The organism is Citrobacter sp. R-1.5.2 (genome assembly GCF_035064245.1).
Classification (GTDB): Bacteria; Pseudomonadota; Gammaproteobacteria; order Enterobacterales; family Enterobacteriaceae; genus Citrobacter.
On the sequence record NZ_JASEYC010000005.1, the window covers coordinates 114,161 to 171,831 of the forward strand.

Annotated in this window: 52 protein-coding genes and 1 riboswitch (2 of these 53 running past the window's edge); of the genes, 25 read left to right on the top strand and 27 right to left on the bottom strand. The window is 50.9% G+C overall.

The annotated features are described in order from the left end of the window. From QMN38_RS11460 to QMN38_RS11490, 7 genes are all read right to left on the bottom strand, one after another. Positions 1 to 375: the 5' end (the start) of a hypothetical protein gene (locus QMN38_RS11460; RefSeq protein ID WP_323605091.1), read on the bottom strand. 1,737 nt of this gene lie to the left of the window's left edge; the window shows 375 of its 2,112 coding nt (coding positions 1-375); it begins with the start codon at positions 373 to 375; its stop codon lies beyond the left edge, outside the window. A 38-nt stretch (positions 376 to 413) separates the two neighbouring features. Then, positions 414 to 2,273 (bottom strand): STY4199 family HEPN domain-containing protein, encoded by a 1,860-nt coding sequence (locus QMN38_RS11465; RefSeq protein ID WP_323605092.1) that lies wholly within the window; start codon positions 2,271 to 2,273, stop codon positions 414 to 416. A gap of 396 nt (positions 2,274 to 2,669) precedes the next feature. Next, positions 2,670 to 3,944 (bottom strand): Glu/Leu/Phe/Val family dehydrogenase, encoded by a 1,275-nt coding sequence (locus QMN38_RS11470; protein ID WP_005122303.1) that lies wholly within the window; start codon positions 3,942 to 3,944, stop codon positions 2,670 to 2,672. Positions 3,945 to 4,266: 322 nt separating this feature from the next. Next, the gene (locus QMN38_RS11475) at positions 4,267 to 5,235 is read right to left on the bottom strand and encodes a Csu type fimbrial protein (RefSeq protein WP_323605093.1); all 969 of its coding nucleotides are present in this window, start codon (positions 5,233 to 5,235) and stop codon (positions 4,267 to 4,269) included. Between the two features lie 13 nt (positions 5,236 to 5,248). Beyond that, on the bottom strand, positions 5,249 to 7,534 hold the full coding sequence (locus tag QMN38_RS11480) for a fimbria/pilus outer membrane usher protein (RefSeq protein ID WP_323605094.1): 2,286 nt from the start codon (positions 7,532 to 7,534) through the stop codon (positions 5,249 to 5,251). Between the two features lie 55 nt (positions 7,535 to 7,589). Further along, positions 7,590 to 8,312, bottom strand: a complete 723-nt coding sequence (locus tag QMN38_RS11485; protein ID WP_323605095.1) for a fimbrial biogenesis chaperone — start codon at positions 8,310 to 8,312, stop codon at positions 7,590 to 7,592. Between the two features lie 14 nt (positions 8,313 to 8,326). Beyond that, positions 8,327 to 8,857, bottom strand: a complete 531-nt coding sequence (locus QMN38_RS11490; RefSeq protein WP_271441493.1) for a Csu type fimbrial protein — start codon at positions 8,855 to 8,857, stop codon at positions 8,327 to 8,329. A 330-nt stretch (positions 8,858 to 9,187) separates the two neighbouring features. Here QMN38_RS11490 and hutC point away from each other — a divergent pair, with 330 nt between their 5' ends. The 13 genes from hutC to rdrD all read left to right on the top strand — a co-directional run bounded on the left by hutC (position 9,188) and on the right by rdrD (position 26,661). Further along, positions 9,188 to 9,919 (top strand): histidine utilization repressor, encoded by a 732-nt coding sequence (gene hutC, locus QMN38_RS11495; RefSeq protein ID WP_416348263.1) that lies wholly within the window; start codon positions 9,188 to 9,190, stop codon positions 9,917 to 9,919. Then, entirely contained in the window at positions 9,916 to 10,515 is a 600-nt protein-coding gene (locus QMN38_RS11500) for a HutD/Ves family protein (protein WP_271449240.1), read from the top strand. Before hutC ends, QMN38_RS11500 begins: the two co-directional genes overlap by 4 nt. Positions 10,516 to 10,873: 358 nt before the next feature. Further along, positions 10,874 to 12,544: a urocanate hydratase gene (hutU, locus tag QMN38_RS11505; RefSeq protein ID WP_323605096.1), complete on the top strand. Its 1,671-nt coding sequence runs from the start codon at positions 10,874 to 10,876 to the stop codon at positions 12,542 to 12,544. A gap of 74 nt (positions 12,545 to 12,618) precedes the next feature. After that, a complete protein-coding gene (locus tag QMN38_RS11510; RefSeq protein ID WP_323605097.1) occupies positions 12,619 to 13,797 on the top strand; it encodes a CaiB/BaiF CoA transferase family protein in 1,179 nt (392 codons plus the stop codon). Beyond that, the gene (locus QMN38_RS11515) at positions 13,787 to 14,926 is read left to right on the top strand and encodes an acyl-CoA dehydrogenase family protein (RefSeq protein WP_271449243.1); all 1,140 of its coding nucleotides are present in this window, start codon (positions 13,787 to 13,789) and stop codon (positions 14,924 to 14,926) included. Before QMN38_RS11510 ends, QMN38_RS11515 begins: the two co-directional genes overlap by 11 nt. Positions 14,927 to 15,050: 124 nt before the next feature. Next, positions 15,051 to 16,487 carry a purine-cytosine permease family protein gene (locus QMN38_RS11520; RefSeq protein WP_271455595.1) on the top strand — a complete coding sequence of 479 codons (1,437 nt, stop codon included), beginning with the start codon at positions 15,051 to 15,053 and terminating at the stop codon, positions 16,485 to 16,487. Between the two features lie 34 nt (positions 16,488 to 16,521). Continuing rightward, positions 16,522 to 17,280 carry an electron transfer flavoprotein subunit beta/FixA family protein gene (locus QMN38_RS11525; protein WP_271449245.1) on the top strand — a complete coding sequence of 253 codons (759 nt, stop codon included), beginning with the start codon at positions 16,522 to 16,524 and terminating at the stop codon, positions 17,278 to 17,280. 18 nt (positions 17,281 to 17,298) lie between these two features. Next, on the top strand, positions 17,299 to 18,252 hold the full coding sequence (locus tag QMN38_RS11530) for an electron transfer flavoprotein subunit alpha/FixB family protein (RefSeq protein ID WP_271440903.1): 954 nt from the start codon (positions 17,299 to 17,301) through the stop codon (positions 18,250 to 18,252). A 42-nt stretch (positions 18,253 to 18,294) separates the two neighbouring features. After that, positions 18,295 to 19,992: an electron transfer flavoprotein-ubiquinone oxidoreductase gene (locus QMN38_RS11535; protein WP_323605098.1), complete on the top strand. Its 1,698-nt coding sequence runs from the start codon at positions 18,295 to 18,297 to the stop codon at positions 19,990 to 19,992. Positions 19,993 to 20,466: 474 nt separating this feature from the next. Then, complete coding sequence (rdrA, locus tag QMN38_RS11540; RefSeq protein ID WP_323605099.1) at positions 20,467 to 23,169, top strand: antiviral RADAR system adenosine triphosphatase RdrA; 2,703 nt, start codon at positions 20,467 to 20,469, stop codon at positions 23,167 to 23,169. Then, positions 23,169 to 23,693, top strand: coding sequence for a hypothetical protein (locus QMN38_RS11545; protein WP_323605100.1), 525 nt, complete (start codon positions 23,169 to 23,171; stop codon positions 23,691 to 23,693). Before rdrA ends, QMN38_RS11545 begins: the two co-directional genes overlap by 1 nt. Then, on the top strand, positions 23,690 to 25,912 hold the full coding sequence (rdrB, locus tag QMN38_RS11550) for an antiviral RADAR system adenosine deaminase RdrB (RefSeq protein WP_323605101.1): 2,223 nt from the start codon (positions 23,690 to 23,692) through the stop codon (positions 25,910 to 25,912). Before QMN38_RS11545 ends, rdrB begins: the two co-directional genes overlap by 4 nt. Before the next feature lie 11 nt (positions 25,913 to 25,923). Beyond that, positions 25,924 to 26,661, top strand: a complete 738-nt coding sequence (gene rdrD, locus QMN38_RS11555) for an antiviral RADAR system accessory protein RdrD (RefSeq protein WP_323605102.1) — start codon at positions 25,924 to 25,926, stop codon at positions 26,659 to 26,661. Between the two features lie 108 nt (positions 26,662 to 26,769). Here rdrD and ychF read toward each other — a convergent pair whose 3' ends face one another. Continuing rightward, positions 26,770 to 27,864 carry a redox-regulated ATPase YchF gene (gene ychF, locus QMN38_RS11560; RefSeq protein WP_323605103.1) on the bottom strand — a complete coding sequence of 365 codons (1,095 nt, stop codon included), beginning with the start codon at positions 27,862 to 27,864 and terminating at the stop codon, positions 26,770 to 26,772. Between the two features lie 115 nt (positions 27,865 to 27,979). Beyond that, entirely contained in the window at positions 27,980 to 28,564 is a 585-nt protein-coding gene (pth, locus tag QMN38_RS11565) for an aminoacyl-tRNA hydrolase (protein WP_323605104.1), read from the bottom strand. A gap of 274 nt (positions 28,565 to 28,838) precedes the next feature. Here pth and ychH point away from each other — a divergent pair, with 274 nt between their 5' ends. After that, positions 28,839 to 29,117, top strand: coding sequence for a stress-induced protein YchH (gene ychH, locus QMN38_RS11570; RefSeq protein ID WP_048211449.1), 279 nt, complete (start codon positions 28,839 to 28,841; stop codon positions 29,115 to 29,117). A gap of 46 nt (positions 29,118 to 29,163) precedes the next feature. On the opposite strand, the gene QMN38_RS11575 is transcribed toward ychH, so the two are convergent. The 12 genes from QMN38_RS11575 to lolB all read right to left on the bottom strand — a co-directional run bounded on the left by QMN38_RS11575 (position 29,164) and on the right by lolB (position 40,942). After that, the gene (locus QMN38_RS11575; protein ID WP_271440905.1) at positions 29,164 to 29,973 is read right to left on the bottom strand and encodes a cytochrome c1; all 810 of its coding nucleotides are present in this window, start codon (positions 29,971 to 29,973) and stop codon (positions 29,164 to 29,166) included. A gap of 4 nt (positions 29,974 to 29,977) precedes the next feature. Further along, on the bottom strand, positions 29,978 to 31,150 hold the full coding sequence (locus QMN38_RS11580) for a cytochrome b (RefSeq protein ID WP_271440906.1): 1,173 nt from the start codon (positions 31,148 to 31,150) through the stop codon (positions 29,978 to 29,980). 1 nt (position 31,151) lies between these two features. Further along, positions 31,152 to 31,703: a ubiquinol-cytochrome c reductase iron-sulfur subunit gene (petA, locus tag QMN38_RS11585; protein ID WP_005122337.1), complete on the bottom strand. Its 552-nt coding sequence runs from the start codon at positions 31,701 to 31,703 to the stop codon at positions 31,152 to 31,154. A 24-nt stretch (positions 31,704 to 31,727) separates the two neighbouring features. After that, positions 31,728 to 32,168 carry a pseudoazurin gene (locus QMN38_RS11590; protein ID WP_202038479.1) on the bottom strand — a complete coding sequence of 147 codons (441 nt, stop codon included), beginning with the start codon at positions 32,166 to 32,168 and terminating at the stop codon, positions 31,728 to 31,730. Positions 32,169 to 32,186: 18 nt separating this feature from the next. Continuing rightward, positions 32,187 to 32,966, bottom strand: coding sequence for an ABC transporter ATP-binding protein (locus QMN38_RS11595; protein WP_323605105.1), 780 nt, complete (start codon positions 32,964 to 32,966; stop codon positions 32,187 to 32,189). Next, positions 32,963 to 34,027: a FecCD family ABC transporter permease gene (locus tag QMN38_RS11600; RefSeq protein WP_271440909.1), complete on the bottom strand. Its 1,065-nt coding sequence runs from the start codon at positions 34,025 to 34,027 to the stop codon at positions 32,963 to 32,965. Before QMN38_RS11600 ends, QMN38_RS11595 begins: the two co-directional genes overlap by 4 nt. A gap of 65 nt (positions 34,028 to 34,092) precedes the next feature. Beyond that, positions 34,093 to 35,145, bottom strand: a complete 1,053-nt coding sequence (locus tag QMN38_RS11605; protein WP_271456315.1) for an ABC transporter substrate-binding protein — start codon at positions 35,143 to 35,145, stop codon at positions 34,093 to 34,095. 211 nt (positions 35,146 to 35,356) lie between these two features. Next, positions 35,357 to 35,586, bottom strand: a riboswitch (cobalamin riboswitch). A gap of 242 nt (positions 35,587 to 35,828) precedes the next feature. After that, on the bottom strand, positions 35,829 to 36,344 hold the full coding sequence (locus tag QMN38_RS11610) for a GNAT family N-acetyltransferase (protein WP_271440911.1): 516 nt from the start codon (positions 36,342 to 36,344) through the stop codon (positions 35,829 to 35,831). A 108-nt stretch (positions 36,345 to 36,452) separates the two neighbouring features. Beyond that, positions 36,453 to 38,132, bottom strand: coding sequence for a C4-dicarboxylic acid transporter DauA (gene dauA, locus QMN38_RS11615; RefSeq protein WP_137381682.1), 1,680 nt, complete (start codon positions 38,130 to 38,132; stop codon positions 36,453 to 36,455). A 124-nt stretch (positions 38,133 to 38,256) separates the two neighbouring features. Next, on the bottom strand, positions 38,257 to 39,204 hold the full coding sequence (gene prs, locus QMN38_RS11620; RefSeq protein ID WP_001518537.1) for a ribose-phosphate diphosphokinase: 948 nt from the start codon (positions 39,202 to 39,204) through the stop codon (positions 38,257 to 38,259). 266 nt (positions 39,205 to 39,470) lie between these two features. Further along, entirely contained in the window at positions 39,471 to 40,322 is an 852-nt protein-coding gene (gene ispE / locus QMN38_RS11625; protein ID WP_271449252.1) for a 4-(cytidine 5'-diphospho)-2-C-methyl-D-erythritol kinase, read from the bottom strand. Then, entirely contained in the window at positions 40,319 to 40,942 is a 624-nt protein-coding gene (gene lolB / locus QMN38_RS11630) for a lipoprotein insertase outer membrane protein LolB (RefSeq protein WP_271440913.1), read from the bottom strand. The genes ispE and lolB overlap by 4 nt, the downstream gene beginning before the upstream one ends. A gap of 304 nt (positions 40,943 to 41,246) precedes the next feature. Here lolB and hemA point away from each other — a divergent pair, with 304 nt between their 5' ends. Genes hemA through kdsA form a run of 6 tightly spaced genes read left to right on the top strand, consistent with a single transcriptional unit; the run spans position 41,247 to position 46,552 of the window. Then, the gene (gene hemA, locus QMN38_RS11635) at positions 41,247 to 42,503 is read left to right on the top strand and encodes a glutamyl-tRNA reductase (RefSeq protein WP_040233235.1); all 1,257 of its coding nucleotides are present in this window, start codon (positions 41,247 to 41,249) and stop codon (positions 42,501 to 42,503) included. A 41-nt stretch (positions 42,504 to 42,544) separates the two neighbouring features. Next, positions 42,545 to 43,627: a peptide chain release factor 1 gene (prfA, locus tag QMN38_RS11640; protein WP_271440914.1), complete on the top strand. Its 1,083-nt coding sequence runs from the start codon at positions 42,545 to 42,547 to the stop codon at positions 43,625 to 43,627. Next, complete coding sequence (gene prmC, locus QMN38_RS11645; RefSeq protein ID WP_271440915.1) at positions 43,627 to 44,460, top strand: peptide chain release factor N(5)-glutamine methyltransferase; 834 nt, start codon at positions 43,627 to 43,629, stop codon at positions 44,458 to 44,460. The genes prfA and prmC overlap by 1 nt, the downstream gene beginning before the upstream one ends. After that, complete coding sequence (sirB2, locus tag QMN38_RS11650) at positions 44,457 to 44,849, top strand: invasion regulator SirB2 (protein WP_323605106.1); 393 nt, start codon at positions 44,457 to 44,459, stop codon at positions 44,847 to 44,849. Before prmC ends, sirB2 begins: the two co-directional genes overlap by 4 nt. A 3-nt stretch (positions 44,850 to 44,852) precedes the next feature. Then, positions 44,853 to 45,662 carry an invasion regulator SirB1 gene (gene sirB1 / locus QMN38_RS11655; protein ID WP_202038490.1) on the top strand — a complete coding sequence of 270 codons (810 nt, stop codon included), beginning with the start codon at positions 44,853 to 44,855 and terminating at the stop codon, positions 45,660 to 45,662. A gap of 35 nt (positions 45,663 to 45,697) precedes the next feature. Then, on the top strand, positions 45,698 to 46,552 hold the full coding sequence (gene kdsA / locus QMN38_RS11660) for a 3-deoxy-8-phosphooctulonate synthase (RefSeq protein WP_048211463.1): 855 nt from the start codon (positions 45,698 to 45,700) through the stop codon (positions 46,550 to 46,552). Positions 46,553 to 46,598: 46 nt separating this feature from the next. Here the strand turns inward: kdsA and bdcA are convergent, their stop codons facing one another. Then, a complete protein-coding gene (gene bdcA, locus QMN38_RS11665; RefSeq protein ID WP_137381688.1) occupies positions 46,599 to 47,312 on the bottom strand; it encodes an SDR family oxidoreductase in 714 nt (237 codons plus the stop codon). A 72-nt stretch (positions 47,313 to 47,384) separates the two neighbouring features. Between bdcA and QMN38_RS11670 the strand changes: the two genes are divergently transcribed. Further along, positions 47,385 to 47,978 (top strand): TetR/AcrR family transcriptional regulator, encoded by a 594-nt coding sequence (locus QMN38_RS11670; protein WP_323605107.1) that lies wholly within the window; start codon positions 47,385 to 47,387, stop codon positions 47,976 to 47,978. 25 nt (positions 47,979 to 48,003) lie between these two features. Continuing rightward, on the top strand, positions 48,004 to 49,695 hold the full coding sequence (locus QMN38_RS11675; protein WP_323605108.1) for an amidohydrolase: 1,692 nt from the start codon (positions 48,004 to 48,006) through the stop codon (positions 49,693 to 49,695). Between the two features lie 55 nt (positions 49,696 to 49,750). On the opposite strand, the gene chaA is transcribed toward QMN38_RS11675, so the two are convergent. Beyond that, complete coding sequence (chaA, locus tag QMN38_RS11680) at positions 49,751 to 50,851, bottom strand: sodium-potassium/proton antiporter ChaA (RefSeq protein WP_271449257.1); 1,101 nt, start codon at positions 50,849 to 50,851, stop codon at positions 49,751 to 49,753. 403 nt (positions 50,852 to 51,254) lie between these two features. Here chaA and QMN38_RS11685 point away from each other — a divergent pair, with 403 nt between their 5' ends. Then, positions 51,255 to 51,950: a gamma-glutamylcyclotransferase gene (locus tag QMN38_RS11685; protein WP_323605109.1), complete on the top strand. Its 696-nt coding sequence runs from the start codon at positions 51,255 to 51,257 to the stop codon at positions 51,948 to 51,950. Between the two features lie 60 nt (positions 51,951 to 52,010). Here QMN38_RS11685 and QMN38_RS11690 read toward each other — a convergent pair whose 3' ends face one another. Both QMN38_RS11690 and QMN38_RS11695 read right to left on the bottom strand, forming a co-directional pair. Then, positions 52,011 to 52,256: a DUF1883 domain-containing protein gene (locus tag QMN38_RS11690; protein ID WP_042318612.1), complete on the bottom strand. Its 246-nt coding sequence runs from the start codon at positions 52,254 to 52,256 to the stop codon at positions 52,011 to 52,013. A 263-nt stretch (positions 52,257 to 52,519) separates the two neighbouring features. Continuing rightward, entirely contained in the window at positions 52,520 to 52,873 is a 354-nt protein-coding gene (locus QMN38_RS11695) for a DsrE/DsrF/TusD sulfur relay family protein (protein WP_271456308.1), read from the bottom strand. Positions 52,874 to 53,096: 223 nt separating this feature from the next. Between QMN38_RS11695 and QMN38_RS11700 the strand changes: the two genes are divergently transcribed. After that, entirely contained in the window at positions 53,097 to 54,482 is a 1,386-nt protein-coding gene (locus QMN38_RS11700; RefSeq protein ID WP_323605110.1) for a YchO/YchP family invasin, read from the top strand. 11 nt (positions 54,483 to 54,493) lie between these two features. Here QMN38_RS11700 and narL read toward each other — a convergent pair whose 3' ends face one another. Next, a complete protein-coding gene (gene narL, locus QMN38_RS11705) occupies positions 54,494 to 55,144 on the bottom strand; it encodes a two-component system response regulator NarL (protein WP_061068018.1) in 651 nt (216 codons plus the stop codon). Then, a complete protein-coding gene (narX, locus tag QMN38_RS11710) occupies positions 55,137 to 56,933 on the bottom strand; it encodes a nitrate/nitrite two-component system sensor histidine kinase NarX (RefSeq protein WP_323605111.1) in 1,797 nt (598 codons plus the stop codon). The genes narL and narX overlap by 8 nt, the downstream gene beginning before the upstream one ends. Before the next feature lie 339 nt (positions 56,934 to 57,272). On the opposite strand from narX, the gene QMN38_RS11715 reads away from it, so the two are divergent. Then, on the top strand, positions 57,273 to 57,671 hold the 5' portion of the coding sequence (locus tag QMN38_RS11715) for a NarK family nitrate/nitrite MFS transporter (protein ID WP_271449260.1). Its footprint extends 993 nt past the window's final position; the window shows 399 of its 1,392 coding nt (coding positions 1-399); it begins with the start codon at positions 57,273 to 57,275; its stop codon lies off the right edge, out of view.

Genomic DNA, 57,671 nt, shown 5'->3' on the forward strand with positions numbered 1-57,671 from the left:
TGCGGTGACGTATTCCAGCCACGGATGTGTTGATAGCGACAGCGAACCAGCGGCATTGAGATGGTTCAAAAACAGCAACAGCGTGAAACAGGTATCCAGAGAGAAATCTTCAATAACGATTCGCTGTATTCCCTGGACACTTGAGAGTTTGCTGCGCCATATAGTCCATTGACGATCGTCGGCATTTGCCACCAGTTCACTCACCGAATGGTAGTGACCTGCACGGTATCCTTTGTTATTGAGCGCGACACCCTTTTGGCTTTCCGTATCATTGCCGTCGCCCAATCCGATCAGCAGGCTGCCAGCCGGTGCATCACGCTGCGACGGATTGAACTCGAAAGTAAACTGCGGCCATGCATTGTTGAATGCGAACATATAATTCTCTGTCGATGAATGTGTTGGTGTATCGCTCATTATTTGACTACGTTATAAATGACCCGTTGTGAGCGACTCCAGTTATCGTCAATCGCAATATTGGGTTCATGGTTTTCTTGTTTTACGCAGTAGTTCTTAACCAGGCTTTTTAACTCAGCCCCGTTGAGCGTGCCGAACATCAGACGCGTATTCAGTTCTTTCAATAACACATCGTGGAGTGAATAGGTGGTAGGTCTTTGCAGTGAAAACTGCGCCGCGTCAGCCAGTAAGTCACGCGCATTATCGGCCATCAAACGGCGTTCACAGCGACCCGCAGGTTCATTTTTGGCCATTTCTTCATCGTAAGCTTTCTTCTGGGCTTTCTCAAAATTAAGCGCGCTGTCCAGTTCCGCTTTAATACCCTGAACATCCCTGGCAGAAGAACAGAATGTTTTTAAATAACGAATCTGTATGGGGGTCAGCGTGCCATTACGGTTCGCTTGCTGACGTAATTTACCGGCCATTCTGAGACAACCGTTTTTTTCATCCATCAACGATGCTGATTGTAATAGGGCATTCAACGTTTCCTGGCGATCTTCCTGTAATGCGGCTTCGGCATAATACAGTTTCCAGCGCATGCCTCCGGCAAGAAACAAATTGACAACCTGGGTGTCACCGCGGTCGATAGCGGCGCGAAGATTTTTTTCATCCCAGGCAATGCCGATATTCGCCAGTTCTTTACGCGGATCGTTACTGGTTTCTTTTTTCGCACCGGCAACCGTTTTACCCACTTCCCCGAGATCGCTACGGATGGACTCCGTATTCACCAGCGTCTTGGTTGAAGTTCCAAAAGTCAGTACCGAGCCAACAATAAGGACAGCGATACCGCCCAGCACCCAGACTACATACTTGCGAATGATGTCCGTACGCGTTTTGATTACTTCAAGATCTTGAGCCTGAGCCACCAGATTATCTTTTATTTCCTGAACGTCGCCGCCGAGATCTTCAATCTTTTGGCTGGTCCGTTCGAAATAGCGAGCAACCTCAGCATTGCTGTCATCAAAAAAGCGATCAGGGTTAACTTTTACGCGGCCTTCATCGAAGGCCTCCTGTACCGGCTCAGTAATTTCTCGGTAATAGTAATTCACCAATGTTGTTTGGACGGAGGTTACCCGCTTGTGATGCGCCAGACGGTTGCGAATTACGCGAATATCGTCAAGAAAGGTGTTCAGTGTTGTACGTTTATCGTTAACAAAGCTGAGCAACGGGGTATATTGATAAAGCGGAGAATAGTGGATGGGATATTCGTTTTTATCAATAAACAGTGAGGCGAGTTCACTGAAAAGGGTCCCACTCAATACGTCATCACGATCGGCAACGTTCAGCCATTTTTTCACACGTTCCTGACCAAATAATTTGTTTAGGTGCTCAAGTAGGGCTTGTTGGTTATTGTACGCTTCATTAATTAAACTACGAATGGTCAACTCTAATGCCCGTACCTGCTGCAAACTACGTAACTGCTTTTCTTCGCCTTCGTTATGCAGCGTCGTTGAATAAGTTAATTGAGGTTGTTTTTCTCGCAAATATTCGAGCTGCCACAAAAGACGCAACGCGGCAATGGTCAGATTTCTGTCCGCGGGCTGGCCATCTGTATTTCTGACGAGCCATTTTTTCAAGGTTCTAAGTGCCGCAAGAAAGCTCGCCATTTCCTGCTCGTTATAGTTAAATCGAGCCGCTACACTGTTCCAGTTGCCCAATTTCTCTCGGGCTTTATCAAGTGAATAATAAAACGTATCAGGCGAGAGCTGCGTGGGGACTGGCATACCCAGCAGGGATAAGATTTGTGGAAATGCGCTGTCGAAAAGAGACAGGCAACGAGTAAAATCGTTGTGCTCAGAAGCAGATGAATGATCGACCATTATATTCTCACGTGGTTATTCGCTGAGTTTTCCCGGCCCGATCTAATCGCACTGTGTCAGGCAACTTTCCCTGCAGCCAGAATGCCATAATTCGACGATTATTCGGGATTTTTAATCAGTTCGTCAATATATATGCGGGGCGTAATATTGGTAGTAGACATTGCGGCCAATAATGCATCGCTATGCGTTCTTAACGCAAATTATGGTTGCTGCGACGGAATTTAATGTTTATTGGCTAACAAAATACGCAGATATTGGGTAAGTAAAACGCAGAAAGCGGGGCGGGTGAATCAGGCGACTACACGCCAATAATGCCACAAATAATGCCGCATTATTGGCGTAACTCACGACTGGCGTTTATCGTCGGTCAAAAACGTTGGCGTATCGGCCTTCGTATTATCCCGGATAAATACCACGGTCTTTACGTGCCAGCAGGATACGCTCGCAGGCCACAATATAGGCGGCAGTGCGCAATGAGCAGGATTTCTCCGCCGCTTTCTCCCACACATGAACCATCGCATCGGTCATGATTTTATCCATGCGATTGTTGATCTCTTCTTCGCTCCAGAAGAAGCTGGCCATGTCCTGAACCCATTCGAAGTAGCTGACGGTGACGCCGCCTGCGTTACATACGACGTCAGGTACCACGATGATACCGCGGCTTGCCAGCATATCATCGGCATCCGGGTAAGTTGGGCCGTTAGCGCCCTCAAGCACCAGTTTGCAGGTCAGTATTTCTGCACGTTGACGGGTAATCTGTCCTTCCAGTGCGGCAGGGATCAGGATATCCATCTCCACGCTCCAGAAGGCTTCGCTGGCGATCGTTTCCGCCCCCGGGAAACCGGCAATCTGTTTGTGCTCCAACTGCCAGGCGGTCAACGCGGTCATGTCGATCCCGGTGGTGTTAAACAGGGTGGCAGTGTGATCCTGAATGGCAACGACGCGTGCACCAGCACTGGCGAACAGGCGAGCCGCTTCACTACCGACATTACCAAAGCCTTGTACCGCAACGCGCGCGCCTTCAACGTCGATGTTGGCACGACGAGCCACTTCCAGACCGCTGACGAACACGCCACGACCCGTTGCTTTATCACGACCCAACGAACCGCCAAGGTGGATAGGTTTACCGGTGACCACGCTGGTTACGGTGGTGCCGTGGTTCATGGAGTAGGTATCCATCATCCACGCCATCACTTTACCGTTGGTGCCGACATCCGGCGCAGGAATATCTTTTTGTGGCCCAATGATAATGCCGATTTCGCTGGTATAGCGGCGGGTTAAACGCTCCAGTTCACCTTCGGACAGCGAGAATGGGTCGACGCGAACGCCACCTTTGGCACCGCCGTACGGCAGGTTCAGTGCGGCACATTTGATGGTCATCCAGGCGGAAAGCGCCATCACTTCATTAAGATCAACATCAGGATGATAACGCACACCGCCTTTTCCCGGGCCGCGGGAGAGGTTGTGCTGTACACGATATCCTTCAAAATGGCGAATAGTGCCGTCATCCATCTGCACCGGAATATCGACAATTAGCGCGCGTTTCGGGTGGCGCAGAGTATCCACCCAATGGGAAAGTTCGCCCAGGTAAGGGGCCACACGCTCGATTTGTTGCAGGTAGGTATTCCAGGCAGATGTGCTGCTATCTGAAGCGTAAGATAACTTATCCATGATAAACCTTAGTTATAAAAGTAATATGTTCTTAATTTGGCCGTGGTATACAGTGGATCTCACCATATAAACTTAAATTTAACATTTTTTTCAAGAAACGGCCTGCCCACCAGCCTCCCATTAGCCATATAAAAAACACGTGAATTAAGCGTTAAGTGAATAATTATCTATTGATTTTGCGAATGTTTGCGATCAAATAGCGATTCGGGCATTTAATATGCATGGCACATGAGAATGACTATTTGTCAGATTTATGATGCACCTCTAAAAGTAAACAATATGATAAATATTTGTGTTTTCTTGATTGCATTTTAGCGGCGCGTCAGTAAGTCACTGAGATGGTGACGGTGTCCGCATAGTTGTCGGGCGTATAGTTTGCACTGGGAACGGTGGCATACACTGAATACGGCGTAGCAGAACCGGTGCCAGTGCCTGTAACGGTATTGAGCGAGGTGTTGCCCCACACGGTACCGGAAGGTCCTGGCGTTGAGCTGAGTTGATAAGGGACTTTATCGCTGTTAGCCCCCGTTCCGCTCATCACACCGCTGCCTGCAGTATTGCCGTTGGAGGGTTGTAGTCCAATGGTATAAGGGGTGTTATTGGTGCATGCCACCCCGATGGTATTTGATGCTGTCGCATTGCGCTGAGTTGCCTTCACCGGGGTAAAACTAATGTTAGTGGCCGAGGTGATATTGCACTGTTTGCTGACAGTGGCTGATACGGTGAAGGGGAGTCTGGCGGCAACGGTATCACCACACGTGGAAGGCGGAATAACTAATCCAGGGTTGAGGGTGATAAGCGCCGTGGCTGCCGTATAGCTGTCCTGATAACTTCCGGGGACCGCAGAGGTTTGCGGAGTGACGAGCTGAGCGGATACGGTCAGCGAACCGGTCACTGGGATCAAATTGAGCAAGTTAAGTTGTACCATGGGAAACGTGGTGCCGCTCTGATACTGACTCCCCCAGATCTTACTGTGCCCGGCGTCCTGATATAGCTGATAGCTTAACGTTCTGGCAGGTGTTCCGCTTAACGACATATTCCGTGTTGCCACCTGACCGCTGACGGCCGATGCGCCAATATTAAAACAGAGGTTAATCCCCGCCAGTACGTCGGTCACTTCTTTTGCACAAGTCCAGGTAAAGGTCATTGAGGTCGTTGTGCCTGATGATGACAACGGGTCCACTGCACCAAAACTAATGGGTTGGACGTTACTTACGGAGCAGGTTACCGCATGGCTTATCCCTGGACAGAGTAGGAGTGTAGCGATAAACAGTAACTGTCTTAATCTCATGAATGAACTCCTGCTATTGTGACCGACATTCCAGCGGGCCTATCTGTACGATCCCCTTTGCATTGGCGGGATAATCGAATTGTGCGCCACAACTACCGGTATCTGTGTCAACGCGTAATCTGTTGTGCTGTTCCAGGGTGTCGAACCAGGCCATACCATCGAATCCGACCACGGATGACTGGCCGGTGCCGTTAGTGATATATGCCATGCTGCCTTCAGAAATGGCCTTACCCTGTTCGTTAACGAGAGTAACCTGCGCGGCGCGTACGGGAGTGATACCAAAACTGACCAGGGTTCCGGAACGATCCGCCGGTGTTGCATTGGCTTCAACACGGGCGATCCGCATATTGGCGGGTAGATCCATAGGGTCAATACTGATTTGATTGTTTTGATAGCTGTTGAGTGATGTGACCAGCAGCAGACCCTGATCGTCGGTGCGACCGACAAGGTTATTTTGCAGCTTGACGGGCACGTCCGGAATGCCGTCTGTAGATACGACGGCAAAACCATTGTTGATTTCCCGAGCCGCGAACAAACCTCCCCCCATCGCAACAAGGGAGCCGGTCGCGCCAGCATAACCGTAGTGGTTGTCGGGCAGGCGACTAAATCCGGTGTAGGCTTTTCCGAAACGGCCCAAATATCCAACTTCCCCCTGGCCGCTTTGCCGGGAAGCTTGCTGGCTGGCTGCAACGTTCCATCCCCAGCCGCCGTCACCCGGTGGCGTTTGGCTGGCATTGATCTGGTAGCCGGTTTCATTATTGGTACGTTGTACGGTGCTGCTGGCGCTCAGATTACCGCTGGTGGTGACCGTCACCATCAGGTAAACGCTGCGATCGCGGGTGTCGTCAATATTCTGGTTAAAGCCGGCATTGAGTGAGACGTTATCGGTGACGGATTTGAACCAACTGGCGTTGGCGTAGCGCACCGCGCTATCGTGCGGATAGCGAAACTGCAGGTAGCTCAGGCTGACATTGCCGGCAGACGGCATTGCATAACCTATCACCGTATTGCTGCTCAGCGAGGGCGGCGGCTCACCATAATGGGTCGCGACATCACGGTAGTCACCCGACGTCGCCGTTGTGCTGGTGCTGAAATTAAACTGTTCACCTGACCAACGGTAACCGACACTGTACAAAAATCCGCTTTTCCCTGCGTCCGTACTGGCTGCCAATGCGGTGGACACTGTGCCGCTGCGCGGACCGGGAACCCAGTCATTGCTGAAACCTGCGTTGATCAGCCCATCGCTGGTTTCCGCGTGCGTACCTGCAGTAAAGGTGTTACTGAATCCCCGACGCCAGGTCCCGCTAAACACAGGGGCGCTGGCATAATCAAATGAGGCGTAACCGTAATTCTCTCTTACTGCACCGAATTCCGCTGACCAGGCTGTTAGCCCCTCTCGCAGGAGTTGCTGATCGTTGTAAAACGAGAAGTTTTGTACTGTCGTTCTGCCCAGCGCGTCGGTCATCATCACCTGACCGGTCCCTGCGCCACTGATATTAGGCATAGTGTTGATTTGAAAACTTCCGGCCGGAACCTCCCCGTTGTAGTACTTAACCCCATTGACGTACAACTCAACGTTTGAAGGAAGCGTGGCAGAACCAAGATAGGAGGGCAGCGGGGTGGTTGGCATATACGGCTGTAAACCAAAATCGGTTCCTATCTGGATGCCGCCAATACGGGTCGGTCGGGACCAGGTGAGCGAGCTTGTCAGGGTATCGCCAACGTTTATTGCCAACATATTATCCGGAAATGACGTGCGCCAACGGGTGTCCATACGGTAGAAGGCATTATCTGCGTTGGGCGCGGTGGAATATTGCGTCAGTTGGGTTGTGCTGAACACCCCTAAGCCATTAAACGCGCGCAACTCGCTAAATGTGTTGGCGCTGCTTTCATCTCCCTGCTGAGCATAGACATCGTAATTGAGTAATGCCCCACGTGAGTTTGATGCTATTGGTGTCGCTTCGCCGGTCGGGTTCACCTGCGTGGTGACAAGATCAAGGGAACTGAGCGGCACAGTGAGCGCCAGAGTTTGTTGTTCGACGTTGTAGTCAATGCTCAGTTGGGCAATATCGTTCAGACCGACGGTTGCAGCTGTATTTTGCGGTAAGCGAAAACCCAATTGTCGTAGGGTATTTGCGCCAGCATAGAGTTTTTCATTCTGATAGCCAAAATGAACCAATCCGACAGGGTTTCCATTCAGGGTCACGTCGAGATATAAATCGATGCCCGCAAGAGGTGTTGCGTCACCAATAATTCCACTGTTTGTCTGGTTATTATTGTCCGCGTAAGCTGAAACCATTCCAGATAATAATGCTCCATTGAGTAAGCAACATTTTACCAGAAGCCAGGATCTCTTAGAGATCTTGTACTGTTTTTTGACCATTAATTGTTACTTCAACTTTACCGCCATAATGGGTATCACTGGCGGACGGGGATAATATCCACCGCATTGTTGAGCCCGGAAGAACGTAGCCTAATAGTCCCGGCGTAATGACCTTTTTCGCGCCATTATGGTTTATAAAGGTTGCCGCTGATAATTGCGCATGACCATTTCCCTGATTACTGACTTCAAGAAATTTTTTGCCGTCAAGTTGCTGTAATGTCCATTGCAATTTTGCCTGGGTTTCAGCCTGTGCCGTTGGTTGAATAAAAACAGGTATGGAATAATGCAGTACAAACTGAAGTTTATTTTTTTGTAATTTTGCTGGCGGTAATTCGTCAATGGATAACCGATAGGCATCTTCAGTATGTGCCGAGGGCGGGCCGGTGCGAATAACACGAATCAACTGGCGTTCACCAGGGGCTAGCGCCAGCATTGGCGGACTGATAACCAGCCCCTGAGAGGGAGACAGCTTGTCGCCGTAAGCGCTTTGGCTCCAGCGAAAGACCCGAACCTGGGCATTCAGCACGTTTTCTCCGGCATTGCTTAGCCAGATCCCATCGGCATTTTGCGATGCTTGCAGCGTTAATGTGACTGGGGCAACCTGCAATCCGCTGGCTGTCGCCGGATTTACGCTCACAGCCGCTCCTAACAGGCATGCGCAGGCATACTGCTGTACAGGCAGTTTTACTGTCATCGGTGTTCCTGAATTTAGTAGTTAACGTTTACCGTTACGGTGTCGGCATAGTCGTCAGGTGTGAAGTTCGCGCTTGGCGCGGTGGCATAAACGGTAAAACTCTGCTGAAGCCCTGTTCCCTGAGATGCAACACCATTTCCTACCGTGGTGGTGGTGGCCGTATTCCCCCAGACCGGTCCTGTTGCTGATGTTTGGTTCAATTGATAAGGCACTTTATCGGTATTGTTTGCTGCATTTGCGACAGAGGACATGGCGCCGGACCCCGTGGGTGTCCCGCCGTTGGCCGTTGAAGGTGCCAGACCAATAAAGTAGGGGGTGGTTTTTGAGCAATTAATTGAAATTGTGTTGCTTGCGCTGGTATTTGTCGCTGTGGTATTCACGGGACCGAGAGTAATATTTGAAGCCGACCCCGCAGTGACAGTACACGCTTTTTGGATCGTCATCAGTACCTGAAATGTCCCGTTGGTGGACGCTGCATTTGCCGCCGGAATAATGGAAAAGGCGCAGCAAAAAAGAATTAAGCGTTTGTCGAAGACTAGAGCCATATCCTTCACCTTTTTCAAATAACCACATTTTTTGCTTTAAAAAAACAATAATGTGACACAAGAAGACATGATTTAACCCTAGAATAAGTATTAGACGTACGCCAGTTGATCTCATGAATTTTACTTAGAGAAAAGGTGATGCCGTCGACAAAAAAATAATACCAACGGGTGAGTATGCCGTTTCTTTTTTGTGCTACTCAAAAGTATGCACAGCGGGTTCAGGACGGAATTAAAAACGACGTGGGCTATACAGTGTGCATAACTCTCTCTAAGATTGAGGGTAAGTCGCTCTCTTTTTGCCAGATAAAGGAAATTCAGGTAATGACGTTGATGTCGCATAAACTTGCAGTTGAGCACTCCGTTCCGCTCCCACTGTATGCCAAAGTCAAGGCGATGGTCGCGGATAGAATCAACAGCGGTGAGTGGCGGCCCAATGATCGTGTTCCTTCGGAATCTGAACTGGTTCAATTGCTCGGCTTTAGCCGAATGACGATTAATCGCGCCCTGCGGGAACTGACAGCAGAAGGGTTACTGGTCAGATTGCAGGGGGTCGGAACATTTGTGGCTGAACCGAAAAGGCAGTCAGCGCTGTTCGAGATCCAGAATATTGCCGATGAGATACAGGCGAGAAATCATCAGCATCGTAGCTCTGTGATGCTGTTGCAGACAGTGAGTGCCACGAGAGAGCAGGCTATGGCACTGAATATGCAGCCCGGAAGTGAAATCTTTCACTCTTCGATCATTCACTATGAAAATGATATCCCTATTCAGATTGAAGATCGTTTTGTTAATCCGGACGTAGCGCCGGAGTACCTTCAGCAGGATTTCACCCAGTTAACACCGAATATTTACCTGAACAGGCTGGCACCGCTTACTGAAGGGGAGCATGTTGTTGAAGCTGTTTCGGCCACTGCGCTGCAAAGCAAGTGGCTTCAGCTTGCGCCTCATGAGCCTTGCCTGCTTATTTGCCGCCGGACCTGGTCACAACAAGTTAATGTCAGCTATGCCCGACTGCTGTATCCGGGAACTCGCCATCGTTTAAAAGGACATTTCACGTCATGAATGGATGGCACGTGCTGCGTTACGACGATTACAGGCTGATGCCGTGGAAAAACGGGGCCGGAATGACCCGGGAAATTCAGCGTTTTCCGCCAGAAGATGACAATTTTCAGTGGCGACTTTCAATGGCGGAGGTGGCACAGGCCGGTGAGTTTTCACGCTATCAGGGATACCAGCGGCTGCTGTCGGTACTGCGCGGTAATGGGATGACATTGCACATTGATTCGGCCTCCGGCGTGACGCTTTATGCTTTCGATACCGGGGCATTCTCCGGTAATAGCCGCGTGGACAGCGAACTGGTGGATGGACCGATTCTGGATTTTAATCTTATTTATCAGCCAGAACGCTTTGATGCTACGTTGAATTGGCAGACGGTCGACACGCAAGCGCAATACCAACTCAGCCCCGGCGTTACGACACTCATTTTCTGTGCCGCGTCGAATTTGATCCTCTCTTCAACCGCCATGCCGCCATTACAACTGCATTGTTATGATTGCGCAGTACTTCCACCTCAACCTCAACACTCTGACGTTCTGGACCTTGGCATTCATGGTTCCGGTTACTGGGCATTCATCGAGTTGCGCAGTATCGAAGAGTGATCTTCATCCTGTTTCACCCCTGAAAGTGTTAATTAATTGTGTATTTTGTTTGTGACTGGTGCCGCAAATTTAATCAGTAGTTTGTGGCTATTTTGTGAACAAGATCAATGCCATTCATCTCCCCATCATTTTTGTCTTCAGCTTAATTCATTGTATTTATTAATCTAAAGTGCAATTTTGTTGTTTTTCGTTTTGCAAATCCATCTTGATTTTGTGAATAAATATTTTATTGAGTGTACATGTATATACAAGTATATATTGATTACATGTTACTCATGTTGCGGAAATGTTGAGCGATATGGGTTGAGCCAACCTGATGTTGATGACCTTACTCATCCGAACACTTAAGGATATCGCTATGACCGCTGAAAACCGTATTCGTCATGTTGATGTACGCGCCCCCCGGGGGACTAAACTCACGGCAAAGAGCTGGCTAACCGAGGCTCCGCTACGGATGCTGATGAATAACCTCGACCCGGAGGTGGCTGAAAATCCACATGAACTCGTGGTATATGGCGGAATTGGGCGTGCGGCACGTAACTGGGAGTGCTACGACAAAATCGTAGAAACCCTGACTCAGCTAAACGATGATGAGACACTGCTGGTCCAGTCCGGTAAGCCCGTTGGTGTGTTTAAAACCCACAGCCATGCGCCACGTGTCCTGATCGCTAACTCTAACATTGTTCCTCATTGGGCGAACTGGGAATACTTTAACGAACTTGATGCGAAGGGCCTGGCGATGTACGGCCAGATGACTGCGGGTAGTTGGATCTACATCGGTAGTCAGGGCATCGTTCAGGGTACCTATGAAACCTTCGTTGAAGCCGCTCGCCAACATTACAACGGTAGCCTTAAGGGGCGCTGGATCCTCACCGCGGGCCTGGGGGGAATGGGGGGAGCACAACCGCTGGCGGCAACGCTTGCGGGTGCTTGTTCTCTGAACATTGAGTGCCAGCAAAGCCGCATCGATTTCCGCCTTAAGACACGCTATGTCGATGAGCAGGCGACCTCGCTTGACGATGCGTTGGCACGCATCAAACGTTACACCGAACAGGGCAAAGCAATTTCTATCGCGCTGTGTGCTAACGCCGCCGACATTCTTCCTGAACTGGTTCGTCGTAACGTGCGTCCGGATTTAGTCACCGACCAGACCAGCGCGCATGACCCATTGAATGGCTATTTACCACAGGGTTGGCAGTGGTCCGATTATGTAGCACGTGCGAAAACTGAACCTTCTGTTGTTGTTCAGGCAGCCAAACGCTCAATGGCCGAACATGTCAATGCGATGCTGGCGTTCCAGAAACAAGGGATTCCTGTTTTTGACTATGGCAACAACATCCGCCAGATGGCGCTGGAGATGGGGGTGACAAACGCGTTTGATTTCCCCGGATTTGTCCCTGCCTATATTCGTCCGCTGTTCTGCCGCGGGATTGGTCCCTTCCGCTGGGTGGCGCTCTCCGGCGACCCGGAAGACATTTACAAAACCGACGCCATGGTCAAAGAACTCATCCCGGATGACGAGCATCTGCACCAGTGGCTGGATATGGCTCGCGAACGTATCAGCTTCCAGGGCTTACCGTCACGTATCTGCTGGGTTGGCCTCGGACAGCGCGCCAAATTAGGTCTGGCATTCAATGAAATGGTCCGCAGCGGTGCGCTTTCTGCGCCTATCGTCATCGGCCGCGATCACCTGGACTCAGGTTCTGTTGCCAGCCCAAACCGTGAAACGGAAGCCATGAAGGATGGTTCTGATGCGGTATCCGACTGGCCGCTACTCAACGCGCTGTTGAATACAGCCAGTGGCGCGACTTGGGTTTCTTTGCATCACGGCGGCGGCGTCGGCATGGGCTTCTCGCAACATTCAGGCATGGTGATTGTGTGTGACGGCACTGATGAAGCGGCTGAGCGTATTGCGCGGGTTCTGCACAACGATCCGGCTACGGGCGTGATGCGCCATGCTGATGCCGGCTACGAAATAGCGCAACGCTGCGCCCGTGAGCAGGGGCTGAACCTGCCAATGGAAAAATAGTGACGTATTTCCCGGTCAGGGCGGAAGTATAAAACGTCCGTTGGAAGCCTCTAACCCACAGGATGCACAGCGATATGAGCAAACAAACACATTATCAGCCGTTATGCGGTGTTCGTGTTCTCGACCTGAGTCGGGTACTGGCTGGACCTTATTGTACGGCGATGCTGGCCGACCTCGGTGCCGAGGTGATTAAAATTGAAGCACCAGGACACGGTGATGATAGCCGCCACCTTGGACCCTTTGTGAATGGCGAAAGTGTCTATTACGGCCTGATTAACCGCGGCAAGCGCAGTATTGAACTGGATTTTAAATGTCCGGAGCACCGGCAGCATTTCTATCAATTGGTCGAAGAAGCGGACGTGGTGGTGGAGAACTTTCGCCCGAGCGTGACGCAGCGCCTTGGGATCGATTTTGACACGCTTAAAAAGTATAACGACCGGCTGATCTACGCCAGTATTTCAGGTTTTGGCCAGCACAGCCCGTTGGCCAAACATCCTGCTTACGACATTGTCGCCCAGGCGATGTCCGGCTTGATGAGCGTGACGGGGTTTGCGCAAAGCGGCCCCACACGCAGTGGTGAATCTCTCGGTGATGTCTGTGCCGGGATCTACGCCGCCTGGGCTGTCAGCAGTGCGTTATTTGCCCGCGAACGACATCATCCCGAGGCGCAATATATCGATGTTGCCATGCTGGACGTGTTGGTCAGCATGCAGGTAACAGGGCTATCGAATTTGTTTGCCCACGGGAAAGCGCCGGGATTGATTGGCAATCGCCATCCTGTTTCCACGCCGTTTGATACCTACCGGGCCGCAGATGGGCTGGTGGTGATCGCGGTAGCCAGTCAGCGTCTTTATGCGCGGTTGTGCGAATGCATGGGGCAACCCGCGTTGGCAACGGATAGCCGCTTCATTGATGACATTAGCCGTACGCGAAACGAGCAGCAATTAAAAGCAGCCATTGAGCGCTGGAGCATGACATTTAGCGTGGACGATCTTTGCGAGCTCCTGCTGGAGGCCGGTGTTCCGGCTTCGCCGATTCATAACCTGGAGCAGGTGACACAAAGCGAACATGCACAGGCTCGCCAGTTACTGATTCAGCCATCTGATGAGAGCAACCCTTTAGTTGTACAACCGGTGTTCTTCAATGGCCATAAACCCCATGCGATCGAGAGGGCTCCGGCACTAGGAGAAGCCAACGCGCTCTATGGCGTAGATACCCACTCATTACCAACAGGAGCAGTGCATGAGCTTTGAAATTAATGAAACTGAGCGCGCGATTGTCGACGCGGTGGCAAGCGTCGCCCGGGATGTCCTGCAACCACGCGCCCAGCACTATGATGAAACGGAGACTTTCTGCCAGGAGAGTCTTACTGCACTGGGCGAACTCGGCTGCATGGGCATTAACTTACCCGAAGCCTATGGGGGCTTCGGTGTGGGTAGTGTCGCCATGAGCCAGGCGGTAGAAGCGATTGCTGGCGCTTGTGCCTCCACCGCTTCTGCGTTGACCGCCCATTTCCTGGCCACCGACTCTATTCTGATTGGCGGGACTGAAGAGCAAAAGCTGCACTGGCTCCCGCGGGCAGCCAGTGGGGAATTGTTGGGGGCGTTTGCGCTAACGGAACCTGCCGCTGGCTCAAACCCCGCTGATATGCGAACGGTTGCAAAGCGTGAGGCTGATGGATGGCGAATTCAGGGGAATAAACACTACATCACGAACGCCCGGGAAGCAGACTTCATTGTGCTGTATGCGAAAACGGCTCCGGCAGAGGGGCATAACGGTATCAGTGCGTTCATTATCCCGAAAGACACCGGCGGCGTCGTGTTCTCCAGCCCGGAAAAAACCATGGGGCTACGTGGCAGTACTATTTATGAACTGTCTTTAGATTGCTGGCTTCCTCAATCCGCGCTGCTGGGTAAAGAAGGCCAGGGATTCGCAACGGCAATGGAAGTGCTTGATCGTGGGCGTGTTGAAGTTGCTGCAATGTCACTGGGTATTGCCAGCGCGGCAATGGAGAGTTGTTTGCAGTGGGTGCATGACCGACAGATCGGTCCGAAACCATTGATGGCCTATCAGGGAACGCAATGGCGACTGGCGGATATGCATACCCAGTTACAGGCGGCACGGATGCTGACCTGGCAAGCGGCGGAAAAGCGCGATAGCGGGCAACGTTTTAGCCTTGATTCAGCGACCGCCAAATTGTTTGCCGCTGAATGCGCCGGTTTTGTCACGGATGCCGCACTTCAGTTACACGGTGGCTATGGTTACATCCGCGATCTTCCCCTTGAACGCTATGTCCGGGATGCCCGCATCCTGCGCATCTTTGAAGGCACGTCGGAAATACAAAAAATCATTATCTCAAGAAGCTTGCTGAACAACCGTTAGGCATGACCAAACGGCAGGGCAAAGTGCGTGCGGGATTGCATGCTCCAGGCTGTTCCGGCCTGGAAATTCGATGGGTAAAAGCACCATTTCCAGGTTCGTTCTATAACGTGAGGAAGCATGCATCATGAACATTGACGACAGTACACAACAACATGTAAAGCCTGCAGCCGTGGCTCCGCTAATTGAGTCACGCTCTATTGACTACATTCCTGAGGCTGAACGACACGGCAGTTTGTTCAGTCAGTTTACGCTGTGGTTTGGCGCAAACCTGCAAATTACAGCAATTGTTACCGGCGCATTGGCCGTGGTGTTGGGCGGTGATGTGTTCTGGTCGCTGATTGGATTATTCGTCGGGCAGGTACTCGGTGGCGCAGTGATGGCGCTCCATGCTGCGCAGGGACCGAAACTGGGTCTTCCACAGATGATATCGAGCCGGGTGCAGTTTGGCGTATACGGTGCAGTGTTGCCGATAATCCTGGTCTGCATGATGTACGTGGGTTTTTCCGCGGGGGGGACAGTACTCGCCGGCCAGGCCATTGCGCAGCTCGTCAATGTGAGTGACTGGTTTGGTATTCTGATTTTTGGTGTCGTGATTATCACCATTACGGTTTGCGGTTACCGCGTGATCCACGGGCTGGGGAAACTGGCGAGTGTGGTGGGTATCGTCATCTTCTTTTACCTCTTTTTTAAAATTCTCTATGGCTATGATGTCCAGACATTGCTGGAAAATCGTCACTTTACACTGACCAATTTCTTGCTGGCTATGTCCCTTTCAGCATCATGGCAGATAGCGTTTGGCCCCTACGTTGCCGACTATTCGCGCTATTTACCGAGCAACACGTCTACAGTAAAAGCATTTTTCGCTGTCGGACTGGGTAGCGTCGTGGGGACTCAGGCATCCATGGTGCTGGGGGTTTTTGCTGCCGCGATAGCAGGGAAACAGTTTGCGGGTCATGAAGTTGCGTACATCGTCGGCCTGGGCAGTACAGGGGTTATTGCCGGTCTGTTATTCCTCGGCATCTTCTTTGGTAAGGTCACCATTACTGCACTGAATGCCTATGGCAGTTTTATGTCACTCGCCACTATTGTCAGCGGCTTCCGTGGAAAACATAACGTATCACCCGGTATGCGTCTGTTTTTCATCATTCTCATGGTGGGGTTCTCTACGCTGATCGGTTTGTTAGGACAGCATGAATTTCTGAAGTTGTTTACCGCATTCTTGTTGTTTTTATTGGCCTTCTTCACCCCGTGGAGTGCGATTAACCTGGTAGATTACTACCTCGTCACCAAAGGGCGCTATGACTTGCCCGCACTCTCTGATCCTAACGGACGCTATGGTCGCTGGAACATGACCGGCATCCTCACTTATCTGTTCGGTATTGTCGTCCAGTTACCGTTTATCGCGACCAGCTTTTATACCGGCTCACTCGTTGAAAGCCTGGGCGGGACTGATATCTCCTGGATTGTTGGCCTGCTGGCAACCGGGGTGGTCTATTTTGTGGCTACGCGGTTCTGGCCGCCCTCTATCGCACCGGCACTGATTTTGCCTGAAGAGCGCTAGTTTTCTCGCTCATACAAAACAGAAGGAATATGAAATGAAAATCTTAGTGGGCGTGAAACGTGTTATCGACCATAACGTCAAAATACGCATCAAAGCTGATGGAACCGGCGCTGAGCTGGAAAACGTCAAAATGTCGATGAACCCTTTTGACGAAATTGCGCTGGAAGAGGCGGTGCGTCTGAAAGAAGCCGGCGTAGCAAGTGAAGTTGTTGTTGTTTCAGTCGGGGATCTTTCTTCTCAGGAAACGCTACGCAATGCGCTGGCCCGAGGTGCTGACAAGGCGCTGTTGGTGGAAACCGAGCAGGGAGCAACATTCGGGTCATTGGACATCGCGAAAATACTCCAGCGACTTGTCGCGCAGCTAGAACCTCAGCTCATCCTGCTGGGCAAGCAAGCGATTGATAATGACGCCAACCAGACCGGGCAAATGCTGGCCGGATTACTGGCGTGCAGTCAGGCAACCTTTGCATCGGCGCTGGATGTGACCGACGACGGGCGCATTACTGTCACCCGGGAAATTGACGGTGGTTTAGAGGTGCTCTCCCTGGCATTGCCTGCGGTGGTAACTGCCGATTTGCGCCTGAATCAACCTCGTTACCCAAGCCTGCCGAATATTATGAAAGCGAAGAATAAACCTCTGGAGATTATCTCATTGGCATCTATGGGTTTTGTACCCTCGAAGCAGTTAACCACCCTCAATATCACCGAGCCGAAAAAACGCAATAGCCGCTGTCAATGGCTGGAAAATGCGGCCCAACTGGTTGCGGTGCTAAAAGAACACAAAGCCATTTAATTCTCAGAGGATGCCGAAATGAGTCAGACATCAATTCTTGTTATTGCCGAACACGATAATCAGACGCTCAAAAGCAGTACTCTGACTACCCTCACCGCGGCGCAGCACATTGCTGCCGGCAGCGAGGGGAGGGTTCACTTGCTGATTGTGGGCCATCAGTGCCAAAACGTTGTGGATGCCGCGCGAACCCTCGGTGGGATCACGGAAATACTGGTTTGTGACGCCCCTCATTACGCCAGCCTTCTGGCGGAAGAGGTGTGCGCAGCGGTTGTCCCCCTGGTGACTGATTTCACCCATGTACTTTTACCGGCGACCGGATACGGAAAAAATATCGCACCGCGGTTAGCGGCAATGCTGGATGTCGCACAAATTTCTGATATCACCGAAGTCTGCGATGCAAATACGTTTGTGCGTCCAATTTATGCAGGTAATGCCCTGGAAACGGTGCGCAATAATGGCGGACAACTGGTCATTACCGTGCGCGGTTCAGCCTTCACGCCATCGCAACATGCCGGGAATGACGTACGGGTAACGCCGGTTCAACCAACCGCCGCGCTGGCATTGTCACGCCATGTGAGCCAATCACTTACGCCGTTTTCTCGTCCGGAACTGAGTACCTCAAAAATCGTCATTTCGGGGGGGCGCGGACTGAGTGCGAAAGAGAATTTTCAACTTATTGAGACCATTGCCGACAAGCTTGGCGCAGCAATTGGCGCATCCCGTGCCGCCGTTGACGCCGGTTTTGTGCCTAATGATTATCAGGTAGGGCAGACTGGTAAAATTATTGCCCCCGACCTCTATATCGCCGTAGGTATTTCCGGTGCGATACAACATTTGGCGGGCATGAAAGAAAGCAAATTGATTGTCGCCATTAATAAAGATAAAGAGGCGCCGATTTTCCAGATTGCAGATTACGGTATCGAAGGCGATCTGTTCCAGATTTTACCCGAGCTGGAGAAAGCGCTGGCGTAACCCGCCATGCCCCATCACGTTTTTTCTTTCTCAGGAGGAATTATGCATCCAGACAGGTCAGCGCTCGACACCCAAAAGATCCGTGAGGCAATGGAGTTTGATGTCCTGATTGTGGGGGGCGGTCCATCGGGGCTGGCGGCGGCGATTCATCTGAAGCAACTGGCGGCACAGCGCCAGCAAACGCTTTCCGTTTGCCTGATCGACAAAGGAGCCAGCATTGGTGCACATATATTGTCCGGAGCGGTCATTGATCCTGTTGGATTGAATGAACTGCTGCCGGGCTGGCAACAAAAGCTGTCATTACCGCTAACGCCAGTGACGGAAGATCGTTTTTTGTTTTTGGGTGCCCAAAAGCAGATTCGTGTACCGCAAACATTGTTACCTGAATGCTTTAAAAATCATGGCAATGCGATTGGGAGCCTTGGTCTTGTGTGCCAGACCCTTGCCCAGCAGGCGGAACAACTGGGCGTCGAAGTCTTTGCCGGATTTACGGGGTCTGAGGTGCTTTATGATGAACAGGGTGCAGTAATCGGTGTCGCTACCGGTGATATGGGGCTGGATAAATCAGGTCAGCCAACCGCGCAGTATCAGCAAGGGATCAACCTGCTCGCCAGAACCACGCTTTTTGCTGAAGGATGCCGTGGGCAGCTAGGAAAAACAGTAATTGAGACGTTCGCACTAGACCGGGATAGCGCCCCCCAGACCTACGGACTGGGGTTGAAAGAAGTGTGGCAAGTTCCCCCAGAGCAGCATCAACCGGGGCTGGTGGTGCATTGTGCCGGTTGGCCGTTGGGTGCAGCAACCTACGGCGGTGGCTTTGTCTACCATTATGGCGATAACCTGGTCGCGGTGGGATTGGTTGTTGGGCTGAATTACAGTAATCCGTGGTTGTCACCGTTTGAAGAGTTTCAACGTTTGAAAACGCATCCGGCCATTTCTGCGCATCTGCAACAGGGGAAGCGCCTCAGTTATGGTGCCAGAACGATGGTTGCGGGAGGATTGTCTTCACTGCCGATACTGAGCTTTAAAGGGGGGGCACTTCTTGGAGATAACGCTGGATTTTTAAACGCCGCACGAATCAAAGGCAGCCACTGCGCCATTAAAAGTGGAATGTTGGCCGCCCGGGCGACTCTCGAGGCTTTAGACATCGCACAGGCTCAGGGGCAATATCTGGCAGATGAAGCGACTCTGGCCGCGGTTTATCAGCAGGGCTTCCAGGACAGTTGGCTGTACCGCGAACTATACCAAACGCGTAACTTTAAACCCTATATGAAGAAGGGGCTGTATACAGGCTCTCTCTTATTTGGTGCGGAACAACTGTTATTGAAAGGCCATACACCGTGGTCGTTAACACTGAAACAAAGCGATCATCAGGCACTCAAACCCGCCTCCAGCGAGGCGAAGATTAACTATCCAAAGCCTGACGGTGTGCTGACATTCGACCGCTCTTCATCGGTGTTTTTGTCGAATACTAACCATGAAGAAGATCAGCCCTGTCATTTGAGGTTGAAAGATGAGCGTATCCCGCTCACGGTCAATCTGCCGTTGTACGCGGCCCCGGAGACACGTTACTGTCCGGCGGGTGTCTATGAAATTGTCGAGCTGGAGCAGCAACCTCATCTGCAAATTAATGCGCAGAACTGCCTGCACTGTAAGGCTTGTGATATTAAAGACCCAACGCAAAATATCACCTGGACGGCTCCTCAGGGAGGAGAAGGCCCACTGTATCAGGGGATGTAAAACGGCTGTTCTGAGTAGATTTGAGACACAAAAAACCACGCGATTGCGTGGTTTTTTGTGTCTCTGGACTGATGAGGTTCGATGGAGCCTCATCAGACAACAGAAATGATTTAGACGTTGAACCGTGATTTATAATTTAAATGCATGTTATTAGTCGTTTTAATTTTTAATTGATGTTTTTATACTCATAACTGTACTCACTTATACTGATGTTGCTATCTGGGGCTAGTTACCCCAACTCCGACCAATTCTTATGCATTAGGATTGATTACTCTATTCCTTTTGTTTGTCAATTGCAGGGGAGCAGGCCAAATTCACTCTTCTTTAGCTAACTATCGTTACCAGTCGCAATAATTAGAAATTGAATTATTTTTGGATTCTTCTAATTGCAATCTTGATTTTATTTGTTTTTGTATCAAAATTGACAGTTTCGTCATCTGTACCCACATCAAAAATGGCCATAAAGGGATTATTGTGAACACGATATACATACCATTAGACAGCGGAGAGTCTGCGGTTCTTAAGGATCCGGATACATTACTTCCCCGAAAAATTTACGAACAGTTAGCTCGGTTTATAGCAAAGGCTGTTGATGATGTGCCGAAAAACTCGGAATCGCTCAACGAAACGCGCAGCCATAAGGCGATATCGATAGACGGTGAAAGGGGGACGGGTAAAACTTCTGTACTTGTGAATTTAAGTGATTACCTAGAGAGTAATTATAATGACCTTGCGGGGAACATTCACATTCTCGATCCTATCGATCCGACTCTGCTTGAAGATGGCGAATCGCTGTTCTTGCATATCATTGTTGCTGCCGTACTTCAGGATAAGGAGATAAAAGCTGCCCAGTGCAGGGACATTAATAAGTCTAGGATTTTCACTCAAAAGCTTGAAGAATTAGCCAATGGTCTGGAATCTGTTGATTTGCAGCAAAGCCAGCGTGGAATGGATAAAATTCGCTCATTATATGGCAGCAAGCGCCTGGCAAATTGCGTTGAGGAGTTTTTAATCTCTGCGTTAGAGATGATTGGCAAAAAATTATTAATACTTCCGATTGATGATGTAGATACATCACTTAATCGGGCATTTGAAAACCTCGAAATTTTACGTCGTTATCTTACATCTCCGTATGTTTTGCCCATTGTGAGCGGCGATCGCCGTCTATATGATGAAGTATGCTGGCGGGATTTTCATGGAAGGTTGAATAAAGATTCAGCATATAATCGCAGGGTTGCATATGATATTTCCAGAGATTTGGCAATTGAGTATCAGCGTAAAATCCTGCCGCTACCGCGAAGATTGAATATGCCAGAAGTAAGTGATTATTGGCTCCAAGATAGTATCGACGTGACCCTAGGTAAAAATGGCATTCCTCTGCGTAATTTTATGGCGTGGCTAAAGATATTTATTACCGGTCCAGTGAATGGTCTTGAGGGCAGCGATTTACCGCTACCGATCCCATCAATACGTGCCCTAACGCAGTTCATTAATCACTGTGGTGATTTGATCACAGAACTCCCATCTGAACTTAAAAATAAAGATACACCACTTTCTGTTCGCCGCTGGTGGCAGATGCCTGATGTTCCACAAACAGTGCTCGAAGCATTTGCTTTGCAACACCGAGAGCTCAGTAAAGAAACTAAGCGCGATTATGCTGATGCTTATAAAATCTTCGCCGAAAAGTACTTAGCTTGGAGCTCTCAATATTATGAAGCAGGAGAGAAAAATAAGGAGAATGGTAAGTTACTAGATGACATGAAGTGGATTAACAAGTTGCTTAGCTATTTTAGGTTCGAGCCTAAGGCTGGGGCTGTTTATTTGATTCTTGAGTCTCATTTAAATTGGACTGAATGGCGAAGTGGTAAAAATCGTAACATTTCAATATTTGACACTGCACTTTTCCAACCTTTGCTGCAGGAGCAGCCTGAATATTCCGTTTTTAATGCAGAAGAGAGTTTGGCCGATTGGGAATCTCAATTATCAAAAAGCCTACCGGAAGGCTGGCTTTCTGTGATTAAAGGGAAGATGACAATTCTGCCTTATCCTATTGCAGAAACGGGAATTAACTCGGGCTTGAGATGGAAATATTGGGAAGATGTTGATAGCAATGACTCTAATGAAGAGCTAAAGGATAAGGCAATTTTTCTCATCAGTGCCTTGACGCAGAGAAATTTCTACACTAATGCCAGACAGTCGATTGTTCTCAATATCGGACGAGTTTTTGAAATTATAATCGCCAGCTTGATATCAGATCTGGATTTATCAGATTTGCAGCGAATTCTTCAGAGATCACCATTTTATTCAGCCAGCGCCCTTGCGCCAACAAAAAAACTAAAAATCAATGAACCTGAGGGGGAGGATTCTGGAAATAATCCGGATGATATTGAAAAAGAAGAAACATATGATCGAGAAGATAAATTAGAAAATTCTTTGGTGTGGCTTCATGACGATATTAAAAAATGGCGTAAAGAAAACAATGTTGAAAAATTAAAAATATCTCCATGGTTAGTATATAAGGTATTCAACAAGGTCTATAGCCAGGTTGCAAGTAATGCTATTGATCAAAAGGGTATGCAGGATATTACTAAAGCAATTAACATTGTAGGTCGTATATTCTATTCAACATGGTCGGCATTTGGTAGTTTTGAAAAAGGTGAGTTGTTCGGGTTACCTGATGTGGTAGCGACGACTAATATTAACTCTTCAAGAAATTTCTATCAACATGCTAATTTCCGTACCAATCTCGGCCCCTTTACACCTGAACAGCACTTACAAGATGGACCGACAAGCCGGAGTGCTCAGAACCGAAAAATTTTTGGCGAAATGAGCAGAACTGCAAGCTATGTGTTGAGTTCACATCCTCTCAAAAGATGGATCGATGCAGTTTTATTAGCAGATTTTAAACAGCCACAAAAAAATCAAAGTACTGTAAAAAAAACAACGCCTAAACGAAGATTGTCTAAAGCTCGGCGATTTATCATCGATAAATTAGGTATCGATGAAATGCAAAATTTGACGAAAGAAATCATCAAAGAGCGGCTAGAGATATTACGTCAATCTCAAGAGCTTGAGCAATTTATCAATTCGGTTAAACAACAGTTATCTCTTAACGATAATGCAGTGAAAATTCTGCTAGAGGTATACAGTGAACTCCCCCCTGAAGGTGACAAATAATGTTAACTCGATCGCTGAGTGAACATGCTGCAGGATGTTTTTTCACCGACGAGCACCTGTCACGGCGCTTTTGGAGGATCCTGGTATCACCGCCGACGGATTTTAAGCAATGGTTGTCATTGCAGGAGGAGTGCTATCAGCTGCTCGTAGAGAGCATTGATAGCCGTTATCCTCGCACTTACCGGTTGACCGACGTGCGTCAGCTAATGGGGAACATCTGTAACAATGGGTTGTTAACCAGCCCGGAACTGCCCTGGCTTGATGTCATTGCAGAACAGCTGCTGCTGCGTAATGGTGATTTGCTCTACTACCGCGAGAATAAGGTACAGAATTACGTGCGGATATCAGCAGAACTGGATCCGGCCCTGCTTGCAGGGTGGCGTCTTGGCGACTGGCTGCAGCAAAGTCCTACTCCGCGATTATCGGACATCACCCGGGTGGTGATGGCACAGAATCCGTTTTTCGCGCCGCCAGCCAGTATGGGCAAGCCTTTTGCAGAGGGGCACGTCCATCTGGGGGGGTGACTGCGGGAGATACGATCCTAGATGGTTATCTTTTTGAAGAGATTGAACTGCCAAAAAGCAAAAAAGCATCGTTGTGGGCGCATGAAGAGCGCGATGTTTTGACGTTGTTGTTAAATCGAGCGAAGTCTTTGCTTGCAGTGTTACTTTCAGACCCTCCTCAAAAGGTTTCTGATCAATTTCAAAATATTGCGGAGTATCGCGAAACGGTTTCCGGTAAGTATGCGACCTTAAGTGACCCGATGAAGACGAGCCAGAGTCTCCCGGACTGGCTAATTCTCGCTAAAAAGAATAGTGGTGATGAAAACGTCAGCCCCGGCTGGCTATTAAGTCAACTGGCATATGCCTCAGACCGAAAGCATCCTTCACGCTGGCTGTGGCTACAGCTTTACCTTTGTCACTCTTACCAGAAGAAAGACACTCACCCGCTTGATCGCACGGCAATACTCTGTTTTTGGCTTACGGTTAATGCACTACGGCGTCGCATTATTATGGACGGGCAGGGGCTTACGCGTTTTACCGAACGCTATTTCGGCGGCGCATTACGCTCTGGTAAGAAAACTGACAGCAGGAATATGCGTTATCTGTTTGCTGGCAAAGACGATATGGCCGAAGTGAAGGCATCCCCGAATACTTTTGGTTATGAAATGGTAACAGGATTTTCCTCGACACTGCTCAACACTCTCGGTGTACCGCCCATATCTCCGCCGTATGTTTTTGGTGAACATGAGATCAAGCCAGACGAACGCACACTGCGCTACATTGAAGCACTTGAGCGCTGGCAGTTTTGTGGACATTTTTCACGCTCTAAAACGGCAAGCCGCGGCAAGCGACCAAAGGCCGATTTGCAGGCCAACTGGAAAGAAGCAGAGAGATTGTTGCAGAAGATCTACAGCCATAATGGCTGGAATCACCCGGTTTTTTTAGGGGGAAAACGGAACCCGCACTTCCATTTTCAACCGTCGAACTGGTTTAGGGGGCTAGATGTTGCAGGGGATGAAAATGCCCTGAAAATTGCGGGTTTTGCGCCGATGCTACGATGGCTGCGCAGCGGGCTATATCCGGTACCTGACGGGCTTCGCGCCAGTACGAGCTTTCATTTCAGTATCCATGCCGGGGAGGATTACGCGCATCCGGCGTCGGGGTTACGTCATATCGATGAAACTGTGCGCTTCTGCGAGATGCGAGAAGGGGACCGGCTGGGCCATGCGCTCGCGCTGGGAATTGAACCTGCACTTTGGACAAAGCGGCATGGTGAAATGATACTTCCGGTGGATGAGCATTTAGATAATCTTGTCTGGCAGTGGCACTATGCCACGGTTTTGTCGGGTTCGTTGCCACTAGCTCAGGCGGTATTACCTCTTTTTGAGCGGCGCATTGCGCGTTTTGTTGCGAGGTGTGATTGGTGCAAAGAAAGACTTCCTCAAATAGACAATAGCGTGGCGGGTAAACGAGCCAGCGTTGATGAACTACCTCTAAAAAGCGTCACGCCTGATTCGCTCTACCGGGCCTGGCTACTGCGGCGTAATTGTTCGTATCGTCTTCAGCAACTCCACGGTGGAGCACCGTTAACCTCGCAGGAGAAATGCGCGCTGCCAGATTGGTCAACGTTAAGTGATAAGGACAATTTGGCGGCGCAGCTTTATCAGCAAAGACACTCCAGCCTGCTTGACGATTTCTCTCCGCAGCTGGTGGTTATTCGGGTTGCGGATGAATGGGGCACGCAAGAGCTAATCGGTCTGGGCAACCCTGGAAAACTGAGTCAGCAGGCAAGCGGTGGTAAAGATATCCTCCAGGACATTGATACACCGGTAGAGCTGGAGTTTATGCATGCATTACAGGACTATTTGCTTGATCGCTATGATCGCAAAGGATTAATTATCGAAACCAACCCAACATCAAACGTATATATTGCGCGATTCAAAAAGCACGTAGAGCATCCTATTTTTCGTTGGAATCCTCCGGATGAAGAACTGTTGAAACCTGGTGCTGAATTCAATCGCTATGGATTGCGACGTGGCCCTGTCAGGGTTCTGGTCAATACTGACGATCCAGGGATTATGCCAACGACATTACGGACTGAGTTTTTACTGCTGCGAGAAGCTGCGATTGAGCGTGGCATTAGCCGAACGATGGCTGAATATTGGCTGGAAAGGCTGCGCCAGTACGGACTTGAACAGTTTCAGCGTAATCATTTAAATGTATTTGAAGTTATTGAGTAGAGGATTTTATCGTGAGTGGTACATTGCCTGACTTAAAATATACGGATACCAATGGGTTACAACCTAAGCTCCAGGACGAGTTGAAAATTTTACGGCAAAAAGAGCATATGTCGTATTGGCCTCGCTTTATGATACGTAGAATTTCGCTTTATGCTATTCCGTTTCTTATGTTCTTTACTTTTTTCTTTTGCTTAAGTTTGACGAAGAAAGTGGGGTTGGACAGAGTTAATGCTATGCTCGGAGCTCAACACGTACCAGCTAAAGGTTATCTACTCCTGGTAGTTGTTTTTTTTACTGCGGTGTTGTTTGCACAATGGCGGTGTTTCAACAGAGAATACAGTTTACAGTCTGCGAATAATGTGATTGAGATTCCTAAAAAAAATTACAAGTTCGTAGCTCAGATTATACTAGTTATTCCTTTTGTTTTTTTGTTTTTGTATATTTATAATACTGAATATAAGGTTTTTTATGGATTCCTTACATTTCTCGTTCTAACACTTTGCCCTTTGCTTATTGACCGCACTTTAGGATTAACTCGACAAAATGAGCGTTTTAAACTTTATATTAGAAGGTTAGAACGTTTTGATGAATTGAATATTTTTCGGGAACAAATAAATATAGAATTCGATGAGTCCCACTTTCTTGACTATATGAAGCTTGTTGATGAAGCCGATCACAGTAAGAACCAAGATACGGTTAGCGATACATCTTATTTTATGACGTTGATTGAGAATAAGCTAAAAGCGTAATCGGTTTTAATATCATGCTATGTGAAAAATCCACGCAATTGCGTGGATTTTTTAGGTTTTGTCATTTTCATGAGATTCGATGCAACCTCATGAGACAACAAATTTTATTTAGACGTTAAACAGGAAGTTCATCACATCGCCATCTTTAACGATGTAATCTTTACCTTCTGCACGCATCTTGCCGGCTTCTTTCGCACCTTGCTCACCTTTATAGGTGATGAAGTCTTCAAATGCGATGGTTTGTGCGCGGATAAAGCCTTTCTCGAAGTCGGTGTGGATCTTACCGGCTGCCTGCGGGGCAGTTGCGCCGACAGGGATGGTCCACGCACGGACTTCTTTCACGCCAGCGGTGAAGTAGGTCTGCAGGTTCAGCAGTTCGTAGCCTGCGCGGATAACGCGGTTCAGGCCAGGCTCTTCCAGACCCAGTTCAGCCATAAATTCGTCACGGTCAGCATCGTCGAGTTCAGCGATGTCAGCTTCAACAGCGGCACAAACGGCGACCACGACGGAGCCTTCAGCGTCGGCGATTTCGCGAACTTTATCGAGGTACGGGTTGTTTTCAAAACCGTCTTCGTTCACGTTGGCGATATACATGGTTGGCTTCAGCGTCAGGAAGCTCAGGTATTTGATGGCTGCCTTGTCTTCGTCAGTCAGGTTTTTCAGCGCACGCAGCATACCCGCGTTTTCCAACTGCGGCAGGCATTTTTCCAGTGCGGCCAGTTCAGCTTTAGCGTCTTTATCACCGCCTTTGGCTTTCTTCTGTACGCGGTGGATAGCACGCTCGCAGGTATCGAGATCGGACAGCGCCAGTTCGGTGTTGATAACCTCGATGTCGTCAGCCGGGTCCACTTTGTTGTTCACGTGGATGATGTTGTCGTTTTCGAAGCAGCGAACAACGTGACCGATAGCTTCGGTTTCACGAATGTTGGTCAGGAACTGGTTACCCAGACCTTCACCTTTGGATGCGCCTTTTACCAGGCCCGCGATATCCACGAATTCCATTGTGGTTGGCAGGATACGCTGCGGTTTGACGATTTCGGCCAGTTGATCCAGACGAGGATCGGGCATCGGGACAACACCCGTGTTCGGCTCGATAGTACAGAACGGGAAGTTTGCCGCTTCAATACCCGCTTTTGTGAGCGCGTTGAACAGGGTGGATTTGCCTACGTTTGGCAAACCGACGATACCGCATTTGAATCCCATGTTTAAATCACCTTAATCTTTTGATATTCAACCTGTTATGGAAAACAGATTGTAGAAATGTAAATAACTCTGCCTATTATACACAGCACGCGAGAAAAATGCCGCACATCGCTGCTTATTGCGCTTTAAAGGTGTGTAACCGGCTCGTTGCTTTGGTCAGTCCATCTTTGAATAAAATCTCGGTACAACGTGCCGCTTCGTCAATGGCGTCATCAATTAACTTCTGTTCTGAAACAGGCGGTTTGCCTAAAACAAAACCGACAACTTTATTTTTATCGCCCGGATGGCCGATTCCAACGCGTAAACGATGAAAGTTAGGGTTATTGCCTAACTTGCTGATGATGTCTTTCAGGCCATTATGTCCGCCATGACCACCGCCCAGCTTAAATTTGGCGACGCCGGGCGGCAGATCTAATTCATCGTGGGCGACCAGAATTTCATCAGGGTTAATGCGATAAAAGCTGGCCATCGCGCCAACGGCTTTGCCGCTCAGATTCATAAATGTGGTCGGTACCAGCAGGCGGACATCTTCACCTTCGAGCGTGACTCTGGAGGTGTAGCCGAAGAATTTCGGTTCATCGCGCAGGGGCGCACGGAGTCTCTCTGCCAGTAAATCGACGTACCATGCGCCTGCATTATGTCGCGTTGCCGCATACTCTGCGCCGGGATTCGCCAGGCCGACAATCAATTTAATCGCCACGTAATTTGTCCTGAGTGTGTCTATAACCGGCGTGTAGTTTACTGTTTGCCGACGCGCTTGACAAAAAACTACGTGGGTCGTGCCGAAAACTGAATAATTGCAGAAATGGACTATTAGAAATTGAGGGTGTTCAGTAGCTTATTTGTAAAGTTTTGTTGCGTTGGTGTTTGTATTTGTGATCACAGGCGCACTTGCGAATGGCAGTGTTGTCTATACTTTACACATAAGGATTAGGGGTATTCCCTGTAACAACCCAAAGTTCCGGAGGTGACACATGAAACGCAAAAACGCTTCGTTACTCGGTAACGTGCTCATGGCTTTAGGGTTGGTGGTGATGGTCGGCGGTGTTGGTTACTCTATTTTAAACCAGTTACCGCAATTTAATCTGCCACAGTTTTTCGCACATGGTGCCGTGCTTAGTATTTTTGTTGGCGGTGTTCTCTGGCTGGCGGGTGCCCGCGTCGGGGGACATGAACAAATCAGCGATCGTTATTGGTGGGTTCGCCATTACGACAAACGCTGCCGTCGTAATGATAGCCAACGCCACAGCTAAGAGCTGACATAACCTGCAGACCAGCCAGCGTTTCGCTGACTGGTCGTTAGTTTTTCTCGTTGCTGCGCGAGCGGGATCGCCTGCGCTGTAACAGTGCTAATAACGCCAGCATACTCGCCAGATATCCCATAACGACCGCTCCCTGATGTTTTCTACTTTCAAGCTGCGGGTCAGCGGCCCACGCCAGAAACGCGGTGACATCTCGTGCGTACTGTTCTTCCGTTTGGGGAACATGCGTTTGCATAGCCCAGGTGATGTCATTGTCAGCCAACGGTTTGGGCATATTAATCATCCCGCCAGGGAAAAAACGGTTGGTTTTCATCTCAGGGTCATCGGTTGCATACCCGGTCAGCAGCGCATAAACGTAATCAGCGCCTTGCTCGGTGTAGGGGGTGAACGCATCCAGTAAAAATCGCGGAAACCCGCGGTCGTAGGTCCGTGCTCGAACGATATAGCTCAGGTCAACCGGCAGCGCGCCATTATTAAGGTATTTTGCTTCCTGTTCATTCAGATAAGGTGACGCGAAAACATCGTTCAGATTGCCTTCCCGTTCGCCGGGTTGACCGTCGTCTTCAATTGTCGCAAAGACGTAGCCGCTGGCCAGTGTTTTGGCCTCCGCCTCACTGAGTTGTGGCCCTCCAGCTTTAGTTAACGTTTTGAAAGTGAGATATTTCATACCGTGGCAGGCCCGGCATTTCTCTTCATAGACCTGCAGCCCGCGTCGCAGTTGTTCGCTATCGTGTTTACCGTTCATGCCGCTAAACGACCATGTCTGCGCGGTGGGTAGCTGTGCGCAAATCGCGTTGCTCAAGAAAAGAGCCAGAGTCAGAGTTACAGTGGTTAGAAATCGCGCCATGATGTCAGTCCTGTCGTTCCAGTAAACGTCGGCACGGCAGCACAAGCAGAAACCATGCAAAATAAATAACTGTTGAAAGCTGAGACGCCGCGCGTGTCCAGCCATCGTCATTGCTAAAACCCTCAACTAAGTCCGGCCCAACCAATGCTTTTGAACCCAACCAACCCAAAAAGAGCGCATTGGCGACCCAAAGCCAAAAAAAGGTTTTAACCAGCCGACTGTTATTGCGAAACCGCGCGTGTGACGTATCCAGCCAGGGGAGAAAATAGAAAATCAGTACCGCAGCGCACATCGCAGTGATGCCTGCCAGTTCATTGGGGAAGCAGCGCAAAATGGAGAAGAAAGGCAGGAAGTACCATTCAGGTGCGACGATAGCCGGTGTGAGTGTCGGGTCTGCTGGAATAAAGTTATCGGCGCTGCTGAGATAGTGCGGCGCGAAAAACAGAAACCAGGCGAACAGCATTAAAAAGAGGGTGAGTTTGATAGCATCGCTTTCGGTGATGCGAAAATCGAACAACAAACGCTGAGACTCTTTGGGCGAAAATGTTTTCTTCCGCGCGTGGGCAAACGCCGACTGGACGGTACGGATGTGCCATATCGTGACCACGACAATGGCGAAGGGAATGATAAAGTGAAGGACATAAAAACGGCCTAATGTCGGCGTGCCGGGCATATAGCCACCGACTAAAAAGGTATATAGCGTATCGCCAATAAACGGTATCGCCCGGGCGAAACTGGTGATGACCGTAGCGGCCCAGTAGCTTTTTTGCCCCCAAATCAGGCTATAGCCGAGAAATGCAGTGATCATCAACAGCACATACAGCGTCACGCTGATTGCCCACATCTTCAGATAGGGTTTGCGGTAAACGTTGTAATACATTGCCCGGAAAATATGCAGATAACAGGCGAAGAAAAAAAGCGACGCGCCAATAGCATGCAGATTGCGCACCAGCTCACCGTGTCTGACCGCGCGCAGAATATGAACAATAGAGTCAAAAGCGGATCCCGCTGTAGGCACATAGAACATAGCCAGCACGATTCCGGAGAGCATTTGCACGCCCAGCATGACCAGCAATATGAGACCGATAGCAAAGATCCACACTCCAGCGACTGAGCGGGGGACGGGAAGACGAAACTGCAGGTGATACCAGGGGGCTGACGGATAAGCGGATTTCATCTCAGGCATCCTTCGTACCAATTCGCAGACTCAGGCCGTCAGCTGACACGCTAAAGTCAGGGATGGCCAGATTCGCCGTCGCCGGGCCTCGCGTTACGCGCCCGGAGGTATCGAACTCGGAACCATGACACGGGCAGACCCAGCCTTGGCCGTTGGGGTTGGCATTGGGTACACAACCAGCGTGGGGGCAGTAACCTTGTACTACCAGCCACTGGGGATGTGCCGCTGCCACCCGCTCGCTATCCGCCTGTGGATCGGCCAGTAGACGCAGGTCAGCTTGCCGCGCCGCGGCGATCTCCTCCGCCGTGCGGTGGCGAATCAGGATCAGTTTTCCCTGCCAGATACGCTTCACCGTCTGGCCTGCTGTTACGCCAGCGAGGGAGACATCAACAGGTTCATTTTCCGCCACCGTTTTATCATCCGGACCCAGCGCGGAAATGAGTGGCCAGACGGCGGCGGTCACGCCCGCTGCGCCGACAAATTTCGTCAGCTTGCACAGGCAATCGCGTCGCTGAGTTTGGATTGTTTCGCTAAGCGTTTTTTTATCCACCACCGTTATTCTCCCTTTATGACCGCGTTACTGTTTATCGAGGCGGGTATAAATTTCCTGAAAACGCTTATCGGCAAGACCAGGGGCTTTGAACGCGCGGTAGCTGTCGGGTAACACGGCGTCGCCGACTTTAATCAGCATGATCATGCCCTGCGCGTAGTGTGGTGAACATTTGATGCCGTAGAAACCTGCATTGTCGTATTTCACTTCAATCTCTTCATCGATTTTTCCGATAAAACCGGGGTATCCGGCGGGAGAGAGTTCGGCAATCGACGCGGCATTGTGGCTCTTATGTTTGCGGATAAACTTCACGCTATCACCAGGCTGGATCGCCAGATAGTCCGGCTCATAAACCATCGGGCCGCCTGTACCGCGGTTTTTCATCAGCACTTCGTAGGTTTGTGCAAAAGCCGTCGAGGTGAAGGCTAACAGGCATAAGATTTGCAAACTTTGCTTAACACGTTTCATTGTGGTTCCTTTCAGTGTTTACGCGGGGCGTTGGTAACGGATAAAACAGCTCATGTCGTCGGGGGCGTGTTCGACAATCGCGTCGATGCCAAACCAGATGTTAAGATTTTCACGGGTAAAAATGGCGGCAGGATGCCCCTGCATCGCCAGTTGTCCAGCCTTCATCACCATGATGCGATCGCAGAACATCGCCGCATGATTCAGGTCGTGTAGGGCGGCGATGACGGTGAGTTTTTCACGTTTAACCAGATTGAGCAGGCCAATCTGATGCTGGATATCAAGATGGTTTGTCGGCTCATCCATCAGCAGTACCTGCGGCTGCTGTGCCAGCGCTCTGGCGATGTGCAGACGTTGACGCTCTCCGCCGGAGAAGGTATGCCAGCAGCGATGCTGCATGTTTTGTAGGGAGACTTTTTCCAGCATCGTCTGCACAATATCGTCGTCTTTCCTCGACCACGGCGACAGCAGGCTCAGCCATGGCGTGCGACCAAGCGAAACCGCCTGAATAGCGGTAAGACGCTCGCTGGTTTCAGCCTGTTGTTCAACCAGTGCCACCTTTTGCGCCAGATGGCGGCGTGAATAGCGACGAATATTCTGGTGATTTAGCGTAACGTGCCCGGAAGACGGTTTCAGTAATCCCGCCAGGAGCGAAATCAGCGACGTTTTCCCGGAACCATTGGGGCCGATAATACCGACAAACTCACCGTGCGAGACCTGAAAAGAGACATCATTGACGATGGCTTTGCCTTTAACCTCCCAGTACAGATGCTGGGCGTTTACCACAGGATTAGCGGTCATTTCCCCGGATTCCCTCGTATCAAAATGATGGCAAATGCAGGTGCGCCGACCAGTGCGGTAATCACGCCGATCGGCAAGACCTGTCCTGGAAGCAAGGTGCGTGAAATAACATCCGCGACGATAAGGAAAATGGCGCCAATAAGAGCGCTGACGGGCAATAGGCGATGGTGCTGATTTCCCACCAGTAACCGCGCAGCATGGGGAATGACCAGCCCGACAAAGCCAATGGCGCCGACGATTGACACCATGATGGCCGTCATCCCTGTCACGGCGGCAATCAGTACGCCACGGGTGCGTTTAACGGGAATGCCCAGCGATGCCGCCGATTCCGCGCCAAATGAGAATGCATCCAGATGGCGGGCGTAGCAAAAGCAAACGACGATGCCAATCAGCGCAGTAGGGATGGCCAGCACGACATCTGGCCAGCGTACCCCGCTGAGATTGCCCAGCAGCCAGAACATGATGCCCCGAGCCTGTTCGGCATTGGCTGAACGCGTAATGATGAGTGAGGTAATGGCATTGAATAGCTGCGAACTGGCAATCCCGGCGAGAATGATTTGCGTGGTGGCCGAGCCGCTTTTGCCCCTTGCTGCCATGGCTAATAGCGCGACAAACAAAAATGCCGTCAGCGCGCCAATAAACGCGCCAAGCGACATGGAAATGATCCCTGCGCCAAGTCCGGTCAGAGCAATGAGCACCGCGCCCGTTGAGGCTCCGGCAGAAATCCCCAGCAGGTAAGGTTCGGCCAGCGCATTGCGCAGCAGCGATTGGAGAACCACGCCTGAGACCGCCAGACAGGCTCCGCAGCAGGCGGAAACCAGCGCACGGGTCAGGCGGTAGTTCCAGATAATCCCGGCATCAAGCGCATCCACCGTATACTGTGTATCAAACAAGCGGTTTGCCAGCGTATGGCTGACATGCCGCCACGGGATAACCGTCTCACCGATTGAAATGCCCGCCAGAAGGACGCCGCACATCACCATGCTGACCCATAGCGCGTGGAACAGCGTCCGGCCAGCAAGCTGGCTCATGGCATGGCGCGTCCTGCGTAATTCGCTCATTATTTACGACTTCCCGGGATACGAAAGGGCGCTATGCCCGCATAAGGCATAACGCGCGACGAGAGTTAGTGAGTCGTCTGAGGGTGCGCCAGGCCATATTGCACCAGCGCATCGGCGAGTTTTTCCAGCCCGTCAATGGTTCTGATACCCGCGTTCATGGTCTGCACGTCGATCACCGGCAGGTGGTTTTCTTTCACTGCCGGGATCAGCCGGGTAACAGGATCGGATGTGAGGTATTCCATTTTGACTTTCCAGTCATCGGCCGGGAAGCGGCGACGGCCCATCTCGCCGAGGAGGATGACCGATGGGTTGGCTTTGGCAATGGTTTCCCAACCTACCGTTGGCCACTCCTCAGCGGAATCAATGACATTTTTCACCCCAAGAGATTGCGCTATCCACGCCGCGGGGCCAAATTTCCCGGCGACATAGGGGTCAAGCTGCAGGTCGGCGCTGGAGAACCAAAAGACGGCAGATACGTGGTTGTCCATACCGGCAATCTTCGCTTTCGCGGCGGCTTCACGTGCTTTCAGGCTGGCAATCAGCTCATTGCCTTTATCCTGTACATCAAAAATTTTCGCCAGGTCGGCAATTTCCTGATAGACCATGGCGATATCAAACATGCTCTTACGCACGCCGTCACCGCCGTCTTCGTTGTCTTTGGCGCAATCGGCTGGGGCGGTATAAACCGGAACGTGTAATTCGCTAAATTGTTCGTAAGAGGCAACTGTGCCCGCAGGGCCAATCTGCCATTCAAACTGACTGGCCACCAGATCCGGTTTTTTCGCAATAATCCCTTCGAAACTCGGGATGTTTTGTGCAATGACCGCAATCTTGTCATTCGCCGCTTTGTACTGTTCAGGTACCGGACCAAACCACAGTGATGTCCCAACAACACGATCGGCAAGACCCAGGGAATAGAGGATTTCAGTACTGTTTTGTCCAACGGTAGTCACGCGTTTTGGCGCATGATTAAACGTAATATCCCTACCACAGTTTTTGATCGTCAGTGGATATTCTGTTTTAGCCGCAGAAGCCATATTGCTGGTCAGGAAGAGTGCTGCGCCAGTCAGTGCCAGAAGTGAAAGTTTGCAATAAGCAGAAGTTATTTTTGCGTGCATTAGTGTTGTCCCGTTCATGCCAGAATCTGAACGTCTGGTCATGGTTCATTTCGTTCCATAAATTCGGGACAGGCACATGACGATAGATGACATCTAATCGTGAACTGCGGGCAAGATAATATGAAAATAAAGCATATTGTTGCCAATTTGTTCAGAAATTATATTATACATTCGTCAAATAAATCACCCCATGGACCATCCCGTCCACTCAATGTATACAACCTTGACAGCAGGTCTCCTGGCTCGCGGCAATCTGAATATCGGCCTTCCCATAAATGCGTTCTTTACAGTGACCGGTCGTGGATAATCCACGACACAGTGATATTCAGTTTCCGCTTACAGTTGCGGGGGCAGCTATGGCATAAGATTAAAATAATCCGCACCATATTCCGTTTCAAAATGATCAATAGATTCTGAAATACTGTCGGTGGGGACTTTATCGGTATCGAATAGCCCCGTCAACCGCTTGAATAAGTAGGGTTGATATCACTTTTAGTTTTTAATTCAATAAAATCAATGCGTTGATTTTATGCTTGTGACATTAATTATGTGGAAAGCACAAATGTCGATAAACTAAATGAGAATTGTTTGATGTTGATCAATTAATGTTTTCTTTGCCGAGAAGACTACGATTAATAACGAAATTAGTTGTGGTATTTAATTATTTGCGCGGCGTCACATTTTTATTGATGTTTTTCCATGTGCACGATTTGCTGTTCTCCACCTTCATCAAAATAGACGGTAAAGTGATTTCGCAACCAAAATTGATAGCCGCCAGGTAAAAAATGATGGGTGTGCAGATAGCGTGTTTTATATTGTTGTCGGTCGCAAAATTGTTCCGCCAGCAGGACAAGTTGGCTGCCTATGCCTTGCCGACGATATTCCTGTGCGACATAGCAGCGACAAATTTCAGCGGTTGAGGATAATTGATAGCGTCCACGCAGTGCCGGTATTCGGTCATCGTATTGGCAGACCGCCAGCGTAGCGATAAGTTGCTGTCGGTTATTCCATGCACCGATCAACAGATTTCGCGGTTGATGGAGGTAGTGTGAGCGCAGATTTAATACATCTGTATGCGGTTCAGGTGCCGGTCGGTTAGCGTTAAAATAGAGATTTAAATGGTGGATAATAAACGACTGAACGGCCGAAATATCAGCCTCGGTTATCTCACGGAATATAAATGTAGTATCAGCGTTCATCGTTGCAGATATCATCAGAACCAGGGAAACTGGATAATAGCAACTCAGACACGTTTACAGAAGAGAAGTGTTACCGGCAAGCCTGCGCAAGCCGGTAACATAGTATGATTAAATATCTGCGAGTGCGGCATCTCGGTTCGGGAAGAACGTCAGGCGACCTGGGATGGGTTGGATACCCGCGCGTGCCATGGTGCGTAGCGGCTGAAACTCCAGGTTACTGATACGCAGCTCACAACCTTCCGGCAGACGTTTAACAAAACGCTGGAAGGCGTCCAGACCGCCTGCATCCAGTACCGGGACCGCGTCCCACTTCAGCACCACAATGCGTTTGCCTGCAATACGCGACTCGAGATCGGTAAACAATCCTTCCGCAGCGGCAAAGAATAGCGGGCCAATAACGCGTAGTACCAGTACGTCGTCTGGTACGTCTACGTTGACCGGAGCCAGACGCGTCATGCGCGCAATACGGCGCATAAACAGCAGCGAAGCGAGAACAATACCGACGCTGATGGCGATAACCATATCGAACAGCACCGTCAAAGACATACACATCAGCATGACGATGATGTCGTCTTTCGGCGCGTGGCGCAGCAGATCCACAACTTTATGCGCTTCGCTCATGTTCCATGCCACCATCAGCAGCAGGGCAGCCATTGCCGAAAGGGGTAGCCAGGAGAGCAGCGGGGCCAGCACCAGCAGTGCAAGGATCACCAGAATCGCGTGAATGACCGCAGAAATTGGCGATGTTGCGCCGGCACGAACGTTAGCTGCTGAACGGGCAATCGCGGCGGTGGCGGTAATACCACCAAAGAACGGGGCGACAATATTACCCAGGCCCTGACCAATCAGTTCACTATTGGCTTTATGCTTCGTCCCTGTCATTCCATCAAGCACGACAGCACACAGCAGGGATTCAATCGCCCCCAGCATCGCCATCGAGAAGGCGGCTGGTAGCAGCGCCTGCAATGAACTCCAGCTCAGCGTAAAGTTTGATTCTGGCATATTCCACGGCAATACCAGTTGGGGTAGCAACTGCGGAATACCGTTGCCTTGCGAACCATCGGCCAGAATGTAGTGAAACTGGGAACCGATAGTGGCGACATGCCCACCGCTCAGGTTAACAATACCCATTACCGCACAGCCAGCCAGCAGCGCCGGAAGGTGGCCTGGCAGACGTATCCCCAGCCGCGGCCAGAAAATCAGGATCCCCAGCGTGACCACGCCAATGGCGGCGTCGCCGAAGTTAATGGTTGGCAATGCCATAAACAGTGCACCGACCTTCTGCAGGTAGTGCTCCGGGACATGAGCCATCTGTAAACCGAGAAAATCTTTAATCTGCATGGTACCGATGGTAATACCAATACCCGATGTAAAGCCTAACGTGACTGACACGGGAATATATTCGATCAGGCGGCCAAAGCGAGCGAGGCCGAAAAGGATCAGGAATATCCCGGACATTAGCGTGGCGACCAGCAGACCTGCCAGCCCAAACTGTTGCGACACCGGATACAAAATCACCACGAAGGCGGCGGTAGGGCCAGATACGCTAAAGCGTGAGCCCCCGGTGAGGGCGATAACAATCCCAGCCACGGCCGAGGTGTACAGGCCGTACTGTGGTGCAACGCCACTACCGATTGCCAGTGCCATTGCCAGCGGAATCGCAATGATCCCAACGGTAATCCCGGCGATCAGGTCACGAGTAAAACGTGAGGCGGTATACTTTTCTTTCCAACAAGCGTCGATGAGGGCGCGGAAAGGCATCACATGTGAGGAAAATAGTCTGTTCACAATAATGTTTCATCCATGAGCGCATCATCTATCTAAAAAACGATAGTTGAAGTTGGCATAAATCATACAAATAAATAAAACGGATAAAAAAACCCGCCGCAGCGGGTTTTTGAGCCGGGCTCGATTAATGCTCGAACATAGCAGAGATGGATTCTTCGTTGCTGATACGACGAATCGCTTCGGCCAGCATACCCGACAGAGTCAACGTACGCACGTTTGGCAGTGCTTTGATTTCGTCGGTCAGTGGAATGGTGTCACAGACAACGACTTCATCAATTACTGAGTTGCGCAGGTTGTTTGCCGCATTACCTGAGAAGATCGGGTGAGTTGCATAAGCAAATACGCGTTTGGCACCACGTTCTTTCAGCGCTTCAGCTGCTTTACACAGCGTACCGCCAGTATCGATCATGTCATCAACCAGCACGCAGTCACGGCCCGCAACGTCACCAATGATGTGCATCACCTGAGAAACGTTCGCACGTGGGCGACGTTTATCGATGATAGCCATATCGGTATCGTTCAGCAGTTTAGCGATAGCGCGGGCACGCACGACGCCACCGATGTCTGGAGAAACCACAATCGGGTTGTCCAGATTCAGCTGCAGCATGTCTTCTAACAGAATCGGGCTACCGAATACGTTATCAACCGGCACATCAAAGAAGCCCTGGATCTGTTCAGCATGCAGGTCAACGGTGAGGACGCGGTCAACGCCAACGCTGGACAGGAAGTCCGCGACGACTTTAGCGGTAATCGGTACACGAGCAGAACGTACGCGACGATCCTGACGTGCATAGCCGAAGTAAGGGATAACGGCGGTGATACGGCCTGCGGAAGCACGGCGCAGCGCATCAACCATAACGACCAATTCCATCAGGTTGTCGTTAGTCGGGGCACAAGTGGACTGGATGATGAAAATATCACCACCGCGTACATTTTCATTAATTTGTACGCTGACTTCGCCGTCGCTAAAGCGACCTACAGCGGCGTCGCCGAGTGAAGTGTACAGGCGGTTGGCAATACGTTGTGCTAGTTCCGGGGTGGCGTTACCAGCAAAAAGCTTCATATCAGGCACGAGAAGAACCTCAGGCATGCGTCCATTGGTGGAAAGAATCTGCCGAAAACTGTGCGGGCCAGGCAGTATCCTCTCCAGGCGGTGTATTAAAGAGCGCGATGCAACGTCTGGAACAGGGTGACGTTGTCACCGCAACTCAGCTTGCCCGGCTTACTCGGCATCACTCACGTTTCATGTGCGCTGGCATCAATTTCTCACACCAGTCACATACCTTTGTATGTGTCTGGCGATTCGTCATTTCGCCATCTTCCTGAAACCCAAATGATTTAGAGTAGCGCTCTGTGCAATGGGGAGAGGTTTACACCTTTCGCCACAAAGCCTTTGAGCCAATCCGGGGCTTGCTCAAGCACCTGGCGAGCATGGGACTCAGTGTCAAATTCAGCAAAGACACAAGCCCCTGTACCAGTCAGGCGCGACGGCGCGTATTCTAACAGCCAGGAAAGCGCCGCATCAACCTCGCGAAAACGTTTTCTTGCGATAACCTCGCAATCATTGCCGAATTCACATTTTAGTAACGTTTCTATTGACCTTTTTGGCGTGTTACGGGGGAGGTCAGGATCTTTAAAAATCACCGGCGTTGGAATACTGACTCCCGGATGGGCGACCAGGTACCACTTTTCTGCTGGATTGACCGGCGTCAGGATTTCTCCTACGCCTTCAGCAAAGGCTGCATGACCGCGTACGAATACCGGTACGTCGGCACCCAGCGTTAAGCCCATTATCGCCAGTTCATCTACAGACAACCCACACTGCCATAGGTGATTCAGTGCCACTAACACGGTGGCGGCATTCGATGAGCCACCGCCCAGACCACCGCCCATCGGCAGCCGCTTGAGAATGCTGATGTCTGCACCACTGCCGGCTGGCAGGCGACCACGTTCCGCGGCGGTTTTCATGAGCAAGCGTGCGGCGCGCACAATCAGGTTGTCTTCATGCTCAACACCATCAACAGGCGTTAACAGGTGAATTTCACCGTCATTGCGTACGTTGATACTGATCTCGTCGCCATAATCGAGAAACTGAAACAGCGTTTGTAGCGTGTGATAACCGTCCGCACGTTGTCCGGTGATGTATAAAAACAGATTCAGTTTCGCCGGAGAGGGCCAGTGGGTCATCATTTCACAATCCAGTTATCCATTTTCAGCTTAATGCGCTGGTCACCGTCGGACAGCTCCATATTTGCAGGCATCGCCGGCTGCGTTTTGCTGTCGTAGGCGCTGTACACGACTTTCCAGCTTTTACCCTCTTTACTGTAATTCACTTCGCTCAGACGGTATTGATCGTCGAGTTTGTAATCTGTTGCATCGCCTGGCAAACCAAGGATCCACTGGCGCAGGCTGTTCAGCGGGATGGGCATCCCGGTCAGTTTGCCAATCATTTCTTCAGCGTCGTCAGCGGTGTAGTGCTTCCCTTTGTTGTCGACGAGTTCCACGTTGCCCGGTTGCGCGTTCAGCTCCAGTTCGGTACTCCCCAACGGATTGGTCAGCAGAAGGCGATAGCGATCCTGGCCAGTTTGCTGCCAGAAAAAGCGGGCATACACTTTCTGCTGGTCGGAAATATAGGCAAACGCACCGCGTGTCTGATATTGGTTCAGTGCGCGTACTTCCTGCTGGTGCTGGCGCCACTGTGGAGAGTCGGGGCTTTTGCCGGGGCCTTTCGGCGCGTTGAGCGCACAGGCGGTGAGAACCAGGCTTGCCAGCGGCAACAGACGGATCAGGCGAAAATCAGGCAGGGTCATAATGATGACAAATCCTTGTAATACGGTGCATTAATTGCCTGATGGCGCGGCGCTTATCAGGCCTACAAACTGAATCCGCAGGTCGGGTAAGACGCGTTTTTCGCCATCCAGCAAAATCATGCCAGCGGTTGCAGTTATAACCCTTAATGCTAGCGCCGACCGTGAATATCGTCTACGGTCACGTTATCTTAATTTAAACCGTAAGCTATTACTCCAAAAGGGGGCAGTCTCTTTTATTGGCCGCACGCATCCTGTATGATGCACGCAGTCTAACCTTATCAACGCTGGTACTATTCCCGCACACATGACCCTTTTAGCGCTTGGTATTAACCATAAAACGGCACCTGTATCGCTGCGAGAACGCGTAACGTTTTCGCCGGACACGCTCGATCAGGCGCTGGACAGCCTGCTTGCGCAGCCAATGGTGCAGGGCGGGGTAGTGCTGTCGACGTGTAACCGCACAGAGCTGTATCTCAGCGTAGAAGAGCAGGATAACCTGCAGGAAGCGCTGATTCGCTGGCTGTGTGAGTACCACAATCTGAACGAAGAAGATCTGCGCAGTAGCCTCTACTGGCACCAGGACAACGATGCTGTCAGCCATCTGATGCGCGTTGCCAGTGGTCTGGATTCACTGGTGCTCGGTGAACCACAGATTCTCGGTCAGGTGAAAAAAGCGTTTGCGGATTCGCAAAAAGGCCACCTGAACGCCAGTGCGCTGGAACGTATGTTCCAGAAATCATTCTCCGTCGCGAAACGTGTACGCACAGAAACAGATATCGGTGCCAGCGCGGTGTCAGTCGCCTTTGCTGCCTGTACGCTGGCGCGTCAGATCTTTGAATCCCTTTCCACGGTGACGGTGTTGTTAGTGGGTGCCGGCGAGACCATCGAACTGGTGGCGCGACATCTGCGTGAGCACAAAGTGAAGAAGATGATCATCGCTAACCGCACACGTGAGCGTGCGCAGGTGCTGGCCGATGAAGTCGGCGCCGAGGTGATTTCTCTGAGCGATATTGATGCCCGCTTACAGGATGCCGATATTATTATCAGTTCTACCGCCAGCCCGCTGCCGATAATCGGCAAGGGGATGGTCGAACGTGCGCTAAAAAATCGCCGTAATCAGCCTATGCTGCTGGTTGATATTGCGGTACCGCGCGACGTTGAACCGGAAGTGGGCAAACTGTCCAACGCCTATTTGTACAGTGTTGACGACCTGCAAAGCATCATTTCGCATAACCTGGCGCAGCGCAAAGCGGCCGCCGTGGAAGCGGAAACCATCGTTGCACAGGAAACCAGCGAGTTTATGGCCTGGCTGCGAGCACAAAGCGCAAGCGAGACCATCCGCGATTATCGCAGCCAGTCTGAACAAATCCGTGATGAACTGACCGCCAAAGCGTTGGCTGCTCTGGAACAGGGCGGTGATGCGCAAGCCATTATGCAGGACCTGGCGTGGAAGCTGACTAACCGCCTGATCCACGCACCAACTAAATCACTTCAACAGGCCGCCCGTGACGGGGACAGTGAACGCCTGAATATTCTGCGCGACAGCCTCGGGCTGGAGTAGCAGTACACCAATCTCATTTTTTACAGGGTGCATTTACGCCTATGAAGCCTTCTATCGTTGCCAAACTGGAAGCCCTGCATGAACGCCATGAAGAAGTTCAGGCGCTGCTCGGTGATGCGGGAACCATCGCAGACCAGGAACGTTTTCGTGCATTGTCGCGCGAATATGCGCAATTAAGTGATGTTTCCCGTTGTTTTACGGACTGGCAACAGGTTCAGGAAGATATCGAAACGGCACAGATGATGCTCGACGATCCTGAAATGCGTGAAATGGCGCAGGATGAACTGCGCGAAGCAAAAGAAAAATGTGAACAACTGGAACAGCATCTGCAGGTTCTGCTGTTGCCAACCGATCCTGATGATGAACGTAACGCCTTCCTTGAAGTGCGTGCGGGAACCGGTGGTGATGAAGCGGCACTGTTTGCGGGTGATTTGTTCCGCATGTACAGCCGTTATGCTGAATCGCGTCGCTGGCGGGTAGAGATCATGAGCGCCAACGAAGGCGAACATGGTGGTTACAAAGAAATTATTGCTAAAGTCAGCGGCGACGGTGTCTACGGTCGACTGAAATTTGAGTCCGGTGGTCATCGCGTACAGCGCGTTCCGGCGACTGAATCTCAGGGACGTATCCATACTTCTGCCTGTACAGTAGCGGTGATGCCGGAACTGCCGGACGCAGAGCTGCCGGATATCAATCCAGCCGATCTGCGAATTGATACTTTCCGGTCATCGGGGGCGGGTGGTCAGCACGTTAACACCACCGACTCAGCAATCCGTATTACTCACTTGCCAACTGGTATCGTGGTGGAGTGTCAGGACGAACGTTCGCAGCATAAAAACAAAGCGAAAGCGATGTCGGTGTTGGGGGCGCGTATTCGTGCCGCCGAAGTGGCCAGACGTCAGCAGGCGGAAGCCTCTGAGCGGCGTAACCTGTTGGGCAGCGGCGATCGTAGCGATCGCAATCGTACCTATAACTTCCCGCAGGGGCGTGTGACCGATCACCGCATCAACCTGACGCTGTACCGTCTGGATGAAGCGATGGAAGGTAAACTGGATATGCTTATTGAGCCGATTGTCCAGGAATATCAGGCCGATCAGTTGGCGGCGTTGTCCGAGCAAGATTAATGGATTATCAGCAATGGTTGCGTGAAGCAATCAGCCAATTACAGGCAAGCGAAAGCCCGCGCCGTGATGCCGAGATCATACTTGAGTTCGTCACAGGCAAAGGGCGAACCTATATTCTGGCTTTTGGCGAAACGCAATTAACCGAAGCGCAGTGTGAACAGCTGAACGCGCTGGTGGCGCGCCGTCAGCGGGGGGAACCCGTCGCGCACTTAACCGGTGTTCGTGAATTCTGGTCGCTGCCGCTGTTTGTTTCACCCGCCACGCTCATTCCGCGTCCGGATACCGAGTGTCTGGTTGAACAGGCATTGGCGCGTTTGCCTGCCTCGCCGTGCCGTATTCTTGATCTGGGCACTGGTACTGGTGCCATCGCGCTGGCGCTGGCGTCTGAGCGTCCGGATTGCACGGTGACAGCAGTTGACCGCATGCAGGATGCCGTAGAACTGGCAAACCGCAATCGACTGAATCTGGCCATCGACAATGTGCGAGTGTTGCAAAGTGACTGGTTCAGCGCCTTGTCGGGACAACAGTTTGAGATGATCGTCAGTAACCCGCCATACATCGATGAGCAGGATCCGCATCTGGCACAGGGCGATGTGCGCTTTGAGCCACTGTCGGCGCTGGTCGCAGGCGAGAATGGTCTGGCGGATATAATGCTTATCATCGACCAGTCTCGCCGAGTTCTGACCACTGGCGGTTATCTGTTGCTGGAGCATGGCTGGCAGCAGGGCGAGGCCGTCCGTGATGCCTTTACCCGCGCGGGTTACCAGGCGGTTGAAACCTGTCGTGACTATGGCGGCAACGAGCGGATTACGCTCGGGCGCATCCCATCATGAATTCGTTCAGCACGCTACTCACTGTTCATCTCGTTAGCATCGTGCTTTCTGTCGGGCTACTCACGTTGCGTTTTTGGTGGCGTTCTACCAATACACGCCTGACATCAGCGCGCTGGACGCGTATTCTGCCACCGATCATTGATACCGTTTTACTTCTCAGCGGCGTGGCGTTGATCGCTAAAACGCACATCCTGCCATTCACCGAACAGGGGACATGGCTGACTGAAAAGCTGTTTGGGGTTATCATTTACATCGTTTTGGGTTTTATTGCGCTCGATTACCGTCGGGCGCGCAGCCAGCAGGCGCGATTAATCGCATTTCCGCTGGCGCTGGTGGTGCTGTACATCATCATTAAACTCGCCACCACAAAAATACCGTTACTGGGGTAAGTCATGAGGTCGTTAGCTGATTTCGAATTTAATAAAGCGCCGTTATGTGATGGGATGATCCTGGCGTCGGAGTCAATCCGTCTGGATTTTCCAACACAAACTGTCTACGACGAACTGGAACGTCTGGTGAGTCAGGCGCAAGAAGAAATTAGCCAGCTCCTGTCTCAGGATGAGCAACTGGAAAAACTGCTGGCACTTTTTTATGGCGAATGGGGGTTTACGGACACCCACGGCGTCTACCGTCTTTCTGATGCACTATGGCTCGACCAGGTCCTGAAAAATCGTCAGGGCAGTGCGGTTTCACTCGGTGCCATCTTATTGTGGATTGCTAACCGACTGGATCTGCCGTTGGTTCCGGTGATTTTCCCGACGCAGCTGATCCTGCGTATTGAATCGCTGGAAGGTGAGATGTGGTTGATCAACCCGTTCAATGGCGAAACGTTAAATGAACACACGTTGGAAGTGTGGCTGAAGGGTAACATTAGCCCGGTTGCTGAACTGTTCAACGAGGACCTTGACGAAGCGGATAACGCGGAAGTGATCCGCAAACTGCTCGACACGCTGAAATCTTCGCTAATGGAAGAGAGGCAAATGGAACTGGCGCTGCGAGCCAGCGAAGCATTACTGCAGTTTAATCCTGAGGATCCGTATGAAATACGCGATCGCGGATTGATTTACGCGCAGCTGGAATGTGAACATGTTGCGCTGACAGATTTAAGTTATTTCGTTGAGCAATGTCCGGAAGACCCGATCAGCGAAATGATCCGTGCGCAGATTAATACTATTTCGCACAAGCAAATTGTATTGCATTGATTAATAACACTTTACCTACCGTTTAAGGCGATCCTATGAAACAAAAAGTGGTTAGCATTGGCGACATCAACGTGGCAAATGACCTGCCGTTCGTGCTGTTTGGCGGAATGAACGTGCTGGAATCCCGCGATCTGGCGATGCGCATTTGTGAGCACTACGTAACCGTTACTCAAAAGCTGGGTATCCCTTACGTGTTCAAAGCCTCCTTTGATAAAGCCAACCGTTCTTCCATCCACTCTTACCGTGGGCCAGGCCTTGAAGAAGGGATGAAAATCTTCCAGGAACTGAAGCAGACGTTTGGCGTAAAAGTGATCACCGACGTTCATGAAGCCAGCCAGGCACAGCCTGTTGCTGATGTGGTGGATGTGATTCAGCTTCCGGCATTCCTCGCACGTCAGACCGATCTGGTAGAAGCGATGGCGAAAACGGGCGCTGTTATTAACGTGAAAAAACCGCAATTCGTGAGCCCGGGCCAGATGGGCAATATCGTGGATAAATTCCATGAAGGCGGTAACGACAAGGTTATCCTGTGCGACCGTGGTGCGAACTTTGGTTATGACAACCTGGTTGTCGATATGCTGGGCTTTAGCGTGATGAAGAAAGTTTCCGGTAACTCTCCGGTGATTTTTGACGTCACCCACGCGCTGCAGTGCCGCGATCCGTTTGGCGCAGCAAGCGGCGGCCGTCGCGCACAGGTTACCGAACTGGCTCGTGCCGGTATGGCGGTAGGCCTGGCGGGTCTGTTTATTGAAGCGCACCCGGATCCAGCCCATGCCAAATGCGACGGTCCGTCCGCGCTGCCGTTGGCGAAACTGGAACAGTTCCTCACGCAGATTAAAGCAATCGACGATCTGGTGAAAAGCTTCGATGAGCTGGACACTGAAAACTAAGAGCGTTGAACAGGCCGGGGGATATACCTCCGGCCTGTTATTCCCATCAGGCGCCAAACGCGCCGTCAATAGTATGCATTGCGCCTGTCACAAACCCTGCTTCAGGGCCAGCAAGCCAGGCAACCATTCCGGCAACTTCTTCCGGTCGCCCATGCCGTTTTAGCGCCATAAAGCTGTGCATCAGCTCTTTCAACGGACCTTCTGCCGGATTGGCATCGGTATCAATCGGGCCGGGTTGCACAACGTTCACCGTAATACCACGTGGACCAAAATCACGAGCCAACCCTCTTGCCATTCCTTGTAGTGCCGACTTGCTTAACGCATAAGAAGCCATACCGGCAATGGGCATACGGTCACCGTTTACTGAACCGATAATGATGATTCGTCCACCCTCAGGCATCTGGCGTGCAGCCTCCACCGCGGCGTAGTAGGGGGCGTGAATATTAATGCGGAAAAGACGCTCAACTTCATCAGGATCCTGATCCAGCGCGTCGCCGAACAGGATAATCCCGGCGTTAACGACCAACACATCTAACGGGCCACTTTCCCGCACCCGTGCGATAACGTCCTCGCGTCTGGCGCTGTCGGTTTGCGCCGTGCGGGTGCCAGTCTCATCGGCCAGCGCTTTGGCGGCGTCAGGAGAGCCGGAATACGTGAAGGTGACGGATGCCCCCTCCGCGGCAAAGCGGCGTACAATTGCCGCGCCGATCCCACGACTACCACCAAGAACCAGCACCGATTTACCCTTGAATGAAGACATCAGATACTCCTTGAACAATTATGTAGTGATCGATATATAATGGCCGCATGGTTTTCTGTCAATGGATTTATAATGATCACTACAAAATGTTCGCGTGCGCCGGGGCGACCGCGTAATTTTGACCCGGAACAGGCGGTTGCGACGGTACAACGTTTATTTCACGCCCACAGCTACGATACTGTTAGCGTGGCGGATGTCACTCAGGTTCTGGGTATCAAACCCCCCAGTTTCTACGCGGCTTTCGGGAATAAGCTCGGCCTCTATCAGCGAGTATTGAGCCGTTACGTGCAAACCGATGCGATCCCTTTTGACGATATTTTACGTGCGGACAGGCCCGTTGCTGACTGTCTGGCAACGCTGCTTGAGGAAGCGGCACGTCATTACGCTGCTGATCCTGATGCGGCAGGATGTTTAGTGCTGGAGGGAACACATTGCAATGATCCTGAGGCGCGCAATGCCGCCCGCGCGTTCTACTCGGTAGCTGAAAATAAGATCCATAACTTTATTGCCCAGCGTTACCCCGCAGAGGCGAAAAGTATGACCGATTATGTCTGTACCACGATGTTGGGTTTGTCGGGAAAAGCGCGTTGCGGACACTCGCTTGAACAACTGGTATCCAGCGCGCAACTTGCCAGCCTTGCGTTTCGGCACAGGTTTCCTGATTAGCTATGCACAAAAAAGGAAGATAAACATGATGAGTAAAATGGGCCTTTGCTTCAAAACTCCTCCTCCTGCTATTCGTAATATGGCGTTGGCTGCAATGCTGATGGGAACATCCTCATTGGCTCCTGCACAGGATAAGGCTGATGTTATTTTGTATAACGGCCAGCTTATTACCATGGACGAACAACAGCCAAACGCGCAGGCTCTGGCGGTAAAAGGGCAACACATTATTGCTGTCGGAAATAATGACGAGATTAAAAAATGGTCAGGACAGAATACGCGAGAAATTAACCTGGCGGGTAAAACGGTTATCCCCGGATTAATTGATGCGCATCTGCATGGTATTCGCGGAGGAAGGACGTTCTTATTCGAAACCTACTGGTTTGATGCCAAAACGTTACCTGATGCTCTGCGCAAACTGTCGCAATCGGCAGAAGAGAAAAATACGGCGCAGTGGGTGGCCGTGGTGGGATCATGGATACCTGAACAATTTGCCGAAAAGCGAGACCCAACCCTACAGGAACTCAATCAGGCGCTGCCTGCAAATCCTGCGTATATTCAGAGTCTTTATGACTATGCGTTGTTAAATCAACACGCTATTGATGCTCTCAAGCTTAACAGCCCTACGCCAGCTATCCCCGCTGGGATAATTATAGAGCGCAACGATAAAGGTTTTGCCACGGGGAAATTACGCGGCACCATTGGCAGTTTTAACCAACTTTTCGCTCAGATCAGTCAGGATAATAATGTAGGAGAAAACCTCAATGCCTTTATTCACTATTTAAATAAACGGGGTGTAGTGGGTTTTATTGACCCTTCAGCTGGGCAAGAACAGGCTTATCGCGATTTCTTTAGATTTCAGCAACAGCCGCCAATGAGGATGCGTGTTGGATATCGCTTATCTGCACCGCCCGGTAATGAGACCGAGTGGTTTAAACAGCGTCTGGCGTTTCGTCCGGCAGTGCATGATGATGGGAAAATATCCTTCTTAGGTTTTGGTGAAAGCCTGGTGCTGGAAATGAATGATGGCGTGCGGATGTCATCCGGATTTAGTTCATCGCCAGATGCCAAAAATGAACAATATAAGGTGTTACAGCTGGCGGCGCAGGAAGGTGTCCCCGTTGAAATACATGCTTATACCGATGATAGCGCAGACGCAATTTTGGATGTCATTAGCGAGGTGGCGAAATCACATGATATTTCCCAGCTTCGCTGGTCAATTGCCCATTTAAATACCGGTACGGCAGAGACGATAGCCCGGATGAAGCAATTAGGCTTAGCCTATTCTGTACAGATGGGGCCGTATTTTGAATCTCCCGCCATTGAACGCGCTAATGGCAACGCCGTTGCAGCACAGTCATCCCCCATTAAACCCGCACTGGAGCAAGGCGTGATCGTTGCAGGGGGGACGGATGCGACAAGAATAGGCGTTGCGGGTGTGTGGCATGCCATTGAATACCATGTGACGGGGAAAGCGCTCGATGGCTCTGTGCGTGACGAGAAACGCCGGGTCAGCCGGGAAGATGCGTTAAAAATGTATACGCTAAACGCCGCCTGGCTGGCATTTGCCGAACAGCAGAGAGGGAGTTTACGCGCAGGCAAGCTCGCTGATTTTGCCGTTCTGGATCAGGATATTCTGGCCGTTGCGGCAGATAAACTGCACCAGACACAAGCGCTATTCACGTTTGTGGATGGCCAGCAGGTTTATCCAGAGCAATAAGCATGGATAAAAAAACGGCCCTGCAAAGGGCCGTGGGTTGCACCTGAGTCGATTATCAGGCGAATATCGTCATCAGGTAGGCGATAAACAGTGCCAGATGCGCTGCACCGTTGAGCACATTGGTGCGTCCGGTGGAGAAGGAGATATGGCACAGCACCAGCGAAGAAACCATGACAATCATCTCTGGGGCGCCCAGCGCGAACACCAGGTCATTCCCCGTTGCCCACGCAATCAGTGTGACGACAGGTACGGTCAGTGAGATGGTGGCAAGTACCGAGCCGAAGAATAAATTCATCGCTCGCTGCACCTGGTTGTTCAGGACCGCTTTCAGCGCACCTAAACCCTCTGGGGAGAGAATGAGCAACGCTACCAGGAAACCGGTAAATGCCACTGGTGCATTCAACTCAGTGAGTAATGTTTCCAGCGGATTGGCATTCATTTTGGTAACGGCAATAACGGCAATCAAATGGATGACAAGCCAGGCGGCGTGCCATAGATTGCTGTGCGCTGAAGGTTTACCGTGATGTGGGTCGTCGTCGTCGCCCTCATCTTCATGCTCGTAAATAAACAGGCTCTGGTGTGTTTTGGTCTGGATCAACAAAAATACGCCGTACATTGCTGCTGAAATTAACGCCACCAGCAGTGCCTGTGCAGTGGTGAAATTCGCTCCCGGTAATGCCATCGGGAATACCAGCACGATAATGGCCAGCGGGAATAAAGCGATTAAATACTGCTTAATACCGAACAGGTTCATATACTGGGTAGCAAATTTTCGGCCGCCCAACAGTAATGAAAATCCGACCAGCCCACCGGTTACGATCATAATGATGGAATAGAGCGTATCGCGCATTAGCGTGGGCGCGGCGTCACCGGTTGCCATTAATGCGGAAATTAAACTGACTTCGAGAATAACCACCGAAAGGCTGAGAATCAGCGAGCCATAGGGCTCACCAAGTCGGTGAGCTAATACGTCTGCATGACGGACAACGCTGAATGCGCTACTTAATATACCAACAAGGGCTAGTGCGTTAATGCCGATGACCACTGGTAGTGACTGACTGCTCCCCCAAAAGAACAGTACTACCAGCGCCAAGATCGGAAAGGCGAGTGAGGTCTCCTTGTGGCGGGTTTTTACCGCCTCATGTGCATGTGTCATGTAATTCATTCTCCATCTCTGCAGGTGCTTATAATTATAAATGTATTAAAGAATGTAAAAAATAACAGATCTTTCGGTATTTCCGATCTGATTTTACGTAATTTTACGGCATGGACCATTTTTTGCATCAAAGTGAGCAAAATGGGGTGTCTTGTTAAGAGAGTATTTAAATAACAAGATGTTAGGTTTCTGAATCAATCAAAATATCACACGATGATATGCTGGCGGTCGAGCCAGACCGGGACATAAAAAGAGGATATAAAGTGCCGTTGAGTCTTTGTTGCCTTGCATGCAGTCGGTGAATTGCCTATTGTCCTGGTATTGGTTTCAAAATGAGCAGTAAAAAAGCCTGGAAGGCGTCAAAAAAGTTGTCGCAGGGAAGTCGCAGTGGCGGAGGTGTAAGGTGTTAACGCGTGATTTTTTATTGAATGCTGACTGTAAGACGGCATTTGGTGATATTGAAGAATCACTACTCTGGTCGGCGGAACAACGGGCAGCCTCACTGGCCGCCACGCTTGCCTGCCGTCCAGATGATGGACCGGTGTGGATCTTTGGTTATGGATCGTTGATGTGGAACCCGGCGTTAGAGTTTGAAGAGTCCTGTACCGGGACGTTAGTCGGCTGGCATCGCGCATTTTGTTTGCGCCTGACGGCAGGGCGAGGAACGGCGTGTCAGCCGGGACGGATGTTGGCCCTGAAAGAGGGGGGGCGCACTACGGGTGTGGCATACCGTTTACCGGATGCATCGCTGGAGCAAGAGCTGTCCCTGCTGTGGAAGCGTGAAATGATCACCGGATGTTATCTTCCAACCTGGTGTCAGCTCACGCTGGATGATGGCCGAACGGTGAGCGCGCTGGTCTTTATTATGGATCCGCGACATCCATTGTTTGAGTCCGATACCCGTGCTCAGGTTATCGCGCCGCTTATTGCTTCTGCCAGTGGACCATTGGGAACCAACGCGCAATATCTGTTCTCGCTGGAACAGGAATTGGTGAAGTTGGGGATGCAGGATGACTGTCTTAACGATCTGGTGATTACGGTCAAAAGATTGTTGGGAGAGAGCCTGCCGGAAGGCGTTATGCGCCCCGGATTTGCCTAAGCGTTGCCGGGTTATCTGTTGTGTGCCCGATAAGCGTAGCTGCTTTCGGGCATTACATCATCAGGCTGCAATATAACTGATTGAATGCTCCAGAGACTGGCTGTGGCTGTCGATCAGCACGTTCCAGACGCCGGTATACGGTACGGTCAGCCATGCATTATCACGATTCTGCACGCTTAAAATGTCGGTCTGCGTGTCTTTGACGTGATTTTTCTCGCTCATCAGATGGATGTGACAACGCTCTGAACAGCGTACCACCACCGTATCTCCACCAAATAATTTCAAACTTGCCTTCACTAATGCCATTTTTCACCCCGTTCTTGAAAACAACGTACTTTCTGTCGAAAGTGCTGCGTGATGTTGTTCACATTTCACTCATTGCATAACACCAAAGGGGAGGGCGTGGGATGCTGATTTTGATCAAAAAATGGCATAACGGTTAAACAAAAATGACAAAATCCCTTAAAAGGGTTGAAAGGGCGAGCTTACGTTTAACGAAACCGCGCCCATCTGAGATTAAATCGGGAAATTTCCGGCACTTTCAGTATGCTTGCCTGAAAGAGTTGGCATCAGAAGGTCAAAACCTTATCTGCTGCCAGCGTCCACTGAGCCAGTTCCACCAGCGTACCGACTTCAACGCCATCAATTAACGGCAGTGCAGTGATCCCGCGGCCATCGGTACAGGTTTTGCAGAGTTTTACCGGAACGTTTTGTGCTGTCAGGATTTCCAGCATTTGCTGAATATTATAACCTTCTGCGGGTTTCTGCCCGCGCAGCCCTGCAGTGACGGCATCCGACATTAAAAACAGGCGCAGGTCGAGGCTACTCTCCTGCTCGCGCAGAGCGATGGCCAGACGCAGACTGTTGAATAACGACTCACTTCCATAGGCTGCACCGTTCGCGATGATCACTATCTTTTGCATTTTGACTCCTGTTGTCGAATGGGAGGGATAATTACCAGCGGCTATGTTACTCCGTGTTGACTGTTGTGGAAAATGACGGAGGGGCAAATCAGTAAGTACCCCTTTATTTCCGGGTCAGAAAAGCCTGAAAACGGGGATAAGGGCTGCAAATCAGGGCTGAAGGCGTTATGGTTTAGGTTAAGTACTACGCCATAATTTATTGATGTAAGAAACAACTGACGATTTGAGCCGTTATTTTCACGCTTTTTGTGCTGTATTCACACTCTTGCTGCTGGCAGGAGGTACTGCCAGTGCGCAGTCTTCCTTCATGCAGCGCGCTGAAAACCCTTTCGATAACAACAATGATGGCTTGCCAGACCTCGGTATGGCGCCAGAATCCCGCGCGGGCGAAAAACAGTTTGCTGAAGTGGTCAAAGCCTTTGGTGAAGCCAGCATGATCGATAACGGACTTGATACTGGCGAACAAGCCAAACAGTTTGCATTTGGTCAGGTTCGCGACACGGTCAGTGAGCAGGTAAATCAACAGCTTGAATCCTGGCTTTCTCCGTGGGGGAATGCCAGCGTTGGGCTGCAGGTGGATAATGAAGGCAGTTTTACCGGCAGTCGGGGAAGCTGGTTTATTCCGTGGCAGGATAATCAACGCTTTCTGACCTGGAGTCAGTTGGGGCTCACCCAACGTGACGAAGGGCTGGTGAGTAATGCGGGGATTGGACAACGCTGGGTACGCGACGGTTGGTTGCTGGGCTATAACACCTTTTACGATAACCTGCTGGACGAGAATCTGTCGCGCGGCGGGTTTGGCGCCGAGGCGTGGGGAGAGTATCTGCGGCTATCCGCCAACTACTACCAGCCGTTTTCCTCGTGGCAGAATCGTTCTTCAACACAGGAACAAAGGATGGCGCGGGGCTACGACCTTACCGCGTTGATGCGGCTACCCTTTTATGAGCATCTCAATACCAGCGTCAGCGTCGAGCAATATTTTGGCGATCGGGTGGACCTTTTCCACTCGGGAACGGGCTACCGCAACCCGGTGGCGGTAAATTTGGGACTGAGCTATACGCCAGTACCGTTGATTACGGTGACCGCGCAGCATAAACAAGGCGAAAGCGGGATAAGCCAAAATAATCTGGGATTGACCCTCAATTATCGTTTTGGCGTTCCGCTAAAAAAACAGCTAATGGTGAGTGAAGTCGCAAGCAGCCGATCGCTGCGCGGGAGCCGTTATGACGATCCTCAGCGTAACAGCCTGCCAACGCTGGAATATCGCCAGCGTAAAACCTTATCTGTATTTCTGACAACACCGCCGTGGGATCTGAAACCCGGCGAGACGGTAGCGTTGAAATTACAGGTGCGTAGTCGGTATGGCATCCGCCATCTGACATGGCAGGGAGACACGAAAGCATTGAGTTTAACGGCCGGAAGCCATCCTCGCAGTGCGCAGGTCTGGACGATTATTATGCCGAAGTGGGATAGCAGTGAAGGAGCAACCAACCGTTGGCGGCTCTCCGTCGTTGTGGAAGACGAGCAGGGCCAGCGTGTCTCTTCCAATGAGATCACGCTATCACTGGCCGAACCGTTTAATGCCGTTTCGGGAAATAATCCTCGTTAATACTCGCGTTATCAGAAAATGCGTTCCTGGTGTACCCATACCGCGGCTTCAACGCGTGATTTAAGCTTCATTTTCTTCAGCATATGCTTCACATGCACTTTTACCGTGCTTTCGGTGATGTCGAGGCGGCGCGCAATCATCTTGTTAGGCAGCCCCTGGGCGATGAGCTTCAGAATATCGCGTTCACGCGGCGTCAACTGAGTCACATCACGATCGGAGGTCGCACGGTTAGCGCGCAGGCTGGCGGCCAGCACAGGGGTTAAGGCTTCACTCAGTACCATTTCGCCGGCGGCGGCTTGTTGCAATGCTTTCAGTAGATCTTCTGGCTCCATGTCTTTCAACAGATAGCCGTCAGCACCGCGTTTCAGGGCGGTCACTACGTCTTCTTCATGGTTGGAAACACTGAAAACGACGATGCGTCCGGACAGAGATTTCTCTCGTAGCTTATCAAGCGTTTCCAGACCGTTCATGCCGGGCATGTTGAGGTCTAACAGGATCAGATCGGGATCAAGGGATTCAGCCAGCTCGATACCCTGCTCGCCATTACTGGCTTCGCCGACCACGGTGATATCGGACGCCATGCTGACAAGCTGTTTTACACCGGTGCGCAGCATCGGATGATCGTCGATCAACAGGATGGTTGCCGGTTCCAGATTACTCATGGGTATCTCCTTGGACTTCTGTGAAGTTTGTTTCGGGAATAAAAGTGACAGCAACTTCAGTACCGCCCGTCTCTCGACGGCGTACACGGCAATCGCCGCGCAAGCTCTGCGCACGGTCGCGCATTATAATCATGCCGTAGTGGTTACTGCGTTCGGCGTTTTCCGGTACGCCGCAGCCGTTATCTTGAACGGTCAATTTGACCTGTTTGCCATTTTGCACCACCGTCACGATTACTTCATTGGCCTGGGAGTGTTTAAGCGCATTACTCAGGGCCTCACGGGCAATCTGCAGCAGGTGGATCGCCTGATGGGATGGAACCAGGCGCGGCGGCAGCTGATAATCTAGCTTCACCGTAAAACCAAAGCGAGCGCTGTATTCCTGGCAACTGGCTTCCAGCGCAGGCCGCAATCCAGGCTCAGTCAACTGCAAACGGAAGGTGGTCAGCAATTCACGTAGCTGTGCCCAGGAGGCGTTCAGCTCGTTACGAATCTGACTTAGCAGCTCACGACTGTTCTCAGGGAGTGCGTCGCCCTGCATCTGCAAACAGCTGACCTGCATTTTCATACAGGAGAGCGATTGTGCAATAGAATCATGGAGTTCGCGAGCAATGGTGGCACGCTCTTCCATGACGATCAACTGCTGCTGACGTTCCTGGTGCCTGTCCAGCGCCAGTGTTGCGGTGAGTTGCTCTACCAGAGTATCGACCAGTTGCTGCTGATCGTGACTGAGATGACGCCCGTACGGCAAGGTGGCGAGCAGAATACCGTACTGGGTATGTGCATCGGTCAGCCGCCATTTCAGCGTAGTGCCACCCTCAATGGCGGGCAGTGTGCCTCGAGGACACAGATGACAACCTTTTTCATCGCAACTGGCACTCGACTGGCAGGTAAATTCCTGATGATTATCTTCATCTTCCAGGTCATAAACCCGCAACTCAATATCGTGCAGCAGCGTTAAATTTTGCAACCCGTTGAGTACTGGTGAAAGCCGCTCACACAGCGGTATCTGTGAGTGCAGACGGCGGTTGGCTTGCCACAGGAAAGAGAGGATCTGGTTTTTATGTTCCAGACCTGCGGTTTTTTCCTGTACCCGCTGTTCCAGTACGGCGTAACTTTCGGCCAGTTCTTCTGACATATTGTTCAGTGCCGAACCCAGTGCCGCCATCTCATTACGCCCGCTGATATGCGCACGTTGCGTAAAATCACGCTGGCTGACGGCGCGCGCCATCGCCAACAGCTGTTTCCATGGCTGCAACAGGCGTACGCGCAGCCAGATAATCGTAAAGACCAGCAGCAGAGCCATAAACACCGCCATCAGGCGATGCAGCATAACGACGCGTTCAATACGCAACTCCGTGGTATGGTCAAAGGCGGTAACCAGCTTATCCAGCCCGGTCACAAAGCGTGAAACGTCATCGGCGACCGCATCACCCGTTTGTGCATGCTTAAGCCCCGGTGCCAGTTCGGTGTGCCAGTAATCCTGCAATGCTTTTAACTGGGCCTGCTGGCCGTCGCGCTGTGCGGCACGAGTCAGTTCAGGGCTAAACGCTGTTTGTTCCATTTCATCCAGCAGTGGTTGATCGCTGGCGTCCAGCGGTACGGCAGCCAGCAAACGGTAGCTCTGCATCCGTAGCGAGCCGGCTTTATTGATTGCGTGAGCGCTACCCTGAATGCCTTGTACCAGCCAACCGGAGACAGCCATACCCGCCACGCCAAGCGCGGTAGACAGTAAAACAATCAGCGCCACCTGGTTAACCAGCGTAAGCGGGGAAAGACAACGTTTAAACATGTGACTTCTTCCTTCGGGTTTTCAGTGAGCAGAAAACCTTATTGAATGACGATTCTGCTGCAGGCAGTGCCGCTATTCTCAGCGATACACTGGAGTATACCCATACCTCAAACGGGCTACCCCTTAATTGCCGACGGGGGGAGAGATCCCGGACGTTGGGGAGTAGGGTGCGACAGAAGCGTGAAAAACCACATCTTTTTTACCGAAGTTATGTACTCATTTAGGGTAATGATAAATTTTAGGCGTTAATAATGACACCTTTTCCTTTGATTTATATCAACTTACCCCCGGCTGTAAACCCTAATGTTGCAGGCATCGAAACAAGTATCAGAGGTGTCTATGAGTCACTCATCTGCCCCGGAAAGGGCATCTGGATCTGTAATTACAGAATGGCGGCCGGAAGATCCCGCCTTTTGGCAACAAAGAGGTCATCGTATTGCCAGCCGCAACCTGTGGATTTCCGTCCCTTGTCTGCTGCTGGCGTTTTGCGTATGGATGTTATTTAGCGCAGTGGCGGTGAACTTACCGAAAGTGGGATTCGATTTCACCACTGAGCAGCTGTTTATGCTGACGGCATTGCCTTCAGTTTCCGGCGCACTGCTGCGCGTACCGTACTCCTTTATGGTTCCTCTGTTCGGCGGTCGTCGCTGGACGGCATTCAGCACAGGTATCCTGATCATCCCCTGCGTGTGGTTAGGCTTTGCTGTGCAGGATACCACCACGCCGTTCAGTACCTTT

What these genes read in the sequence shown, in the direction of transcription:
- bdcA (WP_137381688.1), bottom strand. Translation starts at nt 47,312, where the DNA reads ATGTCTTCATTCAAGGGTAAATCGGTGCTGGTTCTTGGTGGTAGTCGT.
- hemA (WP_040233235.1), top strand. Translation starts at nt 41,247, where the DNA reads ATGACCCTTTTAGCGCTTGGTATTAACCATAAAACGGCACCTGTATCG.
- QMN38_RS11525 (WP_271449245.1), top strand. Translation starts at nt 16,522, where the DNA reads ATGAAAATCTTAGTGGGCGTGAAACGTGTTATCGACCATAACGTCAAA.
- ispE (WP_271449252.1), bottom strand. Translation starts at nt 40,322, where the DNA reads ATGATGACCCACTGGCCCTCTCCGGCGAAACTGAATCTGTTTTTATAC.
- QMN38_RS11465 (WP_323605092.1), bottom strand. Translation starts at nt 2,273, where the DNA reads ATGGTCGATCATTCATCTGCTTCTGAGCACAACGATTTTACTCGTTGC.
- prfA (WP_271440914.1), top strand. Translation starts at nt 42,545, where the DNA reads ATGAAGCCTTCTATCGTTGCCAAACTGGAAGCCCTGCATGAACGCCAT.
- QMN38_RS11530 (WP_271440903.1), top strand. Translation starts at nt 17,299, where the DNA reads ATGAGTCAGACATCAATTCTTGTTATTGCCGAACACGATAATCAGACG.
- QMN38_RS11595 (WP_323605105.1), bottom strand. Translation starts at nt 32,966, where the DNA reads ATGACCGCTAATCCTGTGGTAAACGCCCAGCATCTGTACTGGGAGGTT.
- QMN38_RS11515 (WP_271449243.1), top strand. Translation starts at nt 13,787, where the DNA reads ATGAGCTTTGAAATTAATGAAACTGAGCGCGCGATTGTCGACGCGGTG.
- QMN38_RS11490 (WP_271441493.1), bottom strand. Translation starts at nt 8,857, where the DNA reads ATGGCTCTAGTCTTCGACAAACGCTTAATTCTTTTTTGCTGCGCCTTT.
- narX (WP_323605111.1), bottom strand. Translation starts at nt 56,933, where the DNA reads ATGTTTAAACGTTGTCTTTCCCCGCTTACGCTGGTTAACCAGGTGGCG.
- QMN38_RS11510 (WP_323605097.1), top strand. Translation starts at nt 12,619, where the DNA reads ATGAGCAAACAAACACATTATCAGCCGTTATGCGGTGTTCGTGTTCTC.
- hutU (WP_323605096.1), top strand. Translation starts at nt 10,874, where the DNA reads ATGACCGCTGAAAACCGTATTCGTCATGTTGATGTACGCGCCCCCCGG.
- QMN38_RS11575 (WP_271440905.1), bottom strand. Translation starts at nt 29,973, where the DNA reads ATGGCGCGATTTCTAACCACTGTAACTCTGACTCTGGCTCTTTTCTTG.
- sirB2 (WP_323605106.1), top strand. Translation starts at nt 44,457, where the DNA reads ATGAATTCGTTCAGCACGCTACTCACTGTTCATCTCGTTAGCATCGTG.
- QMN38_RS11670 (WP_323605107.1), top strand. Translation starts at nt 47,385, where the DNA reads ATGATCACTACAAAATGTTCGCGTGCGCCGGGGCGACCGCGTAATTTT.
- QMN38_RS11485 (WP_323605095.1), bottom strand. Translation starts at nt 8,312, where the DNA reads ATGACAGTAAAACTGCCTGTACAGCAGTATGCCTGCGCATGCCTGTTA.
- QMN38_RS11695 (WP_271456308.1), bottom strand. Translation starts at nt 52,873, where the DNA reads ATGCAAAAGATAGTGATCATCGCGAACGGTGCAGCCTATGGAAGTGAG.
- narL (WP_061068018.1), bottom strand. Translation starts at nt 55,144, where the DNA reads ATGAGTAATCTGGAACCGGCAACCATCCTGTTGATCGACGATCATCCG.
- QMN38_RS11480 (WP_323605094.1), bottom strand. Translation starts at nt 7,534, where the DNA reads ATGGTTTCAGCTTACGCGGACAATAATAACCAGACAAACAGTGGAATT.
- ychF (WP_323605103.1), bottom strand. Translation starts at nt 27,864, where the DNA reads ATGGGATTCAAATGCGGTATCGTCGGTTTGCCAAACGTAGGCAAATCC.
- QMN38_RS11580 (WP_271440906.1), bottom strand. Translation starts at nt 31,150, where the DNA reads ATGAAATCCGCTTATCCGTCAGCCCCCTGGTATCACCTGCAGTTTCGT.
- QMN38_RS11600 (WP_271440909.1), bottom strand. Translation starts at nt 34,027, where the DNA reads ATGAGCGAATTACGCAGGACGCGCCATGCCATGAGCCAGCTTGCTGGC.
- lolB (WP_271440913.1), bottom strand. Translation starts at nt 40,942, where the DNA reads ATGACCCTGCCTGATTTTCGCCTGATCCGTCTGTTGCCGCTGGCAAGC.
- hutC (WP_416348263.1), top strand. Translation starts at nt 9,188, where the DNA reads ATGTCGCATAAACTTGCAGTTGAGCACTCCGTTCCGCTCCCACTGTAT.
- QMN38_RS11535 (WP_323605098.1), top strand. Translation starts at nt 18,295, where the DNA reads ATGCATCCAGACAGGTCAGCGCTCGACACCCAAAAGATCCGTGAGGCA.
- ychH (WP_048211449.1), top strand. Translation starts at nt 28,839, where the DNA reads ATGAAACGCAAAAACGCTTCGTTACTCGGTAACGTGCTCATGGCTTTA.
- QMN38_RS11590 (WP_202038479.1), bottom strand. Translation starts at nt 32,168, where the DNA reads ATGAAACGTGTTAAGCAAAGTTTGCAAATCTTATGCCTGTTAGCCTTC.
- prmC (WP_271440915.1), top strand. Translation starts at nt 43,627, where the DNA reads ATGGATTATCAGCAATGGTTGCGTGAAGCAATCAGCCAATTACAGGCA.
- QMN38_RS11475 (WP_323605093.1), bottom strand. Translation starts at nt 5,235, where the DNA reads ATGAGATTAAGACAGTTACTGTTTATCGCTACACTCCTACTCTGTCCA.
- QMN38_RS11610 (WP_271440911.1), bottom strand. Translation starts at nt 36,344, where the DNA reads ATGAACGCTGATACTACATTTATATTCCGTGAGATAACCGAGGCTGAT.
- QMN38_RS11675 (WP_323605108.1), top strand. Translation starts at nt 48,004, where the DNA reads ATGATGAGTAAAATGGGCCTTTGCTTCAAAACTCCTCCTCCTGCTATT.
- QMN38_RS11520 (WP_271455595.1), top strand. Translation starts at nt 15,051, where the DNA reads ATGAACATTGACGACAGTACACAACAACATGTAAAGCCTGCAGCCGTG.
- QMN38_RS11470 (WP_005122303.1), bottom strand. Translation starts at nt 3,944, where the DNA reads ATGGATAAGTTATCTTACGCTTCAGATAGCAGCACATCTGCCTGGAAT.
- QMN38_RS11690 (WP_042318612.1), bottom strand. Translation starts at nt 52,256, where the DNA reads ATGGCATTAGTGAAGGCAAGTTTGAAATTATTTGGTGGAGATACGGTG.
- kdsA (WP_048211463.1), top strand. Translation starts at nt 45,698, where the DNA reads ATGAAACAAAAAGTGGTTAGCATTGGCGACATCAACGTGGCAAATGAC.
- QMN38_RS11500 (WP_271449240.1), top strand. Translation starts at nt 9,916, where the DNA reads ATGAATGGATGGCACGTGCTGCGTTACGACGATTACAGGCTGATGCCG.
- sirB1 (WP_202038490.1), top strand. Translation starts at nt 44,853, where the DNA reads ATGAGGTCGTTAGCTGATTTCGAATTTAATAAAGCGCCGTTATGTGAT.
- QMN38_RS11545 (WP_323605100.1), top strand. Translation starts at nt 23,169, where the DNA reads ATGTTAACTCGATCGCTGAGTGAACATGCTGCAGGATGTTTTTTCACC.
- chaA (WP_271449257.1), bottom strand. Translation starts at nt 50,851, where the DNA reads ATGACACATGCACATGAGGCGGTAAAAACCCGCCACAAGGAGACCTCA.
- QMN38_RS11605 (WP_271456315.1), bottom strand. Translation starts at nt 35,145, where the DNA reads ATGCACGCAAAAATAACTTCTGCTTATTGCAAACTTTCACTTCTGGCA.